Source organism: Arthrobacter sp. GCM10027362, assembly GCF_042679445.1.
Taxonomy (GTDB): Bacteria; Actinomycetota; Actinomycetes; order Actinomycetales; family Micrococcaceae; genus Crystallibacter.
In genome coordinates this window covers 1-42,364 of sequence record NZ_JBHTML010000014.1, presented here as the reverse complement: position 1 = coordinate 42,364, position 42,364 = coordinate 1, and the positions used below count along the sequence as shown (strand labels likewise).

Below are 42,364 nucleotides of genomic sequence, written 5' to 3'. Positions count from 1 at the left end.
GACGACGCCGCCGCAGCCCCGTCACCGGTGCGGCGGAGCCGGACGCGCACCCGCACCCGCCGACGCAACGGCGAGGTAGTCAACAGCCGCCAAGGCGCAGCCGAATAAATGGCTGCCGACGGTGGCGGCGGGACGGCCCGGCCGCAGTGGTCGCCGTCGGGCCGCTCGCTGGTAGTGGAGGCGGACAACGCCGCCTACCTGCCGACGCTGCCCGACGGGGCCTTCACGCTCATCTACGTGGACCCGCCGTTCAACACCGGCCGCAGCCAGCGCCGGCAGCAGACCTCCATGGTCCGCAGCGCCGAAGGCGAAGGGGACCGTGTCGGTTTCAAGGGCCGGTCCTACCGGACCATCCGGGGCATGCTCGCCAGCTACGACGACAGCTTTGAGGACTACTGGTCCTTCCTGGAGCCGCGGCTGGCCGAGGCCTGGCGGCTGCTGGCCGACGACGGCACCCTCTACCTGCACCTGGACTACCGCGAGGTGCACTACGCCAAGGTGCTGCTGGACGCCTTGTTCGGCCGCGAGTGTTTCCTGAACGAGATCATCTGGGCCTACGACTACGGGGCGCGGGCAAGGCGCCGCTGGCCGACCAAGCACGACAACATCCTGGTGTATGTGAAGAACCCGGCCGAATACCACTTCGACAACGCCGCGGTGGACCGCGAGCCGTACATGGCACCCGGACTGGTGACGCCGGAAAAGGCCGCCCGCGGCAAGCTGCCCACCGACGTCTGGTGGCACACGATCGTCTCGCCCACGGGCCGGGAGAAGACCGGCTACCCGACGCAGAAGCCCGAGGGCCTGCTGCGCCGGATTGTGGCCGCCAGCAGCCGGGAGGGCGACTGGGTGCTGGATTTCTTTGCCGGCTCCGGCACCCTCGGGGCGGTAGCTGCGGAGCTGGGTCGGCGCTTTGTCTGTGTGGACCAGAACCCGCAGGCGATCGAAATCATGCGCCGGCGGCTGGGCAAGCATGCGGACGTGGCCGGCGTCGAGCCCGAACTGCAGCAGGCAGGCCCGGCCTAAGGCCCGCCGGGCTTCTGTTGCGAAGCATCACGGCACGAAGACCATACTCCATTGATTGGCCGGGGATCTTCGGCTTGCCGAGCCGCGCGGCGCGGTGCCGCGGACGTTATCCCGCGGTGGTGTGTCCGGGCAGGAACGCCTCGGTCCCGGTACCCTCGTCGAGGATGCGGTACAGCACCTCGGCGGCGGTAACGTTCTCACCCAGCCGGTTCGGCTTGCCGGCCCCGTGGTAGTCGCTGGAGCCGGTAACGAACAGCCCGTGCTCGATCGCGAAGCGGCGCAGCCAAGTCCGCCCCTCCGGCGGGTTGTCCCGGTGGTCCGCCTCCACCCCGGCCAGGCCGGCGTCCACCATCTGGTGAAAGACCTCCTCGCCCACCACCCGTCCGCGGGCGCTGGCCACCGGGTGCGCGAAGACCGGCACTCCCCCGGCCTGCCGGACCATCTCGACGACCAGCACGGGGTCGGGCGCGTAGTGCGTGACGTAATAACGCGAGTGCGAGGTGAGGATGTGGGCGAAGGCCTCGGTGCGGTCCGCCACGACCCCCGCGGCGACCAGCGCGTCGGCAATGTGCGGCCGGCCGACGGTGGCCCCGTGGCCGACATGGGCGTGCACGTCCTCCCAGGTAATCGGGAAGTCCTCGGCCAGCAGCTCCACCATCCGCTCGGCACGGGTCAGCCGCGCGTCGCGGGCCTTGGAAATTTCCGCGAGCAGGCCCGGGTGTGCCGGGTCCTGCAGGTAGGAGAGCACATGCACGCTGATCCCTTCGGAGGTCCGGCAGGAAATCTCCATTCCGGGGACAAAGCCCAGGCCGAGATCGCGTGCGGCGGCAGCGGCGTCCGTCCAGCCCGCAGTGGTGTCATGGTCGGTGAGCGCGACGACGTCCAGACCGGCGCCGACGGCGGCCCGAACGACTTCGGCCGGGTCTTCGGTGCCGTCGGAGACCCTCGAGTGCGTGTGCAAGTCAATTCTCACACCCCCAATGTACGCCCCCGTGAGACGATGTATGGGTGAGCACAGACCAAAATCAGGACAGCCATGCCGGGGTTCAGCCGCTTCAGGAACGGGTGAACAACCGCTCCCAGCGCCCCGAATCCCAGGCGTTCAAGGATTTCATGGGCTCGGCGTGGGCCCCTGCCGGCGCTCCCGCCGTGTCCCGGGCCGAGGTGGCCGGGTATGCGGCCCGGCGCCGCCTGGCCATCTCGCGGAAGTTCCCGGGCGAGCGGATCGTGGTGCCTGCCGGGCCGTTGAAGGTCCGGTCCAACGACACCGACTACCGCTTCCGTCCGCATTCGGGCTTCGCGCACCTGACCGGACTGGGGCTGGACCACGAGCCTGACGCAGTGCTGGTGATGGAACCGGTGGATCCGGGAACCGGGGACGACGGCGGCAACCACCGGGCCACCTTGTACTTCCGCCCCCTCTCCGGCCGGGAGTCGCCGGAGTTCTACGCCAACGCCCGGTACGGTGAATTCTGGGTCGGCCCCCGGCCCACGTTGGAGAGGCTGCGGCAGCAGCTGGACCTGCCCACAGCCGGGCTGGAGGAGCTGGAGGTGGCGGTGACCAAGGACGCCGGCGTCGTGGCCATCGGCGGCCTGCGCATCCGCCTGCTGCGGGACGTGGACCTAAACGTCGATGCGCTGGTGGACACCTCGCGGATCAACACCGGCGTGGACCTGGAGGAATCCGACAACCTGGACGCCGAACTGACCGAGGCCCTCTCCGAGCTGCGCCTGCGCAAGGATGACTGGGAGATCGGCGAGTTGAAGAAGGCCGTCGCCGCCACCGTCAACGGTTTCCACGAGGTGGTCAAGGCGCTGCCGCGGGCCATGTCCCACGAACGGGGCGAGCGCGTGGTGGAAGGCGCCTTCTTCGCCCGGGCGCGCGAGGAGGGCAACGACCTCGGCTACGACACAATCGCGGCTTCGGGCAACAATGCCACCATCCTGCACTGGATCCGCAACAACGGCCGGGTCCGTTCCGGAGACCTCCTGCTGCTGGACGCCGGCGTCGAGGCGGATTCGCTGTACACCGCCGACGTGACCCGGACCATTCCGGTCAACGGCGCTTTCACGCCCATCCAGCGCAGGATCTACCAGGCAGTCCTCGACGCCGCCGATGCCGGCTTCGCGGCCGCCCGGCCCGGGGTCAGATTCCGCGACGTGCACGCCGCCGCGGTGAAGGTCCTCGCCGAGCGGCTGGACGAGTGGGGCCTGCTGCCGGTGCCGCTCAAGGTGGCGCTCTCCGAGGAAGGCCAGCACCACCGCCGATGGATGCCGCACGGCACCAGCCACCATCTGGGCCTGGATGTGCATGACTGCGCCCAGGCCCGGCGCGAGCTGTACCTGGACGGGCTGCTGGAACCGGGCATGGTCTTCACCATCGAACCCGGGCTGTACTTCAAGGCCGAGGACCTGGCCATCCCCGAGGAGTACCGCGGCATCGGCGTGCGGATCGAGGACGACATCCTGATGACTGCCGACGGCCCGGTGAACCTCAGCGCGGCCCTGCCACGCACCCCGGACGAGGTCGAATCCTGGATGGCCGGCATCTACGCCGGCGACTAAGATTGGGGCGCTCCCACAGTGTCGGCTGCGCCGCCACAGCGGGACCCCCGCGCCCCACTCTTTGGGGCGCTCCCACAGTGTCGGCTGCGCCCGTTCACGGCCACCCCGCACGCTCCGCGCACGGGGCCCCCTGGCCGTTCTCTTAGCGGGACCCCCGCGCCCCACTCTATGGGGCGCTCCCCCTCTCAGGGGCAGCCGGTACAACGGAAGAGGGAATCCCGGCCAAGTAGCGGGATCCCCTCTTCCGTTCATGCTTTGTGCGCCGCCGGCGGTCCTCAGTCCGCCTTGGGCCGGGGTTCTTCCCCGCCCTCCGGCCCCGGTTTCTGCTCCGGTGCGGCCTCGGGCGCGGACTGCTGCGGCGGAAGCCGGACGCCGAACTGCGGACGGCCGTCCGGCAGGTCCGGATAGCTGCCGTGCACCGGCACTCCGGGCGGAACCGGCTGCTCCTGCGGCGGTGCTCCCGCCCCGACTTCCTGGCCGCCGTCCCGCCCAGACTGGCTCCGGCCGAACGGGTCCTCGCCCCACTGGGCAGGCCGCTGCGGTCCCTGCGGGGGCAGGCCGTATCCTTGCGGCGGCTGCCCGTACCCGGCGGTGCCTGCCATCGGCAGCTGAGCGGCCAGCCGGCGTGCTTCGTTGGCAACCTCGGGTGCCACAATCACGTCATAGCTGGTGGCAATGACCTGGTTGGTTGAGGTGAAGTCACGCTTGCCCCGCTGCAAGGCGTAGCTGATGATGCCGAACAGCATCCAGAAGGCGGCACCCATCAACATGGAGGAGATCACCAGCCCGTAGGTCTGGGCGCTGCCGAACAGCATCAGCAGCAGGCCGACGAAGAGGCCGAACCAGGCCCCCGTGGCCGCACCGGAGAGCGCCACACGCGGGTAGCTCAGCCGGCCGGTCACGCGCTCCACCGTCTTGAGGTCGTTGCCGATGATGGAGACATGCTGTACCGGGAAGTTCTGGTCCGCCAGGTAGTCCACCACTTTCTGGGCGTCAAGATAGGACCGGTAATTGCCGATCAGCTGCCCCTGCGGCAGCGTGCGGCCCAAGTCTCGTGCATCGGAACGGCCAAGCATGCTAGACATATGCTTATTCTCCACCATTTCCGCAGGCCGGGCCGGGTTGGCGGGGGTTTATCGCTGCTGGTGAACAGCTGCCCGCTTCCCCGCCGACGCCGTTGCGCCCGGGGAACACATAAGGCCTTGGAACACGTAGCCTAATGGGGTGAGCACTTCTTCAACCCGGGTCTTTGTCGCACGCCTGCTGGGACTGGATGTTTTCGACCCCCTGGGCGACCGTCTGGGGCGGCTGCGCGACGTCGTCGTGCTTGACCGCGGGCCGGTCAAGCCGCCACTGGTTGTCGGCATCGTGGTCGAGGTTCCCGGCAAAAAACGCGTCTTTGTGCCCATGACGCGCGTGACCTCGATGGAGGCCGGACAGATTATCTGCACCGGACTGGTCAATCTGCGCCGGTTCGAGCAGCGCGGGGCCGAGATGCTGGTGGCCGCCGAACTATTCGACCGCCGTGTCATCCTGGCCGACGGCAGCGGCAGCGCCACAATCGAGGACATCGCCATGGAGCAGGCCCGCAACGGCGACTGGTACGTTTCCCAGCTCTTCGTCCGGCGCGGCCATTCGGTGTCCCCGCTGCGCAGCCTGCGCCGCAACGAGACCCTGATCGTGGACTGGAACGAGGCATACCAGGGCGGCCGGAACGAGCCCCAGGCCGCCACCACCTTCGTGGCCAGCCATGAGGACCTCAAGCCCGCCGACTTCGCCGAAGCGCTGCACGAGATGAACGACAAGCGCCGGCTCGAGGTGGCCAACGAGCTGCAGGACGAACGGCTGGCCGACGTGCTCCAGGAACTGCCGGACGATGACCAGGTCCAGATCCTCTCCTCGTTGGACCTGGAGCGCGCCGCCGACGTGCTGGAGGAAATGGACCCCGACGACGCGGCCGACCTGCTCGCGGAGCTGCCGGAGGATCAGAAGGAACAGCTGCTGCAGCTGATGGAGCCCGACGACGCGGAGGACGTCCGCCGACTGATGGAGTACGAGGAAAACACCGCCGGCTCCATCATGACCCCGGTCCCGGTCATCCTGCCCCCGGAAGCCACGGTGGCCGAGGCCCTGGCCCACGTCCGGCGCGAGGAGCTGACCCCGGCGCTGGCTTCGGCCATCTTTGTCTGCCGGCCGCCGCTGGAGACGCCCACGGGCCGGTACCTCGGCGTCGTCCATATCCAGCAGCTGCTGCGCTATCCGCCGCCGGAGGCCTTGGGCAATATCGTGGATACGGACCTGGAACCGGTCTCCGACCACGCGGCGGTCAGCGAGGTGGCGCGGATGCTGGCCACCTACAACCTCAACGCGGTCGCCGTGGTCAACGACGCCGGCCGGCTGGTCGGTGCGGTGACCGTCGACGACGTGCTGGACCAGCTGCTGCCCGAAGACTGGCGCGCCCAGGAGGAAGAACCGCCGCAGAGCATGACTGGAGGTGCACGCCGTGGCTGAAACCAAGACCAGGATCGGAGCCCTGGACACCCCGCTCGAGGCCCGTGCGCGGCTGCTGCCGCGGCTGACCCCGAACCCTGATGCCTTTGGCAAGGCCACCGAGAAGTTCGCCCGGTTCATGGGCACACCGCAGTTCCTGATGTGGATGACCGTCTTCTGCGCTCTCTGGCTGGCCTGGAACACCTTCGGCCCCGAGTCGTTGCGCTTCGACAGCGCGGCGCTGGGCTTCACCGCGCTGACCCTGATGCTCTCGCTGCAGGCCTCCTACGCCGCGCCGCTGCTGCTGCTGGCACAAAACCGGCAGGACGACCGGGACAAGGTGTCACTGCAGCAGGACCGCCAGCGGGCCGAACGCAACCTCGCCGACACCGAATACCTCACCCGTGAACTGGCCGCCCTGCGGATCGCGCTGCGCGAGGTCGCCACCCGCGACTTCGTCCGCAGCGAACTGCGCAGCGTCCTCGAGGAGCTGCTCGAGGAGGACCACGAGCAGCAGCGTCCGGTGCGCAGGGTCAGGAAGAAGAAGCCGTCGGACACCACCATGGCCCTGCCCCGGGTCACGGCCCCGGCCCCGGCGGACCGTCCGGCACACCGCCGGGACGCCTCCGGCAGGGTCGCAGGATCGGAACAGTAGATGGTGGCCATGGTTGACGAGAATTCGCTGCGCGAGGCGCTGGCCACGGTCATGGACCCGGAGCTGAGGCGGCCGATCGCCGAGCTGGGGATGCTCAAGGGCATCCGGATCGACGACGCCGGGAACGTCACCGTCCAGGTGCTGCTCACCATCGCCGGCTGCCCGCTGCGCGGGACCATCGCCGGCGACGTTGAACGGGCCCTGGCCGCGGTGCCAGGCACGTCCTCGGTGTCCGTGGAACTGGAGGTCATGACGGCCGAGGAACGCCAGGCGCTCAAGGACCGGCTGCGCGGGCCCGGAGCAGCCCGGGGCATCCCCTTCAATGAGCCTTCATCGCTGACCCGCGTCTACGCCGTCGCCAGCGGGAAGGGCGGTGTGGGCAAGTCCAGCATCACCGTCAACCTGGCCTGCGCCCTGGCTGCGCGGGGGCTGCGGGTGGGTATCATCGATGCGGACGTCCACGGTTTTTCCGTGCCCGGCCTGCTGGGCATCGCGCAGGCTCCCACGCGGGTGGACGAGATGATCCTGCCGCCGGTTGCCTACGGGGTGAAGGCCATCTCGATCGGAATGTTCGTCAGCGGAAACCAGCCGGTTGCCTGGCGCGGGCCGATGCTGCACCGCGCACTGGAGCAGTTCCTGACGGACGTGTACTTCGGCGATCTGGACGCCCTGTTCCTGGACCTGCCGCCCGGCACCGGGGACGTGGCCATCTCGGTGGCGCAACTGCTGCCGCGGTCCGAGATCCTGGTGGTCACGACACCGCAGGCCGCAGCCGCGGAGGTCGCCGAGCGGGCCGGTTCCATTGCGGCGCAGACCGGCCAGCAGGTGGCCGGCGTCATAGAGAACATGTCCTGGCTCGAACTTGAGGATGGCACCCGGATGGACGTCTTCGGCTCCGGGGGTGGCGCCGCCGTGGCCGAACGCCTGGGCACGGCCCTCGGCACATCGATCCCGCTGCTGGGCAGCATCCCCTTGGAACCCCGGCTGCGCGAGGGCGGGGACACCGGCCGGCCGATCGTGCTCTCCGACCAGGCTTCGGCCGCCGCCGAGGCACTGCGCGGCATCGGCGCGGCGCTCGTCTCCAAACCCCGGGGCCTGGCCGGGCGGCCGCTGGGAGTCACGCCCAGCACCTAAGAGATTGGGGCAGGCCCTATCGGGTCGCCCCGATTGGGCAGGCCCTTGGTACCGGCGATGCCGGCGGGGATTCTAGGTGGCTTCGGGATCGAAGGGTGCGGGGGTGCCGGGTTCCAGGCGCTCCACGGGCCTGGCCGCCGCCACGGCTGCCGCACCCGCGGCTGCGGAGGCCGCGCGCACCGGGGCGCCGTCGTCGTCCATCAGGGCCTCGCGGATAATCCGGCGCGGATCGTACTGGCGGGGATCCAGCTTGCGCCAGTCCATGTCCACGATCTCGTCGCCGACTTCCTCGCGCAACTGCTCCTTGGCTCCGGCTGCCATGGTGCGCAACTGCCTGACAAACCGGCCCAGCTGCGCGGCGTATTCGGGCAGACGCTCGGGACCGAGCACGATTACGGCGATGACCGCAAGAATGATCAGTTCCGATCCATTGATTCCGAACACCTTTGAAGGTTACCTCACGGCCGGGCCGGCTGGATCATCATGCCCAGGCCGCGGACAATCCGGCTGATCGGGTCATTGTCAGCGGTCGTACGCGGCAGCATGAGCCGGGATTTCTCCGTTACCACCACCTGGTTCACCGTTTCCGGCAGCTCGGAGACCGGCAGGTCGGACCACACGGTGTAGGTGACGTGCTTCGAGTCCAGCACGACGGTCCAGCCGTCCGAGGCCAGCACCCACATTTGCCGGTCCATCCCGTCCACCTGCCAGAAGCCGTCCTGGGTCACCGTGTGACCGGTCAGACCATTGACCGGCTTCTCCGCGGACACGGTCTCCAGCTCGGACCCGGCCATGTCTTCGACGCCGCGGCGCTCCTCGACGACGATGATGTTGTCGGTGCCGTTGGTCAGCTTGATCCGTACCGCCGGATAGCCATCCACTGTCGTGCCCGTGGCCGAGACCAGGCGGTAACCGAGTGCGCCAAACTGGGGGCAGTTCCACCCCTCGCTGCGCAGCTGGCGCAGGTCATCCTGGTCCAGCGAAGCCGATGCGATCAGCCCGCTGGCCGGCTTGATACCGTTGGCGGACCAAACGGAGGCCAGGGACGGAGCGCGTCCGGCCACCAGCTCTTCTTCGCCGCCGAGTATGTAGGCGCCGGCGATGGTCAGGACGGAGGCGCCGGCCAGCACGGCCGAAGCGGTCAGTGCCACCCGGCGCGCGGCGGACTTAGCGGACGGGTCGCCTGTGGCTGCGGCCGGAACGGCCGGCGGCGCCGGCGGGTACGGGCGCTCCGAGGCTATCGGGCTTTCACGCAGAATACGGTTGGCCAGATCCGGCCGGGGTGCCGGCACGTCCAGCGAACGCAGCCGTTCCTGGATATGGCGCTGCCCGTCGACGATTTCACGGCAGCGTGCACATCGCTCCAGATGGCGTTCGAGCACGAGCCTCCGGTCGTCCGGCAGCTCACCGTCCAGGAACTCACCTAACTCACGTACGGGGTGACGCATGGCAGATCTCAGTGGGCACCAGCTACACGGGGTAGTTTCAACCGGGGGGGCCGCTTGGCGGCGGGATCACGGTGAGCGAGCTTCTCGCGAAGCATGGTCCGCCCCCGGTGGATCCGCGAACGCACGGTGCCAAGCTTAACCCCCAGCGCTTCGGCCACCTCGTCATATGAGAGGCCTTCCAGATCGCACAGCACAACTGCCGCCCGGAAGTCCGGCGGCAGTTCCTCCAGCGCGGCCTGGATGTCAACATCGAGGTTGTTGAATTCAAAGCTGCGTTCGGGTCCGGGCTCCTTGCCGGGAATGCGTGCTTCCGCATCCTCGCTGAAACCGTCAAACCGGATCCGGCTCCGCCGCCGTGCCTGATCCAGGAACAGATTGGTGGTAATGCGGTGCAGCCAGCCGTCGAGGGTGCCGGGCTTGAAATTCTCCAGGGCGCGGAAGACGCGGACGAAGACTTCCTGAGTCAGGTCCTCGGCGTCGTGCCGGTTACCAGTGAGCCGGAACGCGAGGCGGTAGACCTTTGCCGAGTGATCGGTCACGACTTCTTCCCAGGTGGGCCTGACCCATTCCTGGTCGCCGTCGGCGGGACTTTTCCGCCCGGCTCGCTGGCGTAGCTGTGACATCGTCACTCCCCTCCAAGCTATCGCCGCCGGCTGCAGGTGATAGCCGTTATGTTGTCCGGAAACCTATCCTGCTATAGCAAGCTGTGAGAACTCTGCAAACCGCCTGAATAAACGCTTCTACTGGCATCTTGCGGCCTGGCGCCGCCGGCTGCAAGGCCACATGGCTGCAGGGACCGGATTACGTCCCCGAAGGCAGTAGGCTTGACTATGACTTTTGCCACCGGTCCGGGAAGGACATATCGCCTGCCGGCGGCACCCCTGGACCGCAGCCATCCACTGCATCCAACAGCTTTCAGCAGCATTCCGCCGTCATAAGAGGGAGCGATTCCGCATGAGCGCCGACAAGCAGACCAGCTGGTCCTACACGGAGGGCCTGCCCACCGAGGACGAGGTCATGCTGCGCGCCCGCGAGCGCTCCTTCGAACTCGGGGTCACCAGCATCAGCCCCGGCGTGGCGGCAGCCCTGACCGTCCTGGCGGCCGGCACAAAGGCCCACACCGCCGTCGAAATCGGCTCCGGCGCCGGGGTTTCCGGCGTATGCCTGCTGCGCGGGCTTCCGGAAACCGCGGTCCTGACCACCATTGACTGCGACGTGGACCATCTGCGGGCCGCACGGGAGGCCTTCCACGACGCCGGCATCCCCGGCAACCGGACCCGGACCATTTCCGGCCGCGCCGCGGATGTGCTGCCCCGGCTGACCGACAATGCCTACGACCTGGTATTCATCGATGCAGACAAGCCGTCCTACCTGAATTACGTGGAGCAGGCCGTCCGGCTGCTCAAGCGCGGCGGCACCTTGATCATCAATGACGCGCTCGACCAGGACCGGGTCTCGGATCCGGCCATCCGGGACGAAACCACGACCACGCTGCGCAAGGTGGGCAAGGCCGTGCGCGCCAACAAGCAGCTCGTCTCGACCATCCTGCCCACCGGCAACGGCCTGCTCGTAGCGGTCAAGAAATAGCGTCAGGACAGTCCCCGCAGGAACGCCAGCAGCAGCCGCGCGCCGTAGCCGGTGGCCCCCTTGGTCACCTCGGCTTCGTCCGCGTCGGCCCGGGCCGGGCCGGCGATATCCAGGTGAACCCACGGGGTATCCGCCACGAATTCCTTCAGGAACAGCGCGGCCGTGATGGATCCGGCACCCACCTTGGAGGCAGCGGAGGCGATGTGTGAAATGTCCGCCACGGTGGACTCCAGCGCGAAACCGTACTCCTCTTGGACCTCGGCCAGGGGCATCTGCCAGATGCGTTCCCCGCTGCCGGCCGCTGCCGCTTCAAACGCGGTAACCAACTCCGGGGTGTTCGAGTACAGGGCCGCGTGCCGCCGTCCAAGTCCGAGCGAGGCGGCGCCGGTCAGCGTGGCGATATCCACGAGCACGTCCGGATCCAATCGGTCAACCGCATAGGCCAGCGCATCCGAGAGGACCATCCGGCCCTCGGCGTCGGTGTTGCCGATTTCCACCGTGGTGCCGCCGTAGACCGTGACCACGTCCCCCGGACGGTAGGCCCCTGCGCCGATGGCGTTTTCGGCCAGCGGCAACAGGCCGGTGACGCGGTGGCCCAGGCCCAGCTCGGCCGCCGCCGCCAGCACCGCAAGCACAACGCCGGCGCCGGCCATGTCCGTCTTCATCGGCACCATGGCTTCGCGCGGCTTCAGCGACACTCCCCCGGTATCGAATGTGATGCCCTTGCCGACCAGGACGACGTGGCGGCCGCTGCCGGCCGCGACGGGAGTGTAGCTCAACTCGACCAGGCGCGGTGTGCTGGCCGACCCGCCGCCGACGGCAAGGATTCCGCCGAAGCCCTCACGCGCCAGGTCCTGCTCGTCCCGGATCCTGATCTGAAGTCCGGCCCCGGCAGCCAGCCGGGCGGCCTGGGCTGCCATCCAGCCGGGGTTTTTCACATTCGACGGCATGTTCGCCAGATTCCGCGCGAGCCGGACGGCCTTGGCCGTGCTGGCCGCGCGCCGCAGCACCTCGGCCGAGGCGCCGGTCAGTTCCAGCGCCGAGGCCATCGGCTTCGGCCCGCTGCCCAGTCCCGCCCGGGGCGGCCGGTAGCCGCCCAGCAGGAAGCCTTCCACAAAGGCCCACTGCAGCGTTTCCGGAAGGCCGTCCACCACACTCGAACGCACCACCCCCAGCCCCGCGGTGGCCTTGGCCAGTGCGGCCCCTGCCGCCCGCAGACTGCCAACCGACTCGTCTCCCACGCCGAGGAAAATCAGCCGCTGCGGCAGCCCGGCAGCGCCCCCGGTGCGGTGGGCCGGCGCCGCCATGGTCAGGATGTCACCGGCCTTGCCGGTCACCGAGCTGACCTCGGCCCAAGCGGTCACATCGGCCTCGAAGCTGACCGCAGCCTCCGCCGCACCGCGCCGAGGCTGGGGCGTACCCCGGGGACCCGCACCGTTGTCGGGAAGGGCAGCGACGGGGACCACCACCGCGGCCACTTCCCCCGCGCCGTCGGCCAGCGAGGCGCCCCGGGGCAAGCCGGGCAAGGCGGACAGGAGGGTGGGCAGCGGCGCGGTCAGCGCCGCCTCAAGGGCCTGCTCCGTCCGTTCCCCGGGCGTTGCTCCATGCTGGCTCACCGGATGCGGCCCCTACTGCGTCACGTCGAGCAGGCAGTCCTTGAGGTGCCCGGCTTCTTCGGCGTTCATTTCCAGCACCAGGCGGCCGCCGCCGTCGATGGGCACACGCAGGATCAAGCTGCGCCCCTCCTTGGTGACTTCCATCGGTCCGTCACCGGTACGCGGTTTCATCGCAGCCATCTGGAATTTCCCTTTCCGCCGTGGGCCTGGCCGGCCGCGGACCACCCGCGGCCGGCCAGGCCCCTCAAACATCACGGACGCGGCCCGGGCCTAGCCCCGGCCGTGCCTTCACCGTTTCACATTATCGTCCACATCACACATTGGGGCGAATTGTGCCCAAACACACCCGCTCGTATCGGCGCGGGCATCCCTGCAGGTCACGGCGGATAGTCGCCTCCGCCGGGAAGCTGCGCCCAGGACCAAAGCCAGGTCACCCACACGATCTGGCCGGCCAGGAACATCAGGAGCAGGCACACCCGGTAGGCCCTGCTGCGGGACACCAAGGCAGCCGCCAGCGCCAGCGGAAACAGTGGCAGCAGCATGCGGAAGGTGCTGGTCTGGGGATGCAGGAAAGCAAAGAGGTAGAGGCCGTAGCTGGCGCACCACAGCCGCAGCACCGGTCCCAGCCGGCGGACGGGCCCGGACACCAGGCACAGTGCCGCGGCCGCTGCCAGCACCAGCGGCGCCAGGATACCTCCGACCGGGCCGAACAGGCGGGTTCCCATGTCGAACCAGGGCTTGAAAAGGACCAGGTTCCCGCCGCGCCATGCCATCTCGGTGTCGGTGTAGGCCCGCAAATCTCCGGTGGCTGCCCAGGCGAGCACGGGCCAGGCCAGTGCCGCCACGCAGCTGACCAGGGCCAGCGCCGCCAGCCGGGCGAACTCCGCTGCCGGCATCGGATCACGTTCACGCCGCCGGATCCGCCACAGCAGCTGCAAGCCCACCATGGCAGCAAAGGGCACCCCGACCGGACGGGACAGGCACATCAGCACCACCACGGGCAGGGCCGCAAGGTACCGGCGCCGCACCATCAGGTAAAGGCCGGCGGCCAGCAGCGCCAGGTTCAGGGACTCGGCATAGGGCACCTGGAGGATGGGCGAAACAGGAAAGGCCGAGACGAACACCACGCCCCACAGGGACGGCGCATGTCCGGCAAACTGCCGGAAGAGCTTGTACACCAGCAGCACTGCCACAAATCCTGCGGCCGTGGCCAGCAGCGGGGCCAGCACCCGCCATTCCAGCCCGGTCAGTGCGTTCCCGGCCCGGACAAGCGCGGGAAACAATGCGTAGAAGGCCCACGGGTTTTCCAACGCCCTGCCGTCAGCACCGCGCGGTATCTGTGCCGGATAGCCCTCACGGTAGATCCGCTCGTACCAGGCGCTGTCCCAGATACCGATGAAGTCCAGATAGCCCGGGCGTGCCGGACCCCAGGGGCTGGGACCCTGGTGCCGGGCAACGGCTAGGAAAACGAGCAGGGAGAAGACCCGGGCAAGCGCATAAACCCCGCACACCTGCGCCCACCATGGCCAGCGGGCGGCGCGGAGCTGCCAATTCCGCAGTCCGGAGGCGAGCACCGTCTGCAGGCCCGCCGGAGGTTGTCCGAGTCCTGTCATTGGTCCGCATCTCCCGGGGCAGCCTCCGGTTCCGGGGCCCCGCCGGTCCTGGCCAGCGCCCGGATCAGGGCCTCCTTGGCGGCGAGCTCCGCGCGCAGTGCGTCCAGCACCTGGTCCACCTGGTCCATGCGGTAACCGCGCAGGGCAACCGAGAACCTCACGCTGTCAATGTCCTCGGACCGCGGATGCTCCGGCAGCAGGACCGCCGGCAGCCTCGCTTCGTGCTCGCTCAATCCGCCTAATGCGTCCACCTCGCCGCGGCGCCAGTTGTTCCCGGGCTGCATGCTTCGGCTTCTTCCGGGGATCCTCCCGGCGGCGGCGGCCGCCGCGACACCGGCAACGGCAATGGCCAGGAAGACGAGGAAGAAGCTCACTCCACCATCGTGCCAGATCCCGGACCAGGCCTCCCGACGCCAGTTCCGTGTCCCGGGCATCAGGGGCGGGGCAGGGACCCGACGCCGTCGACAATCTTCTCGACGGCGTCCTCCGCCGTGTCCACCAGGTGCACCAGGGACAGGTCCTGCTCGGAAATCATGCCCTCGCCCAGCAGCGTGGAGTGCACCCAGTCCATCAGCGGGGACCAGAAGGAGGAGCCGACCAGCACGATCGGGAACGAGGTGACCTTTTCCGTCTGGACCAGCACCATGGCTTCGAAGAGCTCGTCCATGGTCCCCAGCCCGCCAGGCAGCACCACGAATCCCTGCGCGTACTTGACGAACATGGTCTTGCGCGCGAAGAAGTAGCGGAAATTGATGCCCAGGTCCACCCATTCGTTCAGGCCCTGTTCGAACGGCAGTTCGATGCCCAGTCCCACGGACAGGCCGCCGGCCTCGCTGGCGCCCTTGTTGGCCGCCTCCATGGAGCCGGGTCCTCCGCCGGTAATAACTGCGAAGTTACTCTGGACCAGCAACCTGCCCACGGCTTCGGCGAGCGCATAGTTCTCCGTCCGGCGCTTGGTCCGGGCCGAACCGAACACACTGATGGCCGGGCCCAGGTCTGCCAGTGTGCCAAACCCTTCCACGAACTCGCTCTGGATGCGCAGCACCCGCCATGGGTCGGTGTGCGTGAAGCCGGCCTGGTCGCGTGTATCGAGCAGGTACTGGTCCGCCTGCGGAATATCTGCCTGGGCACGCCGCAGCTCCACTGCGCCCTTGTACCGCGTCTTCAAAGCCATTGGCAGTTCGGACGGCAGCGGGATCCCTGACTGATTGTTCATGTCCCAAGGCTACTCACCGTCGCAATACCGGCGGTTGCGGGCCAGGTTTCGCTTGAGTCACGATTACATCCTGCCGGGCATGCCGGGTATGGTGCCCGCGTGCAGTCCTCGCTAGATTCAGTCCATGACTACTGAACCGGCAGTCCGCCCGCTGGTGGCCCTGAAGAATGTCAACAAGCACTTCGGCGCCCTCCATGTGCTGCAGAACATCAACCTCGAGGTGTCCAAGGGGGAGGTCGTCGTCGTCATCGGGCCGTCCGGCTCCGGCAAATCCACCCTGTGCCGGGCGATCAACCGGCTGGAAACCATCGACGACGGCGAAATCCTCATCGACGGCAAGCGCCTGCCGTCCGAGGGCAAAGAGCTGGCCGGCCTGCGGGCGGACGTAGGCATGGTTTTCCAGTCCTTCAACCTCTTCGCCCACAAGACCATCCTGGAGAACGTCACCCTTGGCCCGGTCAAGGTCAAAAAGATGAAACCGGATGCGGCCAAGGAACTGGCCATGGGCCTGCTGGAGCGCGTCGGCGTCGCCAACCAGGCGCAAAAGCTGCCGGCCCAGCTCTCCGGCGGCCAGCAGCAGCGCGTCGCCATCGCCCGCGCCCTGGCCATGAAGCCCAAGGTCATGCTCTTTGACGAGCCCACTTCCGCACTGGACCCGGAAATGATCAACGAGGTGCTGGACACCATGATCGAACTGGCCAGGGAGGGTATGACCATGATCGTCATCACCCACGAAATGGGCTTTGCCCGCAAGGCCGCGGACCGTGTCATCTTCATGGCGGACGGCCAGATCGTCGAGCAGGCCACGCCGCACGAGTTCTTCACCAGCCCGCGCAGCGATCGGGCCAAGGACTTCCTTGGCAAGATCCTGGAGCACTAGGGAGCGGGACAGGCCCCAGCGCGCCACGCAGGGACCTGCCTGCCCGCTCCCCGAACCAGACCAACCCCAGGTTCTTCAACCGGAGGAACCACCACCCGAGGAGGAAACATGCGAAAACCCCGCATCCGAAAACCCCGCATCGCCCTGGCTGCCATGGCCGTTACCGCCACGCTGGCCCTGTCGGCCTGCGGAGGCGGAGGCGGCGGCGAAGGCGGCAGCGCGCAGGGAGGCGGTGGCACCAGCGACACCATCCGCATTGGGATCAAGTTCGACCAGCCCGGCCTCGGATTCAAGAACGGCGACCAGTACACCGGTTTCGACGTGGACGTGGCCAAGTACGTGGCCAAGGAACTGGGCTATCCCGAGGACAAGATCGATTGGGTTTCCGCCCCCTCCGCCAACCGCGAGACCATGCTCCAGAACGGCCAGGTGGACATGATCTTCGCCACCTATTCCATCACCGACACCCGCAAGAAGGTGGTGGACTTCGCCGGGCCGTACTTCGTCGCGGGCCAGGACCTGCTGGTGCCCAAGGACAACACGGACATCACCGGCCCGAAAAGCCTGAACGGCAAGAACCTGTGCTCGGTGACCGGCTCCACGTCGGCCCAGCGGGTCAAGGACGAGTACGCCTCGGGCGTGAACCTGCTGGAGCAGCCCGGCTATGCCGAATGCGTCACCGCCATGGAGGGCGGCCAGATCGACGCGGTGACCACGGACGACATCATCCTGGCCGGGTTGGCGGCCCAGCCTGCCTACCAAGGCAAGTTCAAGCTGGTCGGCAAGCCGTTCTCCGAAGAGGACTACGGCGTGGGCATCCCGAAGGGGAGCGACCGGTGCGAGGCCATCAATGACGCGATCTCCAAGATGATCAAGGACGGTTCCTGGGAGAAAGCGCTGGATGCGAACACCAAAGGCACCGGCTACAAACCCAATGCAAAGCTCAATCCGCCCACTCCGGCTCCCTGCGCCTGACCAGCACGGCGGCGGTGTCCGTCAGCATTGGCGGACGGACACCGCCGGACCAATTTCCGATCCGGAAGAGGTGACTCGTGGATCGCTTCCTCTCGCTGTTCCAGGACTATGACATCCTGGGCGCGTTCTGGGCGAACATCCAACTGACCTTCTGGGCTGCCATCGGCTCCTTCATCCTGGGCACCATCCTGGCCCTGATGCGCATTTCGCCGGTGCCCAGCTTCCAGTGGGTGGGTGCGGCATACGTCAACGTATTCCGAAACACGCCGCTGACCATCATCATCGTCTTCGGCGTCCTGGGGCTCTACAGCCAGCTGCAGGTCCAGCTCAGTGACAACTTCAACCTGAATTTCTTCCGGTTGGCCGTCGTAGGCCTGACCGTCTACCACGCTGCGTTTGTCTGCGAAGCCATCCGCAGCGGCGTCAACACGGTGCCGCTGGGCCAGGCCGAAGCCGCCCGCGCCATCGGGCTGAGCTTCTTCCCCGCCGCGTGGCTGATCATCCTGCCGCAGGCCCTGCGCGGGGCGGTGGCACCGCTGGGCAACGTGCTGATCGCCCTGATCAAGAATTCGACGGTGGCCACCGCTGGCTCCGTCGCGGAAACCTCGGGGCTGATGCGGAACATGCTCGAATTCAACGGCGACATGGCACTGGGGATCTTCCTGATCTTCGCCATGGGGTTCGTCATCATCGTGATCCCGGTCGGCCTGCTCACGACCTGGCTTTCCAAGAAACTGGCGGTGGCCCGATGAGGATACAGTCCGTACTGTTCGACGCCCCGGGTCCGCGGGCCAGGCGGAGGATCATCATCGCCAACATCATCGGCGTGCTGGTCCTGCTGGCCGTGCTGGTCTTTGTTCTGGTGCGCTTCGCCGCACAGGACCAGCTGACGGCCGACAAGTGGAACCCGTTCCTGCAGGCGGATACGTGGCTGAACTTCCTGCTGCCGGGCCTGATGGCCACGCTCAGGGCCGCCGTGGTCGCCGTCATCACCTCGGTGATCTTCGGTCTGGTCTTCGGCATCGGACGCTTGTCCCACCTGGCTCCGGTCCGCTTTGTCTGCTCCGTCGTCGTCGAGTTCTTCCGCGCGGTCCCGGTGCTGCTGATGATGATCTTCCTGTGGATCGGCGTGTCCAACCTGCGCATGGTCCCGCCCGCGGACGTCCCGTTCATCGCCGTCGCCACCGCGCTGACCCTCTACAACGGCTCGGTTATCGCGGAGCTGGTCCGCTCCGGCGTCCATTCGCTGCCCAAGGGCCAGCGCGAGGCGGCCCTTGCAATCGGGATGACGCGCCAGCAGTCGCTGCGCTACATCGAGATCCCGCAGGCCCTCGTGGCGATGCTGCCGGCGCTGCTGAGCCAGTTCGTGGTGATCCTGAAGGATTCGGCGCTCGGCGCGATCATCACCTACGTCGAGCTGCTCAACGAGGGCCGGCGGCTTGGCTCGGCCGAGGGCAACATGGTTCCGGCGCTGCTGGTCACTGCCCTGATCTTCATTGTGATCAACTTCGCCCTGACCTCGCTGGCGCACCGCCTCTCCGGCTACCTCGGCTCCCGTACCGCAGGCCGGAGCGCGCAGGCTTCGCCAACTCCGAACCTGCTGCCAGGCCAAGGCGCCGCCGCAGAGCGCACCTGATCCCGGTCAGCACTTCGCCGCCTCCCGCCACCCGCTTCGCCGCGTCACGCCTTCCCGCCGCTCGCAAGCTCACGGCGGGTCCCTCGGCGCTAGCTGGCGGCGGGACCCTCGGCTGCTAGCGCTTCGCAGCCTCCCGCCACTCGCTTCGCTCGCGGCGGGACCCTCGGCTGCTAGCTGGTCAGCCAGGTCCGCAATGCGGCCAGGCAGGTGCGAATGGCCTCCGCGCTGACGTGCTCGTTGTCCGTGTGGGCCAGCAGGGCGTCGCCGGGACCAAAGTTCACAGCAGGGATGCCCAGCTCGCTGAAGCGCGCGACGTCGGTCCAGCCGTACTTGGGCTTCGGCGCCGCGCCCACCGCGCGGACGAAGTCCGCCGCTGCCGGATGGTCCAGCCCCGGCCGGGCCCCGGCGGCGGCGTCGGTACGGACAACGGCGAAGCCCTCCAGCAGCTCGCGGACGTAGGCCTCGGCGTCGTCGGGGGTCTTGTCCGGCGCGAAGCGGTAGTTGATCTCGACGACGGCATGGTCCGGAATCACATTGCCGGCGGTGCCGCCGTGGATCCGCACCGCGTTCAGGCTTTCCCGGTAATCCAGCCCGTCCACGGTGACCGTGGCCGGCTCGTGGTCCCGCAGCCGGACCAGGATCTCGGCCGCGGCGTGGATGGCATTCTGCCCCATCCAGGCCCGGGCCGAGTGGGCTGCCTTGCCCACCGTGCTCGCCTCCAGGCGGAGGGTGCCGTTGCAGCCGCCCTCCACGGTCCCGTCCGTCGGCTCCAGCAGGATGGCGAAGTCCGCGCGCAGCAGCTCGCGGTGGTTGCGAACCAGCCGGCCGAGGCCGCTGAGCGAAGCCTGGACTTCCTCATGGTCGTAGAAGACATAGGTCACGTCCCGGGTGGGCTCGGCCAGGGAGGCCGCCAGCGCCAGCTGCACGGCAACCCCGCCCTTCATGTCCGTGGCGCCCCGGCCGTACAGCACCCCGTCCTGCCAGCTGGACGGCACCGTGCCCCGGGAACCAGGTGCCGTCGGCAGCGGCACCGTGTCCAGATGCCCGGCCAGGATCACCCGCTCGGCCCGGTCGAGGTTGGTCCGGGCAATGATTGCGTCTCCGTCCCGGAGCACCGTCAGATGGCCCAAGGCGCGCAGCGCTGTCTCGATGGCATCGGCCAGGGCTGCCTCATGGCCGGAAACGCTCTCGATATCGATCAGGGCCGCGGTCAGCTCGGCGACGTCGGAATGCAGGTCCAGGCCGGACAGGGAAATAGTCACTCCCCTAGGGTACCCAGTGCCACCGTTGCCCTCGCGGCGGGTCCCCGGCAAGGGAGGGATGCGAGGGTCCCGGTGTGGCGACGAAGTCGACACGCCGGGGCATCCCGCCCGCTAGCGCCTACCGGCCTCCCCGTGCCTCCCCCACACGCTCCGCGTGCGGGGACCCCTGGCCGCCCTCTTGCCCGCTTCGCTCGCGGCGGGTCCCTCGGCCATTAGACTGGAATCCATGACTGAGAGCACCACCGCTGACGCTAATATCCGCACTGCCCACGGCACGGGCCTGGCCACTGTCGCCTCGAACGGGACCATCCTCGACGTTTGGTACCCGCGTCCGATGCTCGGCAGCGCCGCCGCCCCCGACGACGACGCCGAACTGGCAGCCATTGCCGCCGACGGCGAGGACACCGCACGCGGCACCCGGCTGGAGGTGGTCAGCCGCAGCATCGACCTGGACGTGCCCCCGGCGGACACCGCTGATGCCTACCTGCGCCTGCACCTGCTCTCCCACCGGCTCGCCGCCCCCAACACGTTGAACATGGACGGCATTTTCGGCCTGCTGGCCAATGTGGTGTGGACCAACCACGGCCCCTGCGCCGCCGAGGACTTCGAGGCCGCCCGCCTGCGGCTGCGCCGCCGCGGCCCGGTCACGGTCTACGGCGTGGACAAGTTCCCGCGGATGGTGGACTACGTCATTCCGTCCGGGGTGCGCATTGCCGACGCCGACCGCGTCCGGCTCGGCGCCCACCTGGCCGCCGGCACCACCGTCATGCACGAAGGTTTCGTCAACTTCAATGCCGGCACGCTGGGCACCTCGATGGTCGAGGGCCGGATTTCCGCCGGCGTCGTCGTGGCCGACGGCTCCGACGTCGGCGGCGGCGCCTCGATCATGGGCACCCTCTCCGGCGGGGGCAAGGAACGCATCACCATCGGCGAGCGGGTGCTGCTCGGTGCCAACTCGGGCGTGGGCATCAGCATCGGGGACGACTGTGTGGTCGAGGCCGGGCTTTACGTCACCGCAGGTACCCGGGTGTCCCTGGTGGACGCTGCGAGCGGGGACAGCCGCCAGGTCAAGGCTGCGGAGCTGTCCGGCGTTTCCAACCTGCTCTTCCGCCGCAATTCGGTCACCGGCGTCGTCGAGGTCCTGCCGCGCAAGGGCCAGACCGTCGAACTGAACGCAGCCCTGCACGCCAACTAACCGGCAGCAATTTCCACAGTGGTACGGGCACGGCGGCGGCGCGGCATGATCGCGCTGCCGCTGTGCCTCCTGCTGGCCGGTGGCGGCGCCTATGCGGCGGTCCGGTACATCCAGGAGTCCCAGACGCTGGTTCGGGAACGCTGCACCGCCGTCGCCGGCGCCGAGAGCTTCGACCTGGCGCCGGACCAGGCAGCCAACGCCGCACTGATTGCGGGGATTTCCGTCCAGCGCGGCCTGCCCCCGCGCGCCGCCTCCATTGCGCTGGCCACAGCCATCCAGGAGTCCAAGCTGCGCAATCTCGACCACGGGGACAAGGCAGGGCTGGATTCGCGCGGGCTGTTCCAGCAGCGCCCGTCCCAAGGCTGGGGCAGCGAAGCGGAGGTGATGGATCCGGTCTACGCAGCCAACAGGTTCTTCACCGAATTGGAGAAGGTGGACGGCTATGAACAGATGGCCGTCACCGAGGCCGCGCAGCGGGTCCAGCGCAGTGCCTACCCCGCGGCCTATGCCGACCATGAGGCCGAGGGCAGGGCCTTCGCGTCCGCCCTGACCGGACAGTCCCCCGCCGCGCTGGACTGCGTGCTCAAGCGGCCTACCGCCGCCGGCGACCCGGCCACCGTCCAGGCCCACCTGTCAGCGTCCTATCCGGGGCTGGATCAGGTTACCCGTGACGGGACCGTGACGGTGGCGGCTGCCGGCGCCACCGGCTGGGCAGTGGCACAGTGGGCAGTGGCCTCGGCCGACGAGCTCCAGATCGAGTCCGTGGCCTACGCGGGCCTGGGCTGGACACGGCGGGACGGCGGCTGGGAGCCGGGCGGCCCAAACACCGGAAACGTAGTGATCACACTGGCCGGCGAGCCCTGAGCCGGCAGCGGCACCGGCTCAGACCAGCAGCTCGATGATCGGCTGGATGTAGCTGCGGAAGTCCTGCTCGTCGTCGAGCAGCGTCTGGGACAGCAGCACCCGGTCCGGCTCCACATACCAGGCGCGCGCCTCACACAGCGGCAACTCGATCAGCTTCAGCTCGAAGCTGCGGGCGCCGCGGCCCAGCTCCATCTCCCGGTCCTGGACCAGCCGGTCGATGAGCTTGTCCCGGCCGCTGGCCTCGCGTTCCTGGGCCAGCAAGTTATAGTCGCTGATCCGCTCGCGCGCCCAGGTGATCGCCGCGCCGAAGTGCGCCTGCAGCAGCTTCTGGAGCGCCGGGCTGTCCGCGAAGGCCGGGAACGACGGCGGCTCGAGGGCGGACATGATCTGCCGGTCTTCCGCCAGCAGCAGAGACCACCACTGCTCCCATTCGGTGCGCAGCGCCCGTGTCCCGCCCACGTGGGAAGTAAGCTGGCGCGGATCCGCCCGGCGCACCTCCGGCCTGGCGCCGCACAAGGCGGGGGTTCCGGCTCCTGTCAGCCCGGCAACGTCCTTCAAATACAAGGCGATAAGCATCTGTCCGGAAGTGTCGGAGGTTATCCGCCACCCCGGTCCGCCGGTCTGATGCATAGTGGCAGGAATCCTTTCGCGCCAGTGCGGTGATAGATCAACTGTAGACCCTGGACCCGGGGGCGGCCACCGTGCCCCGTCCGTCGCCTGCCGTTAGCGCCCAGCCCGCCTCCCACCCCTCGCTTCGCTCACGGCGGGGCCCTCGGCGGCTACGCTGGAAGACATGAAAATACTGGTCACCGGGGGAACCGGCTACATCGGCTCGCATACCACTCTCGCCTTGCTCGAAGCCGGGCACGACGTCGTCGTCGTAGATAACCTGTCCAATTCCAGCCCCGAATCGCTCCACCGGGTCCAGGAGTTGTCCGGCCGAAGCGCCCGCTTTGACAAAGTCGATCTGCTGGACGAGGCCGGGCTCGTCGAGGTCTTCGAGGCCGAACGCCCCGAGGCCGTCATCCATTTCGCCGGACTCAAGGCCGTTGGCGAGTCGGTGACCCAGCCGCTGAACTACTACCACAACAATGTCAGCGGCACCCTGAACCTGCTGCGCACCATGGAGGCGCACAACGTGCGCAACATCGTCTTCAGCTCCTCAGCCACCGTCTACGGGGCACGCGAGGAAATGCCGCTGACCGAGGACATGCCGCTGGACGCAACCAACCCGTACGGGCGGACCAAGGAGCAGATCGAGGACATTCTCACCGATCTGGGTTCCTCGGACGCGCGCTGGCGGATCGCGCTGCTGCGCTATTTCAATCCGGTGGGTGCACATGAATCCGGCCGGATCGGTGAAGACCCGACCGGTGTGCCGAACAACCTGCTGCCGTTCGTGGCCCAGGTGGCCGTGGGGCGGCGCGAGAAGGTCCGTGTTTTTGGCAGCGACTACCCAACCCCGGACGGGACAGGCGTGCGCGACTACATCCACGTCGTGGACCTCGCCGCCGGGCATCTGGCCGCCCTTGGCTACATCACGGACAACCCGGGAGTGCACCGCTGGAACCTGGGCACCGGCAAGGGTTCCTCAGTGCTTGAGGTGCTGGAGGCCTTCGGCCGGGCCGCCGGACGGAAAATCCCCTACGAACTCACCGACCGCCGCCCCGGCGACGCGGCCGTCAGCTTGGCGGACCCGTCCGCGGCGCGGGCGGACCTGGGCTGGATGGCTACCCGCGACCTGGACGCCATGTGCGCGGACCACTGGCGCTGGCAGAGGAACAACCCGAACGGCTACGCGGACTGACACGCCTTCCCCTACCGGCTTGCCACAGCGCGGCGTTTCCACCGCCGGGAAGGTCGTGACGTGGCAAGCGGACCGGGGGCGGGAAGCGAAAGGCCCCGGATTCCTCCGGGGCCTTTCCATGTCCTGATGCCGTTCCGGCGTCAGCGGACCGGGTAGTTGCGCTCGTGCTCGCCGACGTAGAGCTGGCGCGGGCGGCCAATCTTGGTCTGCGGGTCCTTGATCATCTCGCGCCACTGGGCGATCCAGCCGGGCAGGCGGCCGATCGCGAAGAGCACCGTGAACATCTTCTCCGGGAACCCCATGGCCTTGTAGATCAGGCCGGTGTAGAAGTCCACGTTCGGGTAGAGCTTGCGCTCGATGAAGTAGTCGTCGGCCAGTGCCTTTTCCTCCAGGCGCAGGGCGATGTCCAGCAGTTCGTCGTTGCCGCCGAGCTTGCCCAGGATCTCGTGGGCAGTGTACTTGACCAGGCGGGCACGCGGATCGTAGTTCTTGTACACCCGGTGGCCGAAGCCCATCAGGCGCACGCCCTCTTCCTTGTTCTTGACCTTCTCCATGAACTGCTCGGGGGTCTGGCCGGTGGCCTGGATCTGGCGGAGCATGTTCAGCACGGCCTCGTTGGCGCCGCCGTGCAGGGGACCGAAAAGCGCGTTGATGCCGGCGGAGATGGACGCGAACATGTTCGCGTTGGAGCTGCCCACCAGGCGCACGGTGGAGGTGGAGCAGTTCTGCTCGTGGTCCGCATGCAGGATCAGGAGCAGGTCCAGGGCCTTGACCACCGTCGGATCCAGCTCATAGGGCTCGGCCGGCAGGCCGAAGCTCAGGCGCAGGAAGTTCTCCACCAGGTTCATCGAGTTGTCCGGGTACAGCAGCGCCTGGCCGATGGACTTCTTGTGCGCGTAGGCGGCAATCACCGGGAGCTTGGCCATCAGCCGGATGGTGGACAGCTCCACCTGTTCGTCGTCGAACGGGTCCAGCGAATCCTGGTAGAAGGTGGACAGCGCGCTCACCGCGGAGGAGAGCACGGGCATCGGGTGCGCGTCCCGCGGGAAGCCGTTGAAGAAGCCCTTGAGCTCCTCGTGCAGCAGCGTGTGGCGGCGGATCCGCTGGTCGAAGGCCTCCAGTTCGGCCGGCGTCGGCAGGTTTCCGTAGATCAGCAGGTACGAGACCTCGAGGAAGGTGGAATGCTCGGCCAGCTGCTCGATCGGGTAGCCCCGGTAGCGCAGCACGCCGGCGTCACCGTCGATGTAGGTGATCGCGGAAGCGGTGGCCGCGGTGTTCATGAACCCGGGGTCGAACGTGACGGCACCGGTCTTCTTCAGCAGCTGCGAAACGTCGTAGCCGTCGTTGCCTTCGGCCGCCTTCAGCCGCGCGAGTTCCAGCTCGCCACCCGGATAGCGCAGGGTGGCACCGGTTTGCTCAGTCATTGAATCCCCTTCAGGAGGTGTTCGAAACCAACTGCGCACGCCGCGGCCCGATCGGAGCCGTAGCCGTACACACTCGGGTAAAACGCTACCCGCACCGCGTCCAAGTTATCTAATCGGCAAGTCATTAACCGGTCATTTATGCGGCCGGAGCGGGCGCCGCACGGATCAGCCCAGGCGTTCCACCGCGGCGTCAATGCGCTCGTCCGTACCGGTCAGCGCGACGCGGACGAAGCCCTCGCCGTGCTCCCCGTAAAACACGCCGGGCCCGACGACGATCCCCTGCTGCGCGAAGCGGTCCACGGTGGCCCAGGTGTCCTCCCCCGCGGTGCCCCACAGGTACAGCCCCGCCTCGGAGTCGTGGATCTGCAGGCCGAACTTCTCCAGTGCCGGCAGCAGACGTTCGCGCCGGCCGCGGTAGAGGTCCTTCTGCGCCTGCACGTGGGCATCGTCCGCCACCGCGGCGGCCGTCGCGGCCTGGACCGGGGCCGGCACGATCATCCCGGCGTGCTTGCGGCTGTTCACCAGATTGGGCATCAGCGCCCCGTCGCCGGCAATGAACGCCGCCCGGTAGCCGGCCAAATTCGACTGCTTGCTCAGCGAATAGACGGAGAGCAGGCCCTCGTGGCTTCCCTGGGCAACCTCCGGGTCCAGCACGCTCGGCACGGTCTCCCCGCCCCGGGCCGGGTCCCACGGCCCCCAGCCCAGTTCCGCGTAACACTCGTCCGAGGCCACGACGGCGCCCAACTGCCGGGCCTGCTCCACAATCCGGCCCATGGACTTCTTGTCCCGCACGCTGCCGGTGGGATTGCCCGGTGAATTCACCCAGACCAGGCGGACCTTGGCGCGCACCGCCGGATCCAGCTCGTCCAGGTCGTCCCCGGCTACCGCCTCGGCTCCGGCCAGCCTCGCCCCGATGTCATACGTCGGATAGGCAACGCGCGGACGGACGACGACGTCGCCGGCGCCCAAGCCCAGCAGCAACGGCAGCCAGGCCACCAGCTCCTTGGAACCGACGGTGGGCATGATCGCCTCCGGATCCAGGTCCGGAACGCCGCGCCGGCGGGCGTACCAGCCGGCGATGGCCTCGCGGACCGCAGGCGTGCCGTGCGTGGTCGGGTAGCCGGGGGCATCCGCCGCCGCCTTCAGCGCGGCCTGGACAATTTCCGGGGTCGGATCCACGGGCGTGCCGATGGACAGGTTCACCACGCCGCCGGGGTGCCGGGCTGCCTTCGCCGCAAAGGGCTGCATGGCGTTCCACGGATAGTCCGGCAGCTGCAGGCCAAACTGCTTCATGCTCAGGCCTGGTTCTGCGGCGGCAGGACGGCGATGACCGGATGGTCCTTGCCGGTATTGCCGAGCTTGGCCGCGCCGCCGGGCGAGCCCAGGTCTTCGAAGAACTCAACATTGGCCTTGTAATAGTCGGCCCATTCTTCCGGGACATCGTCCTCGTAGTAGATGGCCTCCACCGGGCAGACGGGTTCGCAGGCACCGCAGTCTACGCACTCATCCGGATGAATGTAGAGGGAACGTTCGCCCTCATAGATGCAATCAACCGGACACTCTTCAATACATGCCTTGTCTTTTACATCCACGCACGGCTGCGCGATTACATACGTCACGGACCTGCACCTTTCCTCATGATTTTGCGCCTGGTTCTGCGTCACCCATGGCGCCATGACCATTATCCAACAGTGCGCCGGGCCTTCCGTACCATACCTTCCGTACCATAAAGGGGTGAAACCCGTCCCGTTCCTGCTCGCCCTGGCCCCGGGAACCCGCGTGGTCATCCGCTACCGGATCGAGGGAGGCTTCACCGATGCCCTTGGGGAACTGGTGCGCGCCGGACCCGCCGATTGCGTGGTCCTCACGCGCCGGGGCGAGGTGGCCGTGCCGCTGGAACAGGTGGTGGCGGCCCGCCAGGTGCCCCCGCCCCCGCCGCGCCGGCCGGCGCGCCAGCACTGAGCGGCACCCTAATCCCGCCCGTCCGGCTTCAGGGCCCAGGCGGAGACGGCAACGGCGAACACCGTGGCCAGCGCCAGCCCGAGCACCCAGATCTTCCCCGCCAGCGCCACCGCAAGTTCGGGCCGCGCCGACGTCGCGGTGATAATCAGCGGCTCGCGGCCCATCCCGGTGGCCATCAACCCGACCAGCACGTAGGCGACAAACCCGGTCACGCCGGCCATGAATACGTTGCGGGCCTTCAGCCCGGCCCACACCATCAGGGCCCAGGCGAACACCAGCGCGGCCACCGCGCCCCAAGGATAGCCGATGCCGCCCACGTAGAGCAGCTGGCCGTGCAGGCTCGTGCCGAGGACGGCCGCGACGATGCCGCAGACGACGCTGAGGCCCAGCCCCGCCAGGCCGCGGCGCCCTCCGGCCGGTTTAACTGCCGGAGGCAGCCCGCCGGCGTCGGTTCCGGCGGGCTGCCTCTCGTTACTCATGGCTCCTAGCGTAGTAGCCGGACGGCCCGGCCCTGAAACCGGCCCGGCCGCCTCCCGCCGCCGCACGCCCGCGGCGGGGCTCCTCGGCGGCTACGCTTTGGCGCGGGCGCGGTTGGCCTTCAGCCGCTCGTTGGCGTCCAGGATGACCTTGCGGATCCGGATGGCTTCCGGGGTGATTTCCACGCACTCGTCCTCGCGGGCGAACTCCAGGGACTCTTCCAGGGTCAGCTTCTTCGGCGGGGTCAGGCCCTCGAAGCTGTCGGCGGTGGAGGACCGCATGTTGGTGAGCTTCTTTTCCTTGGTGATGTTCACGTCCATGTCGTCCGCGCGGGAGTTCTCGCCGACGATCATGCCCTCATAGACCTCGGAGGTCGGCTCTACGAAGAAGGTCCCGCGCTCCTGCAGGTTGATCATCGCAAACGGGGTGGCCACCCCGGCCCGGTCGGCGATCAGCGAGCCGTTGGTGCGGTACTCGATCTCCCCGGCCCACGGCTCGTAGCCGCCGGCGTAGGAGGAGGCGATGCCTGCGCCGCGGGTCTCGGTCAGGAACTTGGTGCGGAAGCCGATCAGGCCGCGGGCCGGGACGGTGAATTCCATCCGGACCCAGCCGGTGCCGTGGTTGGCCATGTTGGTCATGCGGCCCTTGCGCGAGGCCATCAGCTGGGTGACGGCGCCGAGGAATTCCTCCGGCACGTCGATGGTCATGTGCTCGATCGGCTCGTGGACCTTGCCGTCGATCTTCCTGGTGACCACCTGCGGCTTGCCCACGGTCAGCTCGAAGCCCTCGCGGCGCATCTGCTCGACCAGGATGGCCAGCGCCAGCTCGCCGCGGCCCTGGACCTCCCAGGCATCCGGGCGCTCGGTCGGCAGCACCTTCAGGGACACGTTGCCGACCAGTTCCTTGTCCAGCCGGTCCTTGACCTGGCGCGCGGTGACCTTGGCGCCCTTGACCCTGCCGGCCAGCGGCGAGGTATTGATGCCCACGGTCATGGAGATGGCCGGGTCGTCCACAGTGATCAGCGGCAGCGGCTTGGGGTTTTCAAGGTCGGTGAGCGTCTCGCCGATCATGATGTCCTCGATGCCGGCCACGGCGACGATCTCGCCCGGGCCGGCGGATTCGGCCGGCACGCGCTCCAGGCCCTTGGTGGCCAGCAGTTCGGTGATCTTGACGGTCTTGAGCGTACCGTCGTGGCGGGCCCAGGCCACCTGCTGGCCCTTGCGCAGGGTGCCGTTGAAGATGCGCAGCAGCGCCAGGCGGCCCAGGAACGGGGAGGCGTCCAGGTTGGTCACATGCGCCTGCAGGACCTCGCCTTCGTCGTAGGACGGGGCCGGGATATGCTTCAGGATCGCCTGGAACAGCGGTTCCAGGTCCTCGCTGTCCGGAACGGTGCCGTCCGCCGGCTGCTCCAGCGAGGCGCGGCCCTCGCGGCCGGAGGCGTAGACCACCGGCACATCGAGCACGGAGTCCAGATCCAGGTCCGGCACCTCGTCGGCCAGGTCCGAGGCCAGCCCCAGCAGCAGGTCCATGGAATCGGCCACGACGCCGTCGATCCGGGCATCCGGGCGGTCCGTCTTGTTGACCACCAGGATGACCGGCAGCTTGGCGGCCAGCGCCTTGCGCAGCACGAAGCGGGTCTGCGGCAGCGGGCCCTCGGAGGCATCCACCAGCAGCACGACGCCGTCGACCATGGACAGCCCGCGCTCCACCTCGCCGCCGAAGTCGGCGTGGCCGGGGGTGTCGATCACGTTGATGGTGATCGTCTTGCCCTCGGCGGCGGGGCCGGAATAGAACACCGTGGTGTTCTTGGCCAGGATGGTGATGCCCTTCTCGCGCTCCAGGTCGCCGGAGTCCATGACGCGCTCTTCCACCTCCCCGTGGGTGGAGAAGGCGCCGGTCTGGCGCAGCATGGCGTCAACCAGGGTGGTCTTACCGTGGTCGACGTGGGCAACGATAGCGACGTTGCGAAGGTCGCTGCGGACGGCGCTCTGCGTCGACGCGGTCATTTCAGACATGCGGTATTACTCTTCCATGGTTATGTGGCTTCCTGGGCCTGCGGCAGCGGCCCGCCGAGCGATTCGGCGGAGCGGCTCCAGTGCAGCCTGCCAGCACCTCCCGGATGCGGGTAGGCACTCCATTCTACGGCCCGGCGCGGCAATCGGCCCAATTGGGCGCCGGACCGCGGAACCGGCCGGCCTCAGGCGGACTCGGTGGCGAGCAGCCGGGCGCGCAGTTCGCGGCGTTCGCGCTGCCGTTCCGGATCCGGCAGCGGCACGGCCGCCAGCAGGCGCTGGGTGTACGGTTCCTGCGGATTGCGCAGGATTTCGTCCCGGGTTCCCTGCTCCACGATCCGCCCGCGCTGCATCACGCAGATCCGGTCCGCCAGCACGTCGATCACCGCCAGGTCGTGGGTGACGAACAGGCAGGCGAAGCCCAGCTCCTGCTGCAGGTTCCGGAACAGCTCCAGCACCGCCGCCTGCACCGAGACGTCCAGTGCCGACGTCGGTTCGTCCGCCACCATCAGCTTGGGCTGAAGTGCGAGGGCGCGGGCGATGCCCACGCGCTGCTTCTGTCCGCCGGAGAGTTCGTGCGGGTACCTGTTGCGGTAGGTTCGCGGCAGCTGGACCTGGTCCAGCAGCGTCTCGATCCGGTGCTGCAGCGCTGCCCCCTTGGCCATGCCGGCCAGGTACATCGGCTCACCGATGCTCTCGCCGATGGGCAGCCGGGGGTTCAGCGAGGAGGCCGGGTCCTGGAAGACCATGCCCACCTGCCGGCGCAGGGACTGCAACTGCCGGCGCGTGGCGCCGGCGATTTCCTGCCCGGCCACCTTCAGCGATCCGGCCGCCACCGGCAGCAGTCCGACGGCGGCGCGGCCGATCGTGGTCTTGCCGGAGCCGGACTCCCCGACCAGCCCGAGGACCTGGCCCTGGTGGATGGCCAGGCTGGCGCCTTCCACCGCGCGGAAGGCCGGCACCCGGCCCTGCTTCGGGTAGTCGATGGCGACGCCGGCAAGCTCCAGGACGGGGGTCCCGGCCGCCTTTGCCGCTTCCGCCTCCGCCTGGGCCAGGGCCTGGGCGTTCTCGCGTTCCCGACGGAGCAGCTCGGCCTCGTCCACGGCCTCCAGCGTGACTCCGGTGGCTGCCGCCAGCGCCGCGTTGATGTCCACGTCCTCGCTGCCGGCTCCGGAACCGTCTTTGGCGGTGCCCAGGTGCGGCACGGCCGCCAGCAGGGTCCGGGTGTACTCGTGCCGGGGATTGTTGAAGATCTCCACCGCTGTGCCGGTCTCCACAATCCGGCCGCTGCGCATCACGGCGATCCGGTCCGCCAGGTCCGCCACCACGCCCATGTCGTGCGTGATCAGCACTATGGCGCTGGCCAGCTTGGTGCGCAGGTTGCGCAGCAGGTCCAGGATTTCGGCCTGCACGGTCACATCCAGGGCGGTGGTAGGCTCGTCCGCGATCAGCAGCTTCGGGTCGCAGGAGAGGGACTGGGCGATCATGGCGCGCTGCCGCTGGCCGCCGGAAAGCTGGTGCGGGTAGGACCTGAAGGCCTTTTCCGGGTCGGGCATTTCCACCAGCTCCAGCATCCGCAGGGCGCGCTCCCTGGCCGCATCCGGCGAGATGGCGTTGTGCAGCCGGATCGTCTCCACGATCTGGAAGCCGATGGTGTAGACGGGGTTCATGGCCGTCATCGGCTCCTGGAAGATGACCGCCACGTCGTTGCCGCGCAGCTGGCGCAGCCGGGCCGGGCTCAGGCCCAGGATTTCCCGGCCGTTGAGCTTGACGCTGCCGCGTATCCGGCTGTTGGACGGCAGCAGGCCCAGCAGCGCCATCGAGCTGGCGCTCTTGCCGGAACCGGACTCGCCCACGATGGCGAGCACCTCGCCGGCATTGACCTCGTAGTCCAGGTCGACCGCCGCCGGCACCCATTCCCTGTCCACGCCGAAGTCCACGCACAGGCCGCGGACCTGCAGCACCGGGACCTGCCCGGCGCCTCCTGCGTCGGGGGCCGCGTCGGGAATGTCGAAGAAGTCGGTCATGGCTGCAGTTGTCCTTCCACCCGGTGCTGGCAGTGCCCGGTCCAAAATCCTGAAACGATGGAGGCATGGCTACCCACGAAACCGAGGCGCGCACGGTCTTCCGGCCGCGGTCGGCCCCCTGGCTGACCGGCAGCGTGTGGCTGCTGGCCGCCATTGGCCTGGCCGTGTCCGCAGCCGCCTACGGGGTGGCCGGGCTGGTCCGGACCACCCCGCTGGCGACCCTGGCCTACCTGACGTGGTGGCTGGCCTGGTATCCGGCCGTCGTCGTCGGCGAAGCGCAGGTGACGCTGCGCAACCCGCTGGCCACCATCAAGGTTCCGTGGGACGCGCTGGTGACCGTGGACACCAAGTATGCCCTGACGCTGGTCACCCCGCGGCGGAAGTATTCCGCGTGGGCGGCACCGGCACCCGGGATCTTCGCCCTGTACCGGGCACGGGCCGACCATGCCAGCGGCCTGCCGGAAACCACCTACGGCCCGGCCGGCTCCATCCGGCCGGGCGACCTGTCCCACACGGACTCCGGCGCCGCCGCCTACCTGGTGCGCAAACGCTGGAGCGAACTGCTCGCCGACGGCACCGTGGAAGCCGGCGCCGCCGATGCGGCCAGGGTGGCCGTGCGGCCGAACTGGCTCCCGATCGCCGTGGCCGTGGTGCTGCTGGCCGCCGGCGCGGCGGCCCTGGCCTGAGCGCACCGTCCTACGCATCGGTCAACTGCCCGGGACCGGACGGCATCTGTACCGGCGTCTGGACCGGGGCATCCTTGGCGCGCTTGGCGTTGAACTTCTTCTGGCGCGGGTCGAAGGCGTCACGCAGCCCGTCGCCGATGAAATTCACGCAGAGGCAGATGGCCACGATAAACACGCCGGGCCACCAAAACAGCCAGGGCCGGGTGGAGAATGCCTCCTGGTTCTGGCTGATCAGCAACCCCAGCGAGACATCCGGCGCCTTCACGCCCATGCCGATGTAGGACAGGCTGGTCTCGAGCAGGATGGCCGAGGACATGCTCAGCGTCACGCTGACAATGATCACGCCGACGGCGTTGGGCAGGATGTGCTTGAAGATGATGCGGGCGCTGGAGGCGCCGGCGATGCGCGCGGCGTCGACGAACTCGCGTTCGCGCAGCGACAGGAACTCGGCACGCACCAGGCGGGCCAAACCGGTCCAGACCGCGGCGCCCACGAACAGCCCGAGGATGTACGGCTGGACTCCGGCCGCCACGCTCTGGCCGGCCACCTTGCCCAGCACCGCCGCCAGGATGATCAGCGGGATGATGATCACGATGTCGGTCAGGCGCATGAGCACGGTCTCGACCCAGCCGCGGAAGTAGCCCGCGGCGGCACCGACGACGACGCCGATGAAACCGCTGACGATGCCGATGATGAACATGACGGCGGTGGAAATCTGGATCCCGCGCATGGTCTGCGCAAAGGTGTCGCGGCCCAGCCTGTCCTGGCCGAAGGGATGCTCGCCCAGGCTGAACGGGAACAGCCGCAGGGTGGGGGCGCCGCCGTTGACCAGGTCATTGACCTGGTTGTGCGTGTACTTCCACCAGCCCGGGATGCCGAAGGAACCGCCCGCGCTGTACGCGAGCACCAGGATCAGCACCAGCAGCACCAGGCTGATGATGGCGGCGGTATTGCCCAGGAACCGCTTGCGGACAATCTGGCCCTGGCTCAGGCCCGCCTTTTCCCCGGGCGCCGTCCCGGACCTGCGGGGCTTTCCGGGCCTGGGGACCTTGGCCTGCTTCAGGGCCTTGGCCAGGGCCTTGTCTGCCTTCGTGGTGGTTGTCATGCCTTTACCCTCACTCGCGGATCCAGCGCGGAGTAGACAAGGTCCGCGATCAGGTTGAATGCCAGCGCCACGATGCCCGTGACCAGGAAGACACCCATGACGGGGTTGGGATCGACCCTGTCCAAGGACTTCACGAACAGCTGCCCCATCCCGGCGAAGGCGAACACGTTCTCGGTGATCACCGCCCCGCCGATCAGGCCGCCGATGTCGAAGGCGACGATGGTGGCGATCGGGATCAGCGCGTTCCGGAAGGCATGGCGCATCACCACCGTGCGCTCGCTCAGGCCCTTGGCCCGCGCCGTGCGGATGTAGTCCATGTTCATGATTTCCAGCATCGATGAACGCGCGTAGCGGCTGTACGAGGCCAGCGAGATGAGCAGCAGGGCTATGGTGGGCAGCAGCAGGTGGGTGAACGTGTCGAGGCCGTGGATCCAGAAATCGCCCCGGAGGTTCGGGGTCTCCGAACCGATGGTGGCGATCGGGCGGCCCTTGATCCGCGAATTGTCCACGTAGGCCGGCCAGGCCTGCATGAACCGGTCCAGCAGGATCAGCCCGCCGGTCAGGAAGGCGGTCACTGCCGCGGCGTTCATGTTCTGGCGGCGGTCGTAGCCGCCCGTCAAATAGCCGGCGGCCAGGCCGACCAGGACCGTGGCCACGGCCAACAGGAAAATCATCAGGCCGGTAGCCTGCGCCAGCAGGGGCTGGACCGGAAAGTAGAGCACGACGCCGACACCCACGCTGGCCAGTGCCGCATAGAGGGCCTTGCGGTTCTTCAGTCCGGCGGTGAGCAGCGTGATGCCGAAGGCGATGGCGACGCCGGTGACGGCGATGACCACCAGGCCCAGTCCCGGGGCGGCGAACCACTCGGTCACGGAGAGGAGCCACAACACCACGGCCGCCAGCGCGAAGCCGATTCCGGCCGCCCCGAGCCGGCGCAGCAGCGTGCCGGAGGCACAGACGAACCACACGGCGGCGCTGACCAGCCCGATCAGCAGGATTGCCTGCGGCGGCACCTGGGGATTGCGCAGGAAATTGTTGAAGCCGATGGCGGCGAATTCCTTCAGCAGGACCGCCACCCAGAACACCGGCAGGGAAAAGAACAGGAACGCCATGAACGTCACGCCGTAGTCCAGGGTGCTGTACTGCCGCAGCGCGGTGACGATGCCGAGCGAAACGCCGATCACAATCGCCAGCACCGCGGCGGCGCTGACCAGCAGGATCGTCATGCCCATGGCCCGGCCGAGGGCCTCGGTCACCGGCTGGCCGTTGATGGCATAGCCCAGGTCGCACCGGGCCGGAATGAGGCAGCGCACCGCCCCGCCCAGCCACTGGAAGTAGCGCACGGGAGCAGGAACGTCCAGGTCCAGCAGCTCGATGCGCTGCTGGATCAACTGCTCCTTGTTCGGCGCCGGGGAATCCCGCAGGTCATGCAGGGGGTCGCCGGAGAGCGCGGTCAGCTGGTAAACGACAAACGATGCCCCGAGCAGGATGAGCACGGCGGTGAACAGCCGCCGCACGATGTAGGTCACCATGGTGCGCCTTAACCTCAATCCCATGCGGATCCTGCGGATCCGCATTGTCACAGCGAGTTTAATCCAGGTTACAAACGGCCGGAATGGCGAAGGCGCCGGGACCATGGTGCTCGCGGTCCCGGCGCCTCGCGTCCGGTTCAGGAAAACATCGGAATCACCGGTTCAGGCGGCAATCAGCCTGCGGCCTAACCCTTGACGCCCCACTCCCAGAAATTCCAGAAGACGCCCGTCTGGTTGGGCTGGTACTTCACGCCCTCCACGCGGTCGCTGTTGTACGCGTCCAGGCCCACCGACTGGAAGAGCGGCAGTCCGTAGAACGACTCCCACACCAGCTTGTCGATCTTGGTGACCAGCTCGTCCTGCTTCGCCTTGTCCGTGGTGACGATCAGCTCATCCATCAACCTGTCGGCTTCCTTGTTGGAGAAGCCGTTGAAGTTGGAGCCGGCGTTGGTCTTGAAGATCTGCGGCACGTTGGACACCCCCACGCCCGGGGAGGTCCAGCCGAAGATGGCGGCGTCGTAGGTGCCGCCGCCGAGCGCGCTGCCCCAGTCCGAGGCGCCCAGGCCGCCGTCGACGATCTTGAAGCCGGCCTTCTCCGCGGATTCCTGGATCAGCGAGTAGGCATCGACCCGGTTCGGGTTGTCCTTGTTGTACATGATGCGCACTTCGGGCTTCTTGCCGTTGAGCAACCGCTTGGCACCTTCGATATCCACGTCGGCGTACGCAGAGGAGCCGTTGGACTCCGCGGACGCCTTGTAGGGCTCCTGGGTGGGGATGAAGAACTGCGAATTCAGCGGGGCGGCATCTTCCTTCAGCGGCTTGACGATGCGGTCGACGATCGCCTGGCGCGGCACGGTCTTCAGGAACGCCTGGCGGACATCCGCGTCGGCAAAGACGCCGCTGAAGTTCAGGTCGATGTGGTCGTAGGCGAGCTGGTCCTCGACATCGACGGTCACGCCGTCGATGGCCTTGAGCAGCTCGACGGTGTCCGCCGACGGCTGCGGGGCAATGATGTCCACCTCGCCGTTCTTGAGCGCCTGGACCTGGTCCGGGGCGGCGCCGATGAAGCGCACGGTGATCTCGTCAACCTTCGGCGCCGGGCCCCAGGTGTAGGACTCGTTGCGCACGAGGGTGATCGACTGGTCCGGCGTGATGCTGTCCACGATGAAGGGGCCGCTGGAGAGGTAAAGCGAGGAGTCGCTGGGCAGGGACTTGGTGTCGAAGCCGGTGTTCCAGACGTCGGCGACCTTCTTCAGCTGGGCATTCTCCTTGGCCGGGTTCCCGGGGTCGCCCTTCTTCAGGCCCTGAATCAGGTCGACAAGGGCCTGTTCGTCGGCCAGTCCGGCCTTCTCGGCCACCACATGGGCCGGCAGGCCGATGCCGCCGTCGCTGAGGCCGCCGAAGGCGATTTCCCAGTCGGCGTACGGCTTGGAGTAGGTCAGGGTGATGGAGCGGCCGCCGTCGCCGACCTCGGGCTGCTTGGTCAGGTTCAGGCCGCTGGTGTCACCGGCGAAGTCGAAGTAGTTGGTGCCGGAGGTGACCTTGCCGTTCTCATCGGTCTTGGCGTCATTGGCAAAACCGGACTCGACCAGCCAGTTCAGGAGCAGGTCCCCGGCGTCAATGGCATTGCCGTCGGACCATTTGACGCCTTCCTTGACGGTGTACTTCACCACCAGCGGATCGTCGGAGACCTTTTCGTAGGTGCCGAATTCCTCGTTCCGGACGACATTGAGCTCGTTATCGATGTGGTAGAAACCGCCGCGCGTCATGTACGCGATCTTGCCGTTGATATCGACATTGCCCTTGGCGGAATCCGAATTGAACGAGCTGAACGCATTGGTTTCGGCGACGCTGATGGATCCGCCGGTCTGTGAGCCACTGGCACTCTCCGTAGCGCTGGAACCGCCTCCGGCCGTGGCGCAGGCGCTCAGTGCCAAAGCCGCAGCCGCCGCGACACCGATAGCTTTGGAAGTACGTCCGAAACGCATCCCGCCTCCTTGAGTCTGAATGTAGATAATGTCCCAAGCACTTGCACAGGGACTGGCACGCGCCTTCATAGTAGCCGCCGTCCGGCAGTCAATCACTCACGCCGTGCCCCACATGCCTAAGAGAGTAGCCGCGGCGGGGAACCAGCGGTATAAAAGAGTCACTTCAAAAATGGATCGTTATGGAGCTGCAACGGAAACCGCCGGCGGCCGGCTCCCCGGCGGGCGGCTATTCTCCGTCCTCCGGCCGTTCCGCTTCGGGAAGCGGAACGGCCGGAGGACGGAGAAGCGGAGCGCAGCCCGTGTCCGCCATCGGCAATAGCAGCCAGCGGCGTCCCGCGACGCCGGTGCCGAGATGAGCCGGCTGATTCCCACCAGCGTTCCCGGCAGAGGAATTCCAGCCCGAAGGCAAGCAGCCCGCGGATACGGCATCTGGAACGAGTAGTCATGCCCCTGATTCCAGTAACTGCTACTCATGCCAACCGACGGCGGCGAAATTAAGGTTTAACCGGGATGCGGCCAGGGCCGGCCGCGTCCATTTCATCTTGCTTGGGGGACTCAACAATGCCTAACACTGCCGCTCCATCCGCCTCCGCCCGGCGCGTGATTTGCGCCCTGGTGCTGCCAGGCATATTCAGCGGGATGCTGGCCTTCGCCCCACAGGCGACCGCCGCAACCGATACCGGTTCGGGAATCTGCAGCGCGGTGGCGAACCAACTGGCGCACCGCGGCAGTGTGCAGGAGAACCTGCTCAAGGCGGCCGTGCGCAAGAACGCCGATCTCATCGCCAAGCTGCAGGCCGAACGTGCCGGGCTCAAAGACACCGCCGCTGCCTTGGCCCGGCAGATCGACGCCAGCACCGAGGCCATCGCCGCTCTGGAGGCAGAGGGCGAGAAGCTCGCTGCCGGCCTCGAGGCTGCCCACAGACAGCTCTCCGAGGTACAGGCTGAACAGTCCGCGACCGCGCAGGCGGCTGTTGACGCGGAACAGATGCTTGCACGCCTCCAGGCCGAGAGGGCAGCTGTGGAAGGGCAGCTGGCGCCGCTGCAGGAACAGCTGGCCACGGCCCGGGCTGCTGCTGCACAGCTGAACACGCAGGCCCGGAACCTGGACACGCAGATCGAGGCCAAGCAGGAGCAGCTCGACACCGCCATGCACCAGCTCGCCCAGCTTCAGGCCGAGGCCAAGACCGCAGAGGACGCACTCGCGACACACAACTCCGCAATCACCGAAGCGAAGGCGGAGCTGGCGGTACTGGCCGATGCGGCAGAGGCTGCCGCCGCGGACGTTTCGGCCGCCATGCAGTCGGTCCACGACGCCGAAGCCGAACTCAAGCGGCTCGAGGAGGCCGGAACCGCGGCCCGGGCCGAGCTGGAGGCGCAGCAGGAGAAGATCAGCGCCTCCAAGGCGAAGCTGGCAGTGTTGCAGGACGAGGCCGGCACCGCTGCGGATGCCCTCGCGGCGAAGCAGACGGAGGTCGACGCGGCGCGGACCGAGCTGGCAGCACTGGAAAACCGCGCCCAGGCGGCCACCGGCACCCTCGAGGCAAAGAACGCCGAAATCGCCACGGCGCAGGAGGAACTGGCCAAGCTGCAGGAGGACGTCCGGGCAACGGCCGGCGCGCTGGAAACCAATTCGGCGAAGGTCGCGGCAGTCAACGGGCAGATCGCCGTGCTGCAGGAACAGATCGGCGCCAAGAACGCGGACATCATAGCGAAACAGTCCGAGCTGAAGACAGCGCAGGAGGACCTGGAAGCACTCCAGGCCCGCAAAGCGGCACTCACGGACCAGATCGCGTCACTGACGGCGCAGATCGACGCCATCAAGGGCAACTCCCAGGCCAAGCGGGACCTGATCGCCCAGCGGGCCGAGAAGGAGGCCGAACTCAGCGTGGTGAACGCCCGGATCGCGGACAAGAACGCGCTGATCTCGGGGCTGCAGGGCGACCTGACCGCGCTCCAGGACCAGGTCAATTCCCTCAACTCCCAACTCGCCGCCAAGCAGCAGGAGAGCATGCAGCTGCAGCAGCAGGGCGCGGAGCTGCAGGCCGAGCTGACGGCCGCCAAGACCTCCGCGGCGGCCAAGGAAGGGGAGATCAAGGCCCTGCAGGGCCAGCTGCCCGCGCTACAGGCCGAACTGGACAATGCCCGGGAGGCCGCCGCCGCCAAGGAGCGCGAACTCGCGACGCTGCAGGACCAGGTCCCTGCGCTGCAGGCCGCGGCCGATGCCGCCGCGGACGCGGTGGCCGCCCAGGAGACAGAGGTCGCGGAGCTGGAAGCGGCGTTGCCGACCCTCACCGGGAATGTGGCTGAAGCTGAAGACGCCATCGCCGCACAGAAGTCGGTGCTCGAAGGCCTCCAGGGTGAGCTCGCGAAGGCCGCGGCCGCCCTGGATGCCGCCAATAACGCCGTCGGCTCGAAGACGGCCGAGATCGCCGCACTGACGGACGAACTGCCGGCACTTCAGGCCAAAGTCGATGGCTCGAACCAGGCGGTAGCGGCCAAGCAAGGCGAGATCGCCACGCTGAACAGCGAGACGGACAAGCTGGTGGCCGCCCTCGCCGGCCTGAACTCCCAGATCGCCGTCGCGGAGCGCGAAGTCCTGGCCCTGCAGGACCGGGTCGCGCCGCTGCTGACCCAGCTCAATGGCCTCAACGGCGAGATCAGCGCCGGTGAGGCTGAGCTCAAGACCTTGCAGGGGCAGCTCACGGCGCTCGACACGCAGCTCACCGACGCGCAGGCGATACTGCGCGGGCTGGAGGCCCAGAAGAAGACGAACAAAGAGGCGGCCGTGGCGCAGCGGGCCAAGGTCAAGGCACTGGAGGACGAACTTCGTGCCGTCCAGGCCCGGATCAACTCCATCGACGGGCAGATAGCGCTCGGCGGCTGCACCGCATGAGCGTCGCGCCGCGAGCCTGCCTGCCGAACTGGCAGCCGGGCTCGCGGCGTGCCGCCGGCCGAGCGACTAGATGTTGAAGCGGAACTCCGCCGCGATCCGCAGCGGAGAAATGTCACGCGACATGAGGGGCGCTCCCGACCCAGCGCCATGACAACCACGAACTCATCTACAGCGTGCACGTACCTGACGGCATCCCGCCGGTAGAGGCAAGAGCGGCATCTGCCCCTTCCCCAGATCCCCAGAAGCGCCAACGGGTACCGCCACGCGCGTCCTCCCGTTCCCGCTTCCAATCTCAGGCGATGGTGCGCCGGGTCGCGTCGAGTCGCCGGGTCCAGCCGCGGCTGTCGAGGTACTCCAGTAGCGGGATCGCGACCCGCCGGGTGGTGCCCAGCGCCTTGCGCGCCTCACTGGTCGTGAACGGCTGGGGCAAGGCGGCAAGCTCGCGCATGGCCAGGGCAGGTGCCCGCGGCAGCAGGACGACGCCGTCGCCGAGCCTCAGCAGACGGCCGCTGCGCTCAGCTGCCGCCAGTTCGCGGGCGCCCAGGCCGAGGGCATTCAGGTCGTGGGCTTCGGGGGCAGCGAACGGCGCAATCTTCAGCCGGTTCTCCAGCGCGCCGATCCCGGCCTCGGCCGCGCCGAGGTCCTGGCGCTGCCCTGGGAGATTGATGAAGCCCGCCCGGTGCTCCAGTCCCGCTTCCCGGACAACCGCATCCAGCAGCGCGCCGCCGGCCGGACCGATCAGGTCCCGGGCGGCTCCGCGGGAGAGCCCGGCCGCCAGCGGGTCCTGCTCGGCGAGTTGCTCCACGGCGCTGCGCAGCCGCCGTCGCCACGCGTCGAAGACCGGTTCGTGCACCCACCACTCGCCGAAGGCCCTCACCCCGCCGGGCACCCGGGCCAGACCGGAAACACCCATCCGGCGCAATTGTTCGACACGGACCGCGCCCCGGCGGGCTACTTCCGTCAGTGCGTCCCCGCCGGGTGACATGGCTGCGAGGACCCCGGCCCGCCGGCTGCTGTCGCCGCGGCGGTCGAGCGCGGGCGGTTCGACGTCGAGAATCTGCGCCCCGGCCAAGACCGATCGGCTACCGGTCGCCCGCAGCACCAGACGGTCGCCCAGTTCGAGGGGAACCCGACGGTCGAGGGTCAGGCGGGCGTGGTCCGCACCGAACGGGCGCATCCGGCCCGGCACGGCGGCGGTGCCAATGTGGACGAGCAGTTGCCCTGGCGCGTCCGCGAAAGAGGCACCCATGGTGCGCCGGACGTCCACGGTGTCCACCAACGGCCAACTATCCTCGGCGAGGAGAACGTCGCCGCGATGGATGGCGTCAGCGGACAGCCCGGACCGGAGGTTGACCGCAACGCGGCTGGTGGGGCCGATGGAGCCAGCGGCCAGGTTGCAGCTGTGCAGGGCCCGCACCGACACCGGTCTGACGCCGTCGTGGCCGACGAGCAGCAAACGGTCGCCCTGGGCGAGCGTGCCAGCCGTCAAGGTTCCGGTCACAACCGTTCCGGCACCGCTGATGGTGAACGACCGATCGATCCACAACCGGACGCGGGCGTCTGGCTCCGGTTCGGGCAAGGACGTCAGCATGTCATCCAGTGCGCTGCGCAGCTCGTCGAGTCCGGTCCCGTCGACCGCGGACACGATGACGGCCGGCGCGTCGCGCAGCCCGGTGCCCTCGAGTTCGGCCCGCACCCGCGCGAGTACCTCGTCTGCACCGCCGGGTGCGCGGTCACTGCGGGTCAGCACTATGATCCCGTGGCTGATCCCCAAGGCTGCAATGGCGTCGCGATGGTCGCCGGACTGGGCCTGCCAGCCTTCATCGGCGGCGACGACGAAACACACGGCGGGCGCCGGCCCCAGCCCGGCCAGCATATTGCCGAGGAATCGTTCGTGCCCGGGGACGTCCACGAACGCCACATCCCTGCCCGATGCCAGCCTGGTCCACGCGAACCCCAAGTCAATCGTCAGTCCGCGGCGGCGTTCCTCGGCCCACCGATCGGGCTCCATCCCGGTCAGCGCGCGCACCAGGGTGCTCTTGCCGTGATCGACATGCCCGGCGGTGGCCACCACGAACATCTTCAGCTGCCTTCGGTTCCGAGCGGTTCGCCGGCGTGCGCCAGGGCTGCCCGCACCGCGTTGACCAGCCGTTCATCGTCGTCCTCCGGGATGCACCGCAGATCCACCAGGCAGGCGCCGCCGTGGACCCGGGGCAGCACCGCCGGACTGCCCGTGCGCAGCAGCCGGGCCGCGCTCTCGGGGAGCCGGAGGGCCCAGCCGGGCAGC

At 68.2% G+C, this 42,364-nt stretch carries 38 protein-coding genes and 1 pseudogene; 16 read left to right on the top strand and 23 right to left on the bottom strand.

The window, feature by feature from the left end; genetic code table 11:
- Nucleotides 1-108: 108 nt before the first annotated feature.
- The gene (locus ACFQ36_RS04530) at nt 109-1,026 is read left to right on the top strand and encodes a DNA-methyltransferase (protein WP_377011054.1); all 918 of its coding nucleotides are present in this window, start codon (nt 109-111) and stop codon (nt 1,024-1,026) included.
- A 106-nt stretch (nt 1,027-1,132) separates the two neighbouring features.
- Here the strand turns inward: ACFQ36_RS04530 and ACFQ36_RS04525 are convergent, their stop codons facing one another.
- Nucleotides 1,133-1,999: a PHP domain-containing protein gene (locus ACFQ36_RS04525; protein ID WP_377011052.1), complete on the bottom strand. Its 867-nt coding sequence runs from the start codon at nt 1,997-1,999 to the stop codon at nt 1,133-1,135.
- 35 nt (nt 2,000-2,034) lie between these two features.
- On the opposite strand from ACFQ36_RS04525, the gene ACFQ36_RS04520 reads away from it, so the two are divergent.
- Nucleotides 2,035-3,591 carry an aminopeptidase P family protein gene (locus ACFQ36_RS04520; protein WP_377011050.1) on the top strand — a complete coding sequence of 519 codons (1,557 nt, stop codon included), beginning with the start codon at nt 2,035-2,037 and terminating at the stop codon, nt 3,589-3,591.
- A gap of 275 nt (nt 3,592-3,866) precedes the next feature.
- Here the strand turns inward: ACFQ36_RS04520 and ACFQ36_RS04515 are convergent, their stop codons facing one another.
- On the bottom strand, nt 3,867-4,676 hold the full coding sequence (locus tag ACFQ36_RS04515) for a general stress protein (protein WP_377011048.1): 810 nt from the start codon (nt 4,674-4,676) through the stop codon (nt 3,867-3,869).
- Between the two features lie 139 nt (nt 4,677-4,815).
- On the opposite strand from ACFQ36_RS04515, the gene ACFQ36_RS04510 reads away from it, so the two are divergent.
- From ACFQ36_RS04510 to ACFQ36_RS04500, 3 genes are read left to right on the top strand one after another with little or no spacing between them, the layout of a single operon-like run.
- Complete coding sequence (locus ACFQ36_RS04510) at nt 4,816-6,102, top strand: magnesium transporter MgtE N-terminal domain-containing protein (RefSeq protein ID WP_377011046.1); 1,287 nt, start codon at nt 4,816-4,818, stop codon at nt 6,100-6,102.
- On the top strand, nt 6,095-6,736 hold the full coding sequence (locus ACFQ36_RS04505; protein ID WP_377011044.1) for a DUF1003 domain-containing protein: 642 nt from the start codon (nt 6,095-6,097) through the stop codon (nt 6,734-6,736). The genes ACFQ36_RS04510 and ACFQ36_RS04505 overlap by 8 nt, the downstream gene beginning before the upstream one ends.
- On the top strand, nt 6,737-7,870 hold the full coding sequence (locus tag ACFQ36_RS04500) for an Mrp/NBP35 family ATP-binding protein (RefSeq protein ID WP_377011042.1): 1,134 nt from the start codon (nt 6,737-6,739) through the stop codon (nt 7,868-7,870).
- Nucleotides 7,871-7,942: 72 nt separating this feature from the next.
- On the opposite strand, the gene ACFQ36_RS04495 is transcribed toward ACFQ36_RS04500, so the two are convergent.
- The 3 genes from ACFQ36_RS04495 to sigE are packed head-to-tail and all read right to left on the bottom strand — an operon-like array spanning nt 7,943 to nt 9,941.
- Complete coding sequence (locus ACFQ36_RS04495; protein ID WP_377011040.1) at nt 7,943-8,314, bottom strand: sec-independent translocase; 372 nt, start codon at nt 8,312-8,314, stop codon at nt 7,943-7,945.
- Nucleotides 8,315-8,328: 14 nt separating this feature from the next.
- Nucleotides 8,329-9,318: an anti-sigma factor family protein gene (locus tag ACFQ36_RS04490; RefSeq protein ID WP_377011038.1), complete on the bottom strand. Its 990-nt coding sequence runs from the start codon at nt 9,316-9,318 to the stop codon at nt 8,329-8,331.
- 8 nt (nt 9,319-9,326) lie between these two features.
- Nucleotides 9,327-9,941, bottom strand: a complete 615-nt coding sequence (sigE, locus tag ACFQ36_RS04485; protein ID WP_377011060.1) for an RNA polymerase sigma factor SigE — start codon at nt 9,939-9,941, stop codon at nt 9,327-9,329.
- A 331-nt stretch (nt 9,942-10,272) separates the two neighbouring features.
- Between sigE and ACFQ36_RS04480 the strand changes: the two genes are divergently transcribed.
- A complete protein-coding gene (locus ACFQ36_RS04480; protein ID WP_377011036.1) occupies nt 10,273-10,905 on the top strand; it encodes an O-methyltransferase in 633 nt (210 codons plus the stop codon).
- 2 nt (nt 10,906-10,907) lie between these two features.
- On the opposite strand, the gene ACFQ36_RS04475 is transcribed toward ACFQ36_RS04480, so the two are convergent.
- From ACFQ36_RS04475 to ACFQ36_RS04455, 5 genes are all read right to left on the bottom strand, one after another.
- Entirely contained in the window at nt 10,908-12,521 is a 1,614-nt protein-coding gene (locus tag ACFQ36_RS04475; protein ID WP_377011034.1) for a leucyl aminopeptidase family protein, read from the bottom strand.
- A 12-nt stretch (nt 12,522-12,533) separates the two neighbouring features.
- Nucleotides 12,534-12,701: a DUF3117 domain-containing protein gene (locus tag ACFQ36_RS04470; protein WP_168485075.1), complete on the bottom strand. Its 168-nt coding sequence runs from the start codon at nt 12,699-12,701 to the stop codon at nt 12,534-12,536.
- A gap of 197 nt (nt 12,702-12,898) precedes the next feature.
- The gene (locus ACFQ36_RS04465) at nt 12,899-14,134 is read right to left on the bottom strand and encodes a hypothetical protein (protein ID WP_377011032.1); all 1,236 of its coding nucleotides are present in this window, start codon (nt 14,132-14,134) and stop codon (nt 12,899-12,901) included.
- Nucleotides 14,131-14,508 carry a DivIVA domain-containing protein gene (locus ACFQ36_RS04460; protein ID WP_377011030.1) on the bottom strand — a complete coding sequence of 126 codons (378 nt, stop codon included), beginning with the start codon at nt 14,506-14,508 and terminating at the stop codon, nt 14,131-14,133. The genes ACFQ36_RS04465 and ACFQ36_RS04460 overlap by 4 nt, the downstream gene beginning before the upstream one ends.
- Nucleotides 14,509-14,567: 59 nt before the next feature.
- Complete coding sequence (locus ACFQ36_RS04455; RefSeq protein WP_377011028.1) at nt 14,568-15,350, bottom strand: TIGR00730 family Rossman fold protein; 783 nt, start codon at nt 15,348-15,350, stop codon at nt 14,568-14,570.
- Between the two features lie 124 nt (nt 15,351-15,474).
- On the opposite strand from ACFQ36_RS04455, the gene ACFQ36_RS04450 reads away from it, so the two are divergent.
- From ACFQ36_RS04450 to ACFQ36_RS04435, 4 genes are all read left to right on the top strand, one after another.
- Complete coding sequence (locus ACFQ36_RS04450) at nt 15,475-16,230, top strand: amino acid ABC transporter ATP-binding protein (RefSeq protein ID WP_377011025.1); 756 nt, start codon at nt 15,475-15,477, stop codon at nt 16,228-16,230.
- A gap of 123 nt (nt 16,231-16,353) precedes the next feature.
- The gene (locus ACFQ36_RS04445) at nt 16,354-17,205 is read left to right on the top strand and encodes a glutamate ABC transporter substrate-binding protein (protein ID WP_377011058.1); all 852 of its coding nucleotides are present in this window, start codon (nt 16,354-16,356) and stop codon (nt 17,203-17,205) included.
- Nucleotides 17,206-17,282: 77 nt separating this feature from the next.
- Nucleotides 17,283-17,957, top strand: coding sequence for an amino acid ABC transporter permease (locus ACFQ36_RS04440; protein WP_377011023.1), 675 nt, complete (start codon nt 17,283-17,285; stop codon nt 17,955-17,957).
- Nucleotides 17,954-18,841: an amino acid ABC transporter permease gene (locus tag ACFQ36_RS04435; RefSeq protein ID WP_377011021.1), complete on the top strand. Its 888-nt coding sequence runs from the start codon at nt 17,954-17,956 to the stop codon at nt 18,839-18,841. The genes ACFQ36_RS04440 and ACFQ36_RS04435 overlap by 4 nt, the downstream gene beginning before the upstream one ends.
- Nucleotides 18,842-19,011: 170 nt before the next feature.
- Here ACFQ36_RS04435 and dapE read toward each other — a convergent pair whose 3' ends face one another.
- Complete coding sequence (dapE, locus tag ACFQ36_RS04430; protein WP_377011019.1) at nt 19,012-20,103, bottom strand: succinyl-diaminopimelate desuccinylase; 1,092 nt, start codon at nt 20,101-20,103, stop codon at nt 19,012-19,014.
- Nucleotides 20,104-20,329: 226 nt separating this feature from the next.
- Between dapE and dapD the strand changes: the two genes are divergently transcribed.
- Both dapD and ACFQ36_RS04420 read left to right on the top strand, forming a co-directional pair.
- Complete coding sequence (gene dapD / locus ACFQ36_RS04425; RefSeq protein WP_377011017.1) at nt 20,330-21,298, top strand: 2,3,4,5-tetrahydropyridine-2,6-dicarboxylate N-succinyltransferase; 969 nt, start codon at nt 20,330-20,332, stop codon at nt 21,296-21,298.
- An 18-nt stretch (nt 21,299-21,316) separates the two neighbouring features.
- Entirely contained in the window at nt 21,317-22,162 is an 846-nt protein-coding gene (locus tag ACFQ36_RS04420) for a hypothetical protein (RefSeq protein WP_377011015.1), read from the top strand.
- 18 nt (nt 22,163-22,180) lie between these two features.
- Here ACFQ36_RS04420 and ACFQ36_RS04415 read toward each other — a convergent pair whose 3' ends face one another.
- Nucleotides 22,181-22,792, bottom strand: coding sequence for a hypothetical protein (locus tag ACFQ36_RS04415; protein ID WP_377011013.1), 612 nt, complete (start codon nt 22,790-22,792; stop codon nt 22,181-22,183).
- A gap of 163 nt (nt 22,793-22,955) precedes the next feature.
- Here ACFQ36_RS04415 and galE point away from each other — a divergent pair, with 163 nt between their 5' ends.
- On the top strand, nt 22,956-23,969 hold the full coding sequence (gene galE / locus ACFQ36_RS04410) for a UDP-glucose 4-epimerase GalE (RefSeq protein WP_377011011.1): 1,014 nt from the start codon (nt 22,956-22,958) through the stop codon (nt 23,967-23,969).
- 140 nt (nt 23,970-24,109) lie between these two features.
- On the opposite strand, the gene ACFQ36_RS04405 is transcribed toward galE, so the two are convergent.
- From ACFQ36_RS04405 to fdxA, 3 genes are all read right to left on the bottom strand, one after another.
- Nucleotides 24,110-25,393, bottom strand: a complete 1,284-nt coding sequence (locus ACFQ36_RS04405) for a citrate synthase (RefSeq protein WP_377011009.1) — start codon at nt 25,391-25,393, stop codon at nt 24,110-24,112.
- A gap of 165 nt (nt 25,394-25,558) precedes the next feature.
- Nucleotides 25,559-26,686 (bottom strand): succinyldiaminopimelate transaminase, encoded by a 1,128-nt coding sequence (gene dapC, locus ACFQ36_RS04400; RefSeq protein WP_377011007.1) that lies wholly within the window; start codon nt 26,684-26,686, stop codon nt 25,559-25,561.
- A 2-nt stretch (nt 26,687-26,688) separates the two neighbouring features.
- Nucleotides 26,689-27,012 (bottom strand): ferredoxin, encoded by a 324-nt coding sequence (gene fdxA / locus ACFQ36_RS04395; protein ID WP_377011005.1) that lies wholly within the window; start codon nt 27,010-27,012, stop codon nt 26,689-26,691.
- A 115-nt stretch (nt 27,013-27,127) separates the two neighbouring features.
- On the opposite strand from fdxA, the gene ACFQ36_RS04390 reads away from it, so the two are divergent.
- The gene (locus ACFQ36_RS04390; RefSeq protein ID WP_377011003.1) at nt 27,128-27,355 is read left to right on the top strand and encodes a hypothetical protein; all 228 of its coding nucleotides are present in this window, start codon (nt 27,128-27,130) and stop codon (nt 27,353-27,355) included.
- An 8-nt stretch (nt 27,356-27,363) separates the two neighbouring features.
- On the opposite strand, the gene ACFQ36_RS04385 is transcribed toward ACFQ36_RS04390, so the two are convergent.
- The 3 genes from ACFQ36_RS04385 to ACFQ36_RS04375 all read right to left on the bottom strand — a co-directional run bounded on the left by ACFQ36_RS04385 (nt 27,364) and on the right by ACFQ36_RS04375 (nt 31,871).
- Complete coding sequence (locus ACFQ36_RS04385) at nt 27,364-27,834, bottom strand: hypothetical protein (protein WP_377011001.1); 471 nt, start codon at nt 27,832-27,834, stop codon at nt 27,364-27,366.
- 90 nt (nt 27,835-27,924) lie between these two features.
- Nucleotides 27,925-29,847 (bottom strand): translational GTPase TypA, encoded by a 1,923-nt coding sequence (gene typA / locus ACFQ36_RS04380; RefSeq protein WP_377010999.1) that lies wholly within the window; start codon nt 29,845-29,847, stop codon nt 27,925-27,927.
- Between the two features lie 182 nt (nt 29,848-30,029).
- Nucleotides 30,030-31,871, bottom strand: a complete 1,842-nt coding sequence (locus ACFQ36_RS04375) for an ABC transporter ATP-binding protein (protein WP_377010998.1) — start codon at nt 31,869-31,871, stop codon at nt 30,030-30,032.
- A gap of 65 nt (nt 31,872-31,936) precedes the next feature.
- Here ACFQ36_RS04375 and ACFQ36_RS04370 point away from each other — a divergent pair, with 65 nt between their 5' ends.
- Nucleotides 31,937-32,557, top strand: a complete 621-nt coding sequence (locus ACFQ36_RS04370) for a PH domain-containing protein (RefSeq protein WP_377010996.1) — start codon at nt 31,937-31,939, stop codon at nt 32,555-32,557.
- A gap of 10 nt (nt 32,558-32,567) precedes the next feature.
- On the opposite strand, the gene ACFQ36_RS04365 is transcribed toward ACFQ36_RS04370, so the two are convergent.
- From ACFQ36_RS04365 to ACFQ36_RS04355, 3 genes are all read right to left on the bottom strand, one after another.
- The gene (locus tag ACFQ36_RS04365; protein ID WP_377010995.1) at nt 32,568-33,662 is read right to left on the bottom strand and encodes an ABC transporter permease; all 1,095 of its coding nucleotides are present in this window, start codon (nt 33,660-33,662) and stop codon (nt 32,568-32,570) included.
- A complete protein-coding gene (locus ACFQ36_RS04360) occupies nt 33,659-35,194 on the bottom strand; it encodes an ABC transporter permease (RefSeq protein WP_377011056.1) in 1,536 nt (511 codons plus the stop codon). The genes ACFQ36_RS04365 and ACFQ36_RS04360 overlap by 4 nt, the downstream gene beginning before the upstream one ends.
- A gap of 185 nt (nt 35,195-35,379) precedes the next feature.
- Complete coding sequence (locus ACFQ36_RS04355; protein WP_377010992.1) at nt 35,380-37,182, bottom strand: ABC transporter family substrate-binding protein; 1,803 nt, start codon at nt 37,180-37,182, stop codon at nt 35,380-35,382.
- A 561-nt stretch (nt 37,183-37,743) separates the two neighbouring features.
- On the opposite strand from ACFQ36_RS04355, the gene ACFQ36_RS04350 reads away from it, so the two are divergent.
- Nucleotides 37,744-40,077: a chromosome segregation ATPase gene (locus tag ACFQ36_RS04350; protein WP_377010991.1), complete on the top strand. Its 2,334-nt coding sequence runs from the start codon at nt 37,744-37,746 to the stop codon at nt 40,075-40,077.
- Between the two features lie 292 nt (nt 40,078-40,369).
- Here the strand turns inward: ACFQ36_RS04350 and selB are convergent, their stop codons facing one another.
- A complete protein-coding gene (gene selB / locus ACFQ36_RS04345; RefSeq protein WP_377010990.1) occupies nt 40,370-42,157 on the bottom strand; it encodes a selenocysteine-specific translation elongation factor in 1,788 nt (595 codons plus the stop codon).
- Between the two features lie 2 nt (nt 42,158-42,159).
- Nucleotides 42,160-42,364: pseudogene (locus ACFQ36_RS04340) on the bottom strand (L-seryl-tRNA(Sec) selenium transferase); the annotation flags it as partial.

Coding starts and splice junctions, on each gene's coding strand:
- ACFQ36_RS04530 (WP_377011054.1), top strand. CDS start 109: ATGGCTGCCGACGGTGGCGGCGGGACGGCCCGGCCGCAGTGGTCGCCG.
- ACFQ36_RS04515 (WP_377011048.1), bottom strand. CDS start 4,676: ATGTCTAGCATGCTTGGCCGTTCCGATGCACGAGACTTGGGCCGCACG.
- ACFQ36_RS04500 (WP_377011042.1), top strand. CDS start 6,737: ATGGTGGCCATGGTTGACGAGAATTCGCTGCGCGAGGCGCTGGCCACG.
- ACFQ36_RS04490 (WP_377011038.1), bottom strand. CDS start 9,318: ATGCGTCACCCCGTACGTGAGTTAGGTGAGTTCCTGGACGGTGAGCTG.
- sigE (WP_377011060.1), bottom strand. CDS start 9,941: ATGTCACAGCTACGCCAGCGAGCCGGGCGGAAAAGTCCCGCCGACGGC.
- ACFQ36_RS04480 (WP_377011036.1), top strand. CDS start 10,273: ATGAGCGCCGACAAGCAGACCAGCTGGTCCTACACGGAGGGCCTGCCC.
- ACFQ36_RS04470 (WP_168485075.1), bottom strand. CDS start 12,701: ATGGCTGCGATGAAACCGCGTACCGGTGACGGACCGATGGAAGTCACC.
- ACFQ36_RS04465 (WP_377011032.1), bottom strand. CDS start 14,134: ATGACAGGACTCGGACAACCTCCGGCGGGCCTGCAGACGGTGCTCGCC.
- ACFQ36_RS04455 (WP_377011028.1), bottom strand. CDS start 15,350: ATGAACAATCAGTCAGGGATCCCGCTGCCGTCCGAACTGCCAATGGCT.
- ACFQ36_RS04450 (WP_377011025.1), top strand. CDS start 15,475: ATGACTACTGAACCGGCAGTCCGCCCGCTGGTGGCCCTGAAGAATGTC.
- ACFQ36_RS04435 (WP_377011021.1), top strand. CDS start 17,954: ATGAGGATACAGTCCGTACTGTTCGACGCCCCGGGTCCGCGGGCCAGG.
- dapD (WP_377011017.1), top strand. CDS start 20,330: ATGACTGAGAGCACCACCGCTGACGCTAATATCCGCACTGCCCACGGC.
- ACFQ36_RS04415 (WP_377011013.1), bottom strand. CDS start 22,792: ATGCATCAGACCGGCGGACCGGGGTGGCGGATAACCTCCGACACTTCC.
- galE (WP_377011011.1), top strand. CDS start 22,956: ATGAAAATACTGGTCACCGGGGGAACCGGCTACATCGGCTCGCATACC.
- ACFQ36_RS04405 (WP_377011009.1), bottom strand. CDS start 25,393: ATGACTGAGCAAACCGGTGCCACCCTGCGCTATCCGGGTGGCGAGCTG.
- dapC (WP_377011007.1), bottom strand. CDS start 26,686: ATGAAGCAGTTTGGCCTGCAGCTGCCGGACTATCCGTGGAACGCCATG.
- ACFQ36_RS04385 (WP_377011001.1), bottom strand. CDS start 27,834: ATGAGTAACGAGAGGCAGCCCGCCGGAACCGACGCCGGCGGGCTGCCT.
- typA (WP_377010999.1), bottom strand. CDS start 29,847: ATGTCTGAAATGACCGCGTCGACGCAGAGCGCCGTCCGCAGCGACCTT.
- ACFQ36_RS04375 (WP_377010998.1), bottom strand. CDS start 31,871: ATGACCGACTTCTTCGACATTCCCGACGCGGCCCCCGACGCAGGAGGC.
- ACFQ36_RS04370 (WP_377010996.1), top strand. CDS start 31,937: ATGGCTACCCACGAAACCGAGGCGCGCACGGTCTTCCGGCCGCGGTCG.
- ACFQ36_RS04365 (WP_377010995.1), bottom strand. CDS start 33,662: ATGACAACCACCACGAAGGCAGACAAGGCCCTGGCCAAGGCCCTGAAG.
- ACFQ36_RS04360 (WP_377011056.1), bottom strand. CDS start 35,194: ATGGTGACCTACATCGTGCGGCGGCTGTTCACCGCCGTGCTCATCCTG.
- ACFQ36_RS04355 (WP_377010992.1), bottom strand. CDS start 37,182: ATGCGTTTCGGACGTACTTCCAAAGCTATCGGTGTCGCGGCGGCTGCG.
- ACFQ36_RS04350 (WP_377010991.1), top strand. CDS start 37,744: ATGCCTAACACTGCCGCTCCATCCGCCTCCGCCCGGCGCGTGATTTGC.
- selB (WP_377010990.1), bottom strand. CDS start 42,157: ATGTTCGTGGTGGCCACCGCCGGGCATGTCGATCACGGCAAGAGCACC.